This is a genomic window from Bacillus cereus group sp. TH152-1LC (assembly GCF_027710505.1).
In the GTDB taxonomy this organism is placed as follows: Bacteria; Bacillota; Bacilli; order Bacillales; family Bacillaceae_G; genus Bacillus_A; species Bacillus_A mobilis.
On sequence record NZ_JAQFNK010000016.1, the window covers coordinates 57,672 to 115,342 of the forward strand.

Genomic DNA, 57,671 nt, shown 5'->3' on the forward strand with positions numbered 1-57,671 from the left:
TTAAAGGCGGGGAACATGGGCGTATTGCTCATTCATTTGATGTGTTAGCTGTTTTCGCAACTGTGTTTGGTGTTGCGACGTCATTAGGTCTTGGTGCAAAACAAATTGCAGGTGGTGTTAGTTATTTAACATCTATCCCGAATTCATTAACGACGCAGTTAGTTATTATTGCAATCGTAACCGTGTTATTTATGTTATCTGCGCAAACAGGCCTTGATAAAGGAATTAAATATTTAAGTAATACGAACATTATTTTTGCGTTTGCACTTATGATTATTGTATTATTTGCGGGTCCAACAAACTTTATTATGAATTACTTCACTTCAACAATCGGTTCTTATATTCAGGAGTTGCCAAGTATGAGCTTCCGTTTAAGTCCATTAGATGAAGGAGGAAATCAATGGATTCAGTCATGGACAATTTTCTATTGGGCATGGTGGATTGCATGGTCACCATTCGTAGGTACGTTTATTGCACGTGTTTCACGAGGACGTACCATTCGTGAGTTTGTTATCGGTGTGTTACTCGTACCGACCGTAATTGGTGCGCTTTGGTTCTCTGTTTTCGGTGGAACTGGTATTCATATGGAGCTGTTCGGTGATGCTCATATCTTCGACAAAGTGAAAGAGATGGGAACAGAAGTAGGGTTGTTCGCTATGTTTGATCAGATGGGAAGCTACGGATCAGCGTTATCAATATTAGGTATTCTACTTATTGCAACATTCTTTATTACATCAGCAGACTCTGCGACATTCGTTCTAGGGATGTTAACGACACATGGTAGTTTAAATCCACCAAACCGCATTAAGATGGTTTGGGGTATCGTTTTAGCGTCGATAGCTTCTACCTTATTATATGTTGGTGGATTAGAAGCTCTGCAAACGGCAGCTATCATAGCAGCATTCCCATTCGTCTTCGTTATTTTCTTTATGATGGCAGCATTATTTAAAGAGTTACAAAAAGAAGGGCGTATGAAGCATCATAAATAATAGAAGGAAAAAGAGCTGATTATATATCAGCTCTTTTTTATATAGAAGGAACTATAACAGCAAGGCAGGGAAATAAAATACTTTACTATATAAGTAGTATGCCTTTTATATAAAGAAAAATCGGTGCATTTCGACAAATTCCGATAATTTGTAAATTCTATTCGTATTTTTGACAAAAAATTGTCGGAAATGTGTTGTCACGTTTATGTATATGTGCTATATTATTTCCTGTAAGCGATTTCAAATAGTTTTAAAGCGCATTCAAGGGGGACATCAAGAATAATGAAACGTTACGAAAGAAAGTGGAAGCATATTTGTTTGAAACGTGTGGCACATCGTAGTGTCCAAGAAAGCACGGAACCTAAGACTGAAACGCGCAGAGAACAGCAAGAGAAGCAATTGGTTCTACAAAAATAGCAATCACTTTTTCGTATATAAATGAAGGTCAATCGTTCGTTGGGGGATGGACGTGAAATTACTTTCAGCTAAGGGGTATTGTCTGATATATAATTTATACGGCAATAAATAAGCACAGAGCATACGGCGCTCTGTGCTTATTTTTATTATTTATCTTTTTTGAATCGAACTGTTTTATCCCAGCCAATGACTTGTTTTTTGCTCTTTGCACGTAAGTATAAAATTAAGCTACGAATAAATAAGTACGTAAAGAGTTGTGCGTACGTAAAGTACATGATAACACTAATAAAAATATTAGTTGGTGTAAAGGTTCGTTCTACACTCTGGGCACTAAATAATTGAGAAACATATGTAATATATGCGACATACCACATAAATAGTAGCGGAATGCTATATTGAATTTGGAATATCCCGAGTAACCCAATTACAAACCAAACGTTCGAAATGATTAAGAATAGCCAAAATACAACATACACTAAAACTTGTTGTAAGGAATGGACGAGAAGTTTTCCTTTAAAGAAACTTAAGGAAGAAAACATTTTTTCTAAAATATACAAGTTCCCTTGGAGCCAACGTGTACGCTGTTTAATAAGGATTTTTAAATGCTCAGGTTCTTGTTCCCATGTAATCGATTCTGGAACGATTGGCAGGAGATAGCCTTTTTGTGTAATTCGTAATGTTAACTCAGCGTCTTCTGCAATTGCATACGGGTCATAACCGCCAAGCTCTTCTAATGCAGAGCGGCGAAGAAGCATGTTTGTTCCTGTTAGTGAACCTGTTTGGAATAGTAACCAGCGTCCGGATTGCATAAGGAGCTGGAAGATTTGAAATTCCAACGAAATCATTCGTGTTAGCCAGTTTCTATTTTCATTTACAGTACGAACGTGACCAACAGCTCCAACAGCATCCTCGGTTGTTTCAGCGTGTTCTACAAGCATTCGCAGTGCATGTGGTTCAGGCTGGTTATCTGCATCATACACACAGAAGTATTCACCATCTGAAATACTAAGACCATAGTTTAATACACGTGATTTCCCTTTTGGCTCACCTGCTGGAACACGAATGTGACGAATATGAGCATAAGCCTTATCGAAATCGTCACCAATTTCAGGTGTCTCATCTTGAGAGTTATCGTTTAATAAATAAACAGTTAGTTTGCCTGGATATTCGATCCTCGCCATCGCCTCTAAAGTATCTTTAATAACGACGCCTTCATTGTGGGCAGGTATTAAAATATCGACGCTTGGATACTGTTCTAGCGTACGATCTTTTCGTTTACTATTTCGGTGAATTAAGCCTGCGAGTGTTAAGAAAGAATAATAAACAAGTAAGGCAGAGAATAGAAAGGCTGTAAAGATAAGTATATACTTAATCGAAAATGTGATGCTAATCCAAAAAACGAGTACGCAAAACAGAAGGAATAAAAGCAGTATAACGAGTGTCATCATAATAACGTCTGTCCTTTGTTCCCGATTTGCTCGCGTGAAATTTTTATATCTTGGATCGCTTCAGCAGCAAGCCATTGCTCCATTTTTGGCTTTAGACGGTTCATTACAATGTCAGCACCGGCTTCATTTGTGTTTTGTAATAAAATAACGAGCTTATTATTATCGTATTCAGCAGCAAGGTCAAAGTCATCTCTTATTGTTTCAACTAATAATGAAGCTACACGGTCCATAACACTTTCCTTCGTATATTTACTAAAGGAATTGAAATCAAAGTAAATAATAACGCCTGTTTCATTACGACGATTCATTGCGGTGATTAATAATGCTTGTCGTCTTTCGAATTCTTGTCTTGTTAATAATTTTGATTCTCCAATGTATTGTTCTAACGTCCTCACACGTTCGGTTAATTCTTTATTTTCATGAATAACCTTCTTTAATAAATGAGTTGAGATATATACGATGAAGAAGTTTGCTGCCATTAGGAAGTGAGTAATAATGTATTCCCATTGTTCTGATGTACTCCATAAGTAAAGCCAAGCTTGGTAGAACAGATAGAATACCGAAGTAATGGTTCCTAATATGAAGAGAACAAATGCGGTTTTATCAGTCAATAATAGAAATAGTACATTAACAATTACATATATAATTGTGAAAATGAGAGCATGCTCATATTGCGTTACATGTACAGTTGTAAAATAAAATAAAATTTGTAAAATCCACATAGAGAGGACTTTATAGAAGTTATCTTTCACAAAACTTTCCTCCTTAAAGATAATTCATGCAAGGATACTTGTAGTATGCGCAATTATTAAGAAATAGACCGGATGACTAGGTTATTTTTACAGAGCAACTATAAGTAGTATCCCTCTTTTGCAAGAAAAAATAAACAGACTTACTAATTATTGTATCATAATGTTTTTATATTTCATTATGAAGTATTAAAAATATACTAAAAAAATAAAGAGCATAATAAAAAGCCCCCCCTTTAGAAAGAGGAGACTTTACATCATTTTATAGGAACATCATACCTGCAACTGCTGCATTTAAGAAGTTCGCTAATGTACCAGCGATAACTGCTTTAATCCCTAACTGTGCAATTTGTTTACGGCGAGTAGGAGCTAATGTTCCTGTTACACCTAATTGAATTGCAATAGAAGAGAAGTTTGCGAATCCACAGATTGCGAATGTTAAAATTAAATTTGTTTTTGCAGAGAACTCTGCCATGTGTGGTCCTAAGTTTGCATATGCAACGAATTCGTTGATTGCAAGTTTTTGACCGATAAAGCTTGCTGCTTGTATAGCTTCATTTGGAGAAACCCCGATTAAGATTGCAAATGGTGATAGTAAGTAGCCGAAGATTAAATCAAGACTAAGTTTAATATCGAACCAAGAACCAACCCATCCTAGTAGACCATTTAATAAAGCGATTAACGCGATGAAGGCCATTAACATTGCTGCTACGTTAATAACAAGTTGCATACCTTCAGATGCACCACGTGCCGCTGCGTCAATAACGTTTGCGTCTTCACGTTCTGTAGAAAGCTCAACGTTGTTATCTACTTTTTCTGTCTCAGGCATAATTAGTTTCGCAATTAATAAACTTGATGGAGCTGCCATAATTGCTGCTGCTAATAAGTGTTCTAACGGAATACCCATTGCTGCATAGCCGACAAGAACTGATCCGGCAACAGCTGTCATACCGCTTACCATAATAGTAAAGAATTCACTATTTGTTAAACGTGCTAAGTAAGGTTTAATTAAGATTGGAGCTTCAGTTTGTCCTAAAAATACAGTTGTTACAGAGTTTAAACTTTCAGCTTTAGAAGTTCCAAGAAGTTTACTTAATGCGCCACCAACGACACTGACAAATCTTTGCATAATACCGAAATGATATAAGATTGCAACTAATGAACTAATAAATACGATTGGAAGTAGTGCTTGAATGAAGAAAACAAATCCCCAAGGGCCTTTTGCGTTGACTAAATCCCCAGCAACGAACTTAATTCCCTCGTAAGAAAAATTAATTAATCCTTGAACGCCATCTGCAGCGTATTTTAAACCTGCTTTTCCAGCATCCCATCGTAATACGATAAATGAAAATGACATTTGTAATGCTAGCGCGATTAAAATTGTGCGCCAATTAATAGCTTTGCGGTTGGAAGATAGTAAGAAAGCAATTGCTAATACTCCAATCACGCCGCCAATTCCCCATAAAAGATTCATGCAGTGTATGCTCCTTCCTCATAGTAAAAAAAGTGTATAAACCAGTTGTCTATACGTTTACGAATATAACATCTTAAGTAACTTATCATAATGGACATCAGAGGTCAAACGTCTAACGAAAAGTTTAAATAAAAAGAAAATTCTTTAAAAAAACACATATAAAATGAATGGGCATAAAATAGGTTATGTTTTTTATGTGAAAATATACATTATGATAACGTTATGGGTTGTTTTTGTAGAATATAGTGTATGAAATAGGGAAATAGATACATTATTTTTTCGGGGATATAGGTGACATATACTAAAAAGAGCCTTCTAGTAATCTAGAAGGCTCTAAAAATATAACTTAAGGTGCTTTCGTATAACCTAAGAAGTGCTTACTCCAATAAGAGTTACTTAGTGAAGCAATTGCTACACCTTTATCTCCAGCTTGGATAAACGATCCGCCTCCAAGGTAAATACCCATATGAGAAGGACCTGCTTTATAAGTGTCTTTGAAATAAATTAAGTCACCTGGTTGTGGACTTGAAGTTTGTGGTAAGCTGCTCCAATATCCTGCAACACTTTGACGACTAATATTATGACCAAATTTCTTAAATACGTGGTAGATGTAACCACTGCAGTCAACACCAGTAGCAGAAGTACCGCCCCAAACGTATGGTACGCCTTGCATTCCTTTTGCATATGCAAGTATGGAAGAACTATCGCCGCTATTATTACCTGTATTATTGTTGTTATTGTTGTTATTGTTTTGATTGTTATTTTGGTTGTTGTTAGGTTTATTATCTACAGCGCCACCAACTGGTGTTTTAGAAAGGTAACGTGTTCCGATATAACCAGCTTGACCGTTGTAGTTAATTTTACTCCATCCAGAGTTTTCAGAGATTACTTGAACCTTCTGGCCTTGTGGAAGTGCGCCTATGATTCTATAATTTGTACCTTCGCCGCTACGTACGTTTAAGGCAGAAGCATTAATGTAGTAGTCACCAATTGCACCTTGATCTGGTTGTTTTGGCTGTTCAGGCTGTTTCGGTTGTTCAGGAGTAGCAGTGCCACCTTTAACGAATTTTACAAACTCGCTACTAACGAAGCCTGTTTTTCCTTGATAGTTTACTTTAAACCAACCGTTTTCAGATCCAACTACGTTTAATGTAGTCCCATTTAACACGCCACCAATTACACTATGGTAAGCAGCAGGGCCTGTACGAACGCGTAGAGATGTTGCGTTAACAACGTAAGTACCGCCAGTTTGAACAGTTACATTATTGTTTTGTTCTTGTTTGTTATCTTGGTTGTTTCCTTGTGTAACGTTGTCGATAGAACCGCCTTTTGTTACGTAGTCTTTGCTTACGTAAGCAGTTTGTCCAGCGTAATTAATTTTGAACCAATCTTGAACTTCGCCAACAACTTGTACGACTTGTCCTTTTGTAACAGAAGCTACAGTTGTATGAGAAGTGCTAGGACCTGTACGAACACGAAGGGAAGATACATTTACTGTATAGTTTCCACTTGCTGGTTTTACAGATTCTTGGTTGTTATTATTCGTATTGTTGTTTGAAGAACCCGTATTTGAAGAAGCACCAGATACAAATTGGCTACTTACATAACCTACTTGTCCATTATGGTTGATTTTCACCCAACCATTTTCTTGCCCAATTACGTTTAATGTTTGTCCTTCATATACACGTCCTGAAACAGAACTAGAAGTGTTTGGAGCGGTACGTACACGTAATACATCAGCAGTCACTTTATTGTTTCCACCTGATGTATTTACATTAGTATTGCTTGCTCCATTTTTTGATACAAATTCGCCGCTAACAAAGCCGGTTTGTCCATTAATGTTAATTTTGAACCAACCATTTTCTTCGCCAACCACGTTTAAAGATTGACCGTTATACACGCGTGAGATGATGTTGTGAGAAGTACTAGATCCTGCACGAACATGTAATACGCTAGTGTTTACCGTATAAGATGAGCTGTTTGATGCGGAAGCTTGGACAGTTTGTGTAGCAGCTTTTTGTGTATTTTGTTCAGGGGCAGCTTGAACACTATCAAGTGTAGGTGCTGCTCCTCCTGCTACAGACACTGCCGCAAGACCGGCAAGGTATTTTTTCATAATTTGTCGATTCCTTTCTGTCTGTAATGTAGTGAAGAAATATTTACCAACTGTTAAAAATTCTAAAGAGCATGTCGATTACTGTCAAGACTTATGCGGGAATCTGAATATGACAAAAAGATTACAAGAAAAAATCAAGGCATAAATCTATACCTTGATTTCCAATTAAATACATATGTTGAGTGTAGAAAGAAAAGAAATTATTCGTGTTTAAGAAGACATGTTGGATTGTAGCAAGCTTTGAGAAAAGGATCTTTGTAGCACTTTTGTGATAGGGCCAACTTGACCATCATGAATTGCAGTTCCATCAAGGTGAGTCATCGGCAAAATTTCAATCGTCGTTCCTGTAAAGAAACATTCATCCGCTTGATAAACATCGCGAATGCTAAATAGTTCTTCTTGTACAGGAATGCGAAGGGTTTTCGCTAAAGAAAGGATATATTGACGAATGATGCCATTTAAAATAAGGTGATTGGCTGGATGTGTGTAGAGAGTTCCGTTTTTTATGAGAAAGAAATTAGAACAGCTTCCTTCAGTTACAGTACCATTTCGTACGAAAAGAGCCTCTTTACAACCTTTGCGTTCAGCCTTTGTAGCAGCTAATATATTGGGCAATAAATTTAACGATTTGATATCACAGCGTAGCCAGCGCGTATCTGGTTCTGATATAGCACGTACACCATATTCAATCCATAACGCGGGTCTTTCTTTCTTTGTAATATAGGCATAGATTGTCGGCGGGACGTCATATGAGAATGTGTGGGTACGAGCTTGTACACCACGAGATACTTGCAAATAAATCGTTCCATCTTCGTAGAAATTATTACTTTCAATTAGTTTGTAAAGTAGGATAATAAGTTCTGCTTTTGAGAAAGGGAGTGATAATTCTATTTCTTCCATGGAGCGATATAATCTTGTGATATGCGGATCTAATAAGTGAAAGTTCCCTTTATATAGGCGAATAACCTCGTAGACACCATCTCCAAACTGCAAGCCTCTTTCTTCAAGTTCTATGTACGCGCGATGTTTTGTTGTATCAATAACTGCATCATTCCATAGTACAAATTTTTCGTATGCCAATTTCTGTCCCATCCTTTCGTAAGTGCATAAGTAAAGTGAAGCCTTCATTCGAAATAAAAATCACTATAGTAATTTTTATGTGAGTACTTCTTTACATATGACGTATATGTATTTGTAAATGGTAGAGAAGTAGTAGTGATTTACAGCATTTTGTATATACAAATTCGAAAATAAGAAATAAGAATCCTGCTTTTGGATAAAAAAAAGCAACATTCTTATGGAATGCTGCACAAGGAGGGTAGCTATCTTTCATAGGGACATCGTCTTATTGAATGTTTTGTGTATGGAAACAAAACACATTGAAAGACAATTATAAGAAAGTAGAAATAAACGATTCCTATATTTCTTTAAGGGATCTTATTAAAGATGAGAGATAAGAAATATATAGAACCTTGCTTACATATTTTATTATAGAGATGGTTCATTAATTCTATGTGAATATTTGGTAAAGGTTATGTAATGTTAAAGTTAATGAATATAAGTGGTTGTATGGAGAAATATAAAAAAAAAGAGGCTGAGATTACTCAGCGCTCTTCTTTTCTTCTTTAATAGCTGTCTTTACTTCACCAGTTTTGGTCTTATTACTTTCAGAGAAGCGAAGTAAGTCACCTTCAATGATTTTGTCAGACATGTTCAATTCATTTTGGGCACGATCAATGAGTGGTTGAGATTCTTCTTTTGGTAATTGTACAACTTCGCCAGTAGTACGGTCGTAGAATGTACTGTTCGTGTACATGTACTTATCTGTAATGAAGCTACCGTCACGAAGAACGACGAATCCTTTATTATCAGGTGAGAATACATCATGACCAAATTGAACTTGATTCGTAGAATCTACACCAAGTAAATTTAGAATTGTTGGTTTAATGTCAATTTCACCAGTTGGTTTTGAAATTGTTTTACCTTCTTTTTGACCTGGAACGTGAATAAACATCGGTGTTTTTTGTAAGTTCATATGGTCAAATGCAGTGATTTCTTCTTTTCCTAAGAACTGTGCCATTGCACGGTTATGGTTTTCAGAAATACCGTAGTGATCACCGTAGAATACGATAACTGAGTTGTCGTAAATACCTTCTGCTTTTAGACGCTCAATAAAGTGTTTCATTGCTTCGTCTAAATAGCGAGCAGTTACCATGTAACGGTCAAATACGCCATCACCAGAATTGTATTCATCGATTAATTTCGTATTTTCATCATAAGTGAATGGGTAATGGTTTGTTAAAGTAAGGAAACGAGTATAGAACGGTTGCTTCACTTCTTTTAACATATCGATAGATTGATCGAAGTATTCGATATCTTTTAATCCCCAATTTAATTTCGTTTCTGGCGTAATCTTGTAGTCAAGTTCGTTGTAGTAACGATCATAACCAAGTGCCGGATACATAATGTTACGGTTCCAGAACGTTGCGTTGTTCGCGTGGAATACTGATGTGTGGTATCCTTGCTCACGTAAAATTTCTGGAGTTGCTGTATATTCGTTATTACCGTGTGTGAAGAATACAGCACCACGGTCTAGTGGATACATGGAAGTATCTACTAAGAATTCAGCATCTGATGTTTTTCCTTGCCCAGTTTGATGGAAGAAGTTATCAAAGTAATAACTTTCTTTCGTAAATTGGTTTAAGAATGGTGTAACTTCTTGTCCGTTAACTGTTGCACCAATTAAGAATGTTTGTAGTGACTCAAGAGAGACAACAATTACGTTTTTCCCTTTTGCAGTACCAAACATATTTGGATCTGGTTTGCTTTGTGTTGTTTTTACATAGTTTTCTGTTTCCTGTAACTTACTACCGTCAGCAAAAGCTTTTTGTGAACTTGATTTTGCTTGTAAGCCAAGGTCGTATACTTGGTGTACATATAAACCTAAGTTTTTAACAAGCATAACGCGGTCGAATGAACGTGTTAATAGTTCAGGACGTTCGGCTTCTGCCAGTCCTAAGTTTGCGAAGAAAATAGCAACTGTTGACACGAAGTATAGGGAACGCATTGGGCGTGCTACACGTTCTGTCGGTGCAAAATTCTTCATATTCTTCAATAAAATGAAGAATACGATAATATCAGCAAATGCAAGGATGATTTTGTAGTTAAACAATTCTTTCACACTAGAACCTAAACTCCCAAAGTTAGATGTTTGTCCTAGTACAGGTAAAGTAACGAAGTCATTGTAGAATCCGTAGAACATTACGTTACCAACAAGAATGATTGTTAAGACAAAATTAATTCCAAGTGCTATATAGTTACGTTTTTTCCCTTTTGCAAATAATGCAAGGCCAACAAGCAGTAATGATGCTGCTAATGGGCTAAGGAATAAAATGAATTCTTGCATGAAAGATTCAAGTTTTAAATCAAAGCTTGTGCGTGTAATAATATATGTCTTCAACCATACGGCTAAAGCTACGAATACAGTGAAACGCACATTTTGAAATTGTGATTTCAAGGTTTCTTTCATTCATTTCCACCCTTTCTCTATCAGGCTTGGTCGATTTTGGAGCGAAAAATGCTAAAATAAAAAATACATAGTTTTCTTGGCCATAATTAGAGGTTCTATATTCACCCATATACGACTATAACTATGCATACCCTTTTGGTTTCTTTTGCTGCTCATAAGTATAACGTCATTTCTGTATTATACAACAAAATTCATTTCTGAGAAACACTATAACATTTTACATTTTTTGTATGAGATTTGTCACTACCAGAGAAAACTTTAACATTCGTTTATATGTCCGTCAACTAGAAAATATAACAAAGGTAGAGCAGAATGTTAAGTGGAATTGAAAATTTTCTAGGTTGAGAAATAAGAAATGACGATGGGTAAGCGGTTATCTAGAAACCTATTATATGAAGGAAAGTACGGGAAAATTAACGAACACTTGTTCTTTTTTTCGTTTGTTTGTTACAATGAAAGTTCATTGATAGATTATGTGTAATTTTGATGAACTTTTACTGATAACATATTGTAGCTTATTTCTTTAAAAAAATAGGGAGGCTTTTACATGGAACAAAAATTTTCAGTTGAAGCGTTTTGGAAGAAAGTGAAACATGTTGCAAAGCAAGCAGGGCAATCGGTCATTTATGCAAGTTTATTATTGTTTTACGTTTTGCAGAAACCGGATGTTCCAAAACGAGTGAAAATTATTGTAATTGGAGCACTTGCTTATTTTATTGCACCGATTGATGCGATTCCGGATTTCATTGCTGGAATTGGTTATACGGATGATTTAGGGGCGTTAATGGCTGCGCTATTACAAGCGTCGATATACGTCAATGAAGATGTGAAAGATAAGGCACGAGTGAAGTTGGCAGAATGGTTTGGTTCGGATATAGACACATCCTTTATCGATCAGAAATTAGATCAATAGGTGAGAACTGTCATATGGTGACAGGGCGAACGTAAGCGAGGAAGTGCATTATGCCATCAGGAAGAACGCATACGAAAATAAACTTAATATCCCTTCCGGTTGTTTTGTTTATGCTCTTTTCGTATGGATTAACAAGCTTTGATTTTTTATTAACTTTTGCAATTGGCTTTTTAGTAGGTACTACATTTTTAACGCCGGATTTAGATACGTATAGTAATGCGTATAATAAATGGGGATTCTTACGTATATTTTGGTATCCGTATAAAAAGGTAATGCCGCATCGCTCCTTCTTTACACATACAATTATACTTGGTGATGTGATTCGTATTGCATACATGTTAATTGTATTTTCTCCGTTTTTATTCCTATTAAATATAATCGCGCTTGACGGGAATTTAATAGAAATTGCGAAGAAACATGAGGTTGAAATTATAACGTTCGTAATGGGAATTGTCGTAGCGAGTACGCTTCACATTATAGCGGATAAAGTGAATACGCGCCGCAAGAAAATGATGAGAAAAAAGAAGAAACGCAGAAGATAAAAAAACCGTCCCAAAAGGTATTTTGGGACGGTTTTTTCTTATTAAAAAGTTGTTGTATCGTCGATAACCTTTTATTTATTATGCATGCTGTTTTAATCAAACGTTTGTTTAAAATTAAGCTTTCAGTATTTTAATACCTTTTACGATGTTCCAAATGAAGTAGTATAAGCTAATAATGCCGCAAATACATAAGACAATCATTGCTCCAATTCCAAGTGTTACGTCTGGTTGATCAGATCCGATACCCATAATTCCTAGAATAATTAATCCAATAAATGACGCGATGCTTGGAATGATGTGTGTCCATAGAGCGCGTTTTGCGTGTGGTTTTGTTTCAGAATCGCCCACAATCCACACAATAATAGGGAATAAGATAGGGGCAAATAATACACTAAAGTATGATAAAGCTGCTAATATTTTGTTTCCGTTCATATATATCACCTCATAAATAATGTCCGTTGTTATACCTTTATTATGCAGGAAATGTAGCGAGCTTCCTATCGATGAACATTACAAGAACGTGACGTTTTTGTAAGATTTCTATAGTAAATAATAAAATTTTCAAAAAAATCTTTTGAAATGGAAATTGTTGTGATAGAATTAATGAAAACGTTTTCTTAGGCGTTTTTTATTTTTAGACTTAAAGGTATGATGACCTGATAGTCTATTGACGAGGTTATTCTATTTAAAAGGGGATTCTTTAGGGGGAGAGAACAATGAACACATGGACACAAGTTTATGATCCGTTCGGAAACATTTGGATTTCGGCAGCGGTCGCACTTATTCCGATTATCTTTTTTTTCTTAGCTTTAGCAGTTTTCCGCATGAAGGGGTATGTGGCAGGATTTATTACAGTTGTACTTACAATTTTAGTGGCGTTATTCGCTTATAAGATGCCGTTCACGATGGCAATGGCAGCGACTGGATATGGTTTCTTATACGGACTATGGCCGATTGCTTGGATTATCATTATGTCGGTATTTTTATATAAAATATCTGTAAAAACAGGTCAATTCGATGTCATTCGTGCATCTGTATTATCCATTACAAATGACCATCGTTTACTCGTTATTTTAATCGGTTTTTCATTTGGAGCATTTTTGGAAGGGGCAGCAGGATTTGGTGCACCAGTAGCAATTACGGCAGCGCTTCTTGCAGGTCTTGGCTTAAATCCTTTATATGCGGCAGGTCTTTGTTTAATCGCAAATACTGCACCAGTAGCGTTCGGAGCGATGGGAATTCCGATTACAGTTGCTGGACAAGTAACAGGTATTGATCCACATAAAATTGGACAAATGGCTGGACATCAATTACCGTTCTTATCATTATTTGTTCCGTTCTTTATCGTATTTTTAATGGATGGATTTAAAGGAGTAAAACAAACATGGCCAGCTCTATTTGTAGCGGGTAGCTCATTTGCAATTACGCAGTTTATTACAGCGACGTTCTTAGGACCAGAACTTCCGGATATTACGTCAGCACTTGTAAGTTTAGTGAGTTTATCGCTATTCTTAAAAGTTTGGCAGCCGAAAGAAATCTATCAGTCTAAAGAAGCAAATAGTGAAGTAGCTGTGACAACGACAGCAACATCTATGCCGAAACTAACAGTAGGAAAAGTAGTAAAAGCATGGTCTCCATTCATTATTTTAACTGTGATGGTAGTCATTTGGAGCCAAAGTTTCTTTAAAGCGTTATTTGCTCCAGGTGGTGCTTTGGAAAGCCTTGTGTTTAAGTTTGAAGTTCCAGGCTTACACAATCTAGTAATGAAAGCAGAGCCAATTGTAAATAAACCGACGCCTTATGAAGCAATCTTGAAATTAGATATTTTATCAGCGACGGGAACAGCAATTTTAATTGCTTGTATCATTTCTATCTTTATTTTGAAAATGAGTGCAAAAGATGCAGTAGTAACATTTAAAGAAACGCTAAATGAGCTTAAGATGCCAATTCTATCTATCGGATTCGTATTAGGATTCGCATTTATCGCAAACTATTCTGGTCTATCTTCTACATTAGCATTAGCACTTGCAGGAACTGGCGGACTATTCCCGTTCTTCTCACCATTCCTAGGCTGGATCGGTGTATTCTTAACAGGGTCTGATACATCAGCGAATGCACTGTTCTCGAATTTACAAGCGATTACAGCGCAGCAAGTCGGTGTATCTGAAGTACTTCTCGTTGCAGCAAATACAACGGGCGGTGTAACAGGAAAGATGATTTCTCCGCAATCGATTGCAATCGCTTGTGCGGCAGTTGGACTTGCTGGAAAGGAATCAGATTTATTCCGCTTTACAGTGAAGCATAGTTTATTCTTCGTTATTATTGTTGGTATTATGACGTATGTACAGGCATATTATTTAACGTGGATGATTCCATAAACAACAAAAGAAATAAACTTTGCATTTTTCAGATTATCGTGTATGATGGGAAAGTATTGAAAATTAAATCAGTGATAAACTAGGGGTGCCTAACGTATGCGTAGGCTGAGAGAGAAGCGTGTGAACTTCTTAACCCTTTGGACCTGATCTGGCTCGTACCAGCGTAGGGAAGTTAACGGCTTTACATAATGATGTCTTTATGAGCCAGGTCCTTATTTTTTTATGGACCTGGCTCTTTTTATTTTGGCATACGCTGGCCATATCTCGTCCTTGTCACGTACAGGGGGGCAACAAAGGTTATGAAACAGTCTGTTTCAGCTGAGCAAATTGAATTGAAATCGAGTTTACCAGGAAGTAAGAAAGTGTATGTGGATGGACCACGCGCGGGTATGAAAGTGCCGATGCGCGAGATTGAACAAAGTGAAACGAACGGCATTCCGAATCCGCCAATACGTGTATATGATACGAGCGGTCCTTATACAGATCCTGCGTATAAAGTGGAGCTGGAAAAGGGAATTCCAACGCCGCGCCATTCTTGGATCCTGGAGCGCGGAGATGTAGAAGCATACGAAGGGCGCGAAGTGAAACCAGAGGATGACGGTGTGAAAGTGGCTTCGAAACATACACCTGTTTTTCCGCAAATGGATCGCCAACCACTTAGAGCGAAGCAAGGGGCAAACGTTACGCAAATGCATTATGCGCGTAATGGCATCATTACATCTGAGATGGAATATGTTGCGATTCGTGAAGGAGTAGAGCCTGAGTTTGTTCGTAAGGAAATCGCAGAAGGCCGTGCTATTTTACCAGCGAATATTAACCATCCGGAAGCAGAGCCGATGATTATCGGACGTAATTTCCACGTGAAGGTCAATGCAAATATCGGAAACTCTGCTGTATCTTCTTCTATTGCAGAAGAAGTAGAGAAGATGACGTGGGCAACGCGCTGGGGTGCGGATACAATTATGGATTTATCTACAGGTAAAAATATTCATACGACGCGTGAGTGGATTATTCGTAACGCACCTGTACCAGTTGGGACTGTACCAATCTATCAAGCGCTGGAAAAAGTAAACGGAATTGCAGAAGATTTAACGTGGGAAGTGTATCGTGATACGTTAATTGAGCAAGCGGAGCAAGGCGTTGATTACTTTACGATTCACGCGGGCGTATTACTTCGTTACATTCCGATTACTGCAAAGCGTACGACAGGTATCGTTTCACGTGGTGGTTCAATTATGGCACAGTGGTGTTTATTCCATCATAAAGAAAACTTCTTATACACTCATTTTGAAGAGATTTGTGAAATTATGAAGCAGTACGATGTTTCATTCTCTCTTGGAGATGGATTACGTCCAGGTTCGATTGCAGATGCAAATGACGAAGCACAGTTTTCTGAGCTTGAAACGCTTGGTGAATTAACGAAGATTGCTTGGAAACATGATGTGCAAGTGATGATCGAAGGACCTGGGCATGTACCGATGCATTTAATTAAAGAGAATATGGAGAAAGAACTTGATATTTGTCAGGGCGCGCCGTTCTATACACTTGGGCCGTTAACGACAGATATTGCACCGGGTTATGACCATATTACATCCGCAATTGGAGCTGCGATGATTGGCTGGTTTGGAACAGCGATGCTTTGTTATGTAACGCCGAAAGAACATTTAGGTTTACCGAATAAAGATGATGTTCGCGAGGGAGTTATTACGTACAAAATCGCTGCACATGCGGCTGATCTTGCGAAAGGGCACAAAACGGCTCATCAGCGTGATGATGCACTTTCAAAAGCTCGCTTTGAATTCCGTTGGCGCGATCAATTTAATTTATCTTTAGATCCTGAACGTGCGATGGAGTATCACGATGAAACATTGCCAGCAGAAGGCGCGAAAACAGCTCATTTCTGCTCCATGTGTGGACCGAAGTTTTGTAGTATGAGAATTTCACATGATATTCGTGAATATGCGAAAGAAAATGATTTAGAAACGACAGAAGCAATTGAAAAAGGGATGAAAGAGAAAGCGAAAGAATTTAAAGACACTGGTAGTCATTTATACCAATAACACGTTACACCTCTTTACTTGATTGATCACACTGTAGTACCTAACTTAAATATAGAAGAAGCCCGCTTTGCTAAGACGGTAGCAAAGCGGGCTTCTGTCGTTTATAAGGCGAAGAAGAGGTGTACCCAGTAGTATAAGAGGAATAATGTGACGACTGTTGTGAGAGGAATAACGATAAGGGATACACTTAAATAGTCTTTCCATTTTACTTTAATTTTGTTTTGTTTCAGGATATACATCCAAATGAGGGAAGCTAGTGTACCAATTGGTAATAATAGTGAACCGATGTCACTACCAATAATGTTTGCGAGGTAGATAGTTTTTAATGTGACTGGGTCTAGTCCCATTTCTGTTAATGTGATTGTACCAATCATAAGTGCAGGATGGTTATTGAAGACGTTAGAGAGGAGGGAGACGAGTCCACCCATTGCAAAGCTAGCATAGAGTAGATGTTGACTTACAACTGGTTCAAGCCAATTTACAAGCGCCGCTGTTAATCCTGCGTTGTGAAGCCCGTAAATAATGACGTACATAGAGAATGCGAAAATTAAAATGTGCCACGGTGTCTTTTTCAAAATATCGACTGGGTTTGTTCGTAAGTAGTACCATCTCCAGATGAGAAGAACGAGTGAACCGAGTACAGCAACAATTTCGATTGGAATCGATAAGAAGGATGCAACGAATAGAAGACAACGCATAAGGAAGACGAAGCCTAATACTTTTAACATGAATTTTGTGCGTTTTTGTTTCGTATCAACGGAATTTTTTCCTTTTAACGGATGGAAGTTTTTCGTGAAGAAAATTTCTTCGATATCATATGAAGAAACAGGTAATTTTTCTGGTAGCTTTTTCTTTAAAACTGTATACATAAGCCATGACATAAACAGTAGTCCTAATGTTGCAGGTACAAACATCATAGCTGTGTGCATATAAAGAGTCATATTCACAATATTTAATGCGATTAAGTTTACGATATTGCTTACACCAATTGGTGCACTAGAGGCAGTGGCGATTAAAGCACCGCTTAATAAATAAGGGATTTGTTGATGCGGTTTTAATTGAAGGTTTTTTAGAAGAAGAATTAAAATTGGAGTTGTAATTAAAATACTACCGTCGTTATTAAATAAAAGAGTCATAAGAAAACATAATAACTGAATATACCAGTATAAACGGCGACCAGATCCTTTTGCTAAATTTGCAAGTTTCGCTGCGGACCAGTGGAAGAAGCCGAAACTTTCTAATATAACCGCCATAACGATGGTCGCTAATATTGTTATAGAGGCACCGCCAATTTTACTAATAATGTCCATGACGTCTGGTCTTGATACAAGTCCAGTAATCAAGATAATGCCAGCGCCAATTGCTGCCGGCCACGCCTCATTTAAACCACGGGGTCGCCAAAAGATAACAATCATCGTTAAGAAGAATACAATAATAGTAATCCATATTTCAATGCTCATATTTTGCCTACCTTTCTATTTTCCCTTGAACAAATGTAGCTTGTCTCAAGTTTATATTGATAGTATATTCAACAAAAAATAGGAAGAACTAGACATATAATGGAATAAAGTGAATATGTGTTTTTCAAGCGAAAGGACAAGTGTCACGAATAGTGAAATAACTATTGTGAGAGGCGTCTATAAATTGGGGGGCAGTAAGATAGTAAATGAAATTTATATGGGCGATTATGGAGATATATTGGCACAACGCAAAATATATCAGCGATTTTTAAAATATATCGACTTATCGACAAAACATGAAAAAAGGAGTCTGTTCCAAAATGCCTTTTGGAACAGACTCCCAACTATATTATTTTTCCTTCAAAAAAGTTCGATCCTTCAAGAATAAATTCCAGAAGAAAATAAATCCTGGTAGTAAAATTGCGATTCCAATTGCGTATAGAATAAGCAATGCATAGAATGTTTCTGTCGTTGTAAAACTTGTAAATACAGTTACATCAGGATAAATAATATAAGGTAAATGCGCGACACCGTAAGCGTAACTTGCAAATGCATATTGAGCGACGACTGCTAAAACGGCGATGCGAGGGTATCCTAGTGTGCCATACTTCTTGTTTGTCCACCAAAGAGAAGAGTACCCGATAACGAATAAAACGATAGAAACTGTAAACCATGGGAATTGCTTTATGAGTCCTTGCATAAGCCAGTGTGTTTCCGGATCCATTACAACGAGGGCGATAATCGCCGTAACGAGTGTTGCAGGACCAAGGATAATGGCGTTTCTTCTATAAATTCTATACGAATCTTCTGAACCTTGCTCTCTCGCAAAATCAGCAAGAAAGAGAGAGGAGAGAAATAGTTCCGAAGTTAGTCCGAAGAGCATATAGCAGTAGATAACCGGGCTAGAAAGAAGTTTTCCATACAGAAGTACTTCTTTTCCTTCAGACATTGTAATATAAGCTCCCTCTGTAACGGGTAAAACGGTAATTAATAAGGCTGGAATTAAGAGCCCAGTAATACCTGAAATCACCCGAAGGAGGAATTGATACTTTGGCAGAGAGTAGGCAAATACCATGAACGTACTACGAATTGCAATGAGTATTAAAATTAACATAACTGGCACGAACATCACTGTAGCAAGGGTGAAAGCAGCTTTCGGAAAGAAGCCGAGAAAAGCGACAACGACAAATACGAGAAATGTATTTGTTACTTCCCAGGTTGGTGATAAGTATCGATTGGCAAGCTTGGCAGCGAGAGTGGGATGTTTTGCGTATACCATGCCCCAAAAACCTGCTCCAAAATCGATGGACCCTAATATACTGTATACGAAAATAAGAGCCCATAAGATGATGATTGCAATACTTTCCTCATGCACGAGAATCGCCTCCTTCGTGATGTAAATCATTTGTAAGCGGATGTTTCTTAAAGAATGTCCGTAGTACAAAAACCGTTAAAATACCGAGTCCAATATACAAAATGATGAATAGAATAAATAAAGGACCGACAAAATCAGCGCGTGTAGAAGCATCGACTGTCCGTTGCATACCATAAATGGTCCAAGGTTGACGACCACTACAGCTGAAAATCCACCCGAATTCAATACCGAGCATCATAATTGGTCCACATGCAGCAGCTCCCCAAAGAAGCCACTTCGGTAATTCTGTTCCTTTTTTTCGGTAAACAAAGTACCAATATAAGAGGGCAATTGCTGCAACTGCAAAAGTAAAAGCAGCGGTGCCGACCATTAAGTTGAATAGTGTATGTGTATAAAATGGTGGCCATGTTTCTTGTGGGAATTCCTTGAGTCCTTTTACGACGGTGCTAGGATCGAGTCCCACTAATAGGCTAAGCATGTTCGGAATTTCTAGTGCGTAGTTTAGCTCAAGTGTGTTAGGATCTACAACTCCACCAATTGATAACGGTGCATGTGATGTCGTTTCAAATAAAGCTTCAGCAGATGCAAGTTTTTCAGGGGAATGCTTATGTAAGGCAATCGCTGATTCGTGTCCTGAAAGCCACATCGTAGCACCTGTAATAAATGTCACGACGAGTCCTAACAGTAGTCCCTTTTTATGATATGCCACTTCATGTTTACTTAAATTCTTCTTTAATAATTTAAATCCAGCGATAGAGGCAATGACGGCAGCTCCAGTTGTATAGGCTGTAATCACAACGTGGAATGCGCTTGTGCCAAAACTCGGATTAAAGAAAGATTTCCACGGATCAACGTTAAAAACGGATCCATCTGGTCCCATTGAAAATCCTGCGGGTGTATTCATCCATGTATTTGCTGATGTAATAAGCACGGCAGATGCCGTGGCACCAATCATGACGAAGAATAGTGAGATTAATCTCATGAATGGAGGTAGTTTGTCAGCTGCATATACATAAATGGACATAAACAAAGCCTCTAAAAAGAAAGCGAAAATCTCAATTTGAAAGGGAACAGAAATAACCTGTCCAACAATTTTGGCAAAACCAGGCCAAAGAAGTGAGATTTGCACACCAACAATTGTTCCAGTTGGAATTGCTACACCGAGAAGGATGGCAAACGCTTTCGTCCATCTTTTCGCCATAATGGCATAATCGGAATCTTTCTTCCAGTGATAGAGTATTTCACTTATAAAAATCATCAATGAAAGTCCCACACCAAGTGTTGCAAAGATAATGTGGAATGCTAATGAAGAACCAAAAAACGCTCTTGCTAATGTTACCGTATCCATATGTAAACTCCTCTTCTTTTTTGCCATTATTTTCTGATTGAATTGGAAGATTTATTCAAAAAAACTACCAAAAATATATATGTATTTAAAAAGTGGATATGGTAATATAATGTTTGAATATTCTAAATAGAAAGAAGTTAATATTTAATAATATTTTGTTTGTTTTTTAGTAAGGAATATTTTATAATCTTTTATGCGAACATAAGTTCTGATTTTAGAGGTGAAGAAGTTTATGTGAAATGGAGAGGATGTTTTATGTATCCTGAAGTCATTAAAAAGATGGCATTTTCAAAAGAGCATAGAGATTTATTATTGAAGCTGTATAATAAAGAGATTACGCGTCGTGAATATGATCGACTTGTAGCATCGCTATATAGACCTTCTAAAGAGGCTTGTGAGGGATAGAGGAACGGGAGACAATCTAATAGATTGTCTTTTTTACATTCATGTATGTTCTGGTAAAATTAAGGTTAGTCTTAATGGGGAGGTGAGAAGATTGCGGAAACGTTTATACATAGGGATTGGAGTTATTCTCTTAATCGCTTTAGGTGGCATTGTATTTTGGGCGGCTATACAAGGAAACCGTACAGAACATTTTATTTTAAGACATATGGTGAATGAAAATGGGACGCTTGCCACATATCGTTTAGCGGATACAAAGGCAGGTAAGGGTGAAGCGAAAGGCCGTGAAGCTTTATCGGAATCAGCAGGACTATGGCTACAATATACATTGGATAAAGACGATCAAGCGTTATTCGATGAACAAGTTAAAGTTATTCAAAATAGTTTTGTACATAAGGATCACATTGTTATATGGAAAATCTCTGAAAAGGGAGAAATGCAGTCAGCTACAAACGCACTTATAGATGATCTTCGTATTATAGAACAATTATATCGTGCTTATGAAATGTATAAGGAAGAGCGTTATAAAAACCTGGCAGATCAATTGAGTGATGCTGTAATTCGTTATAATAAGAAAGATAATTATTACGTTGATTATTATGATGCAGATGCAGGGAAACAAAATAATTTTGCAACTACATCATACTTAAATCCGCACGCATTCTCGTATATGAAGAAGTACGGCAAAGTTTCTGCTCAGCAATATCAGGAAGTTGTTCAATTTTTAGCAGATTATCCAAGGCATGGCTGGGCATTCCCAAAAGAGTATAAAGAAGATGGTACATTTACGTACGATAAAGAAGTGAATCTTATTGACCAATCATACGTTGCGTATCATCGAAGTTTAGGTGGCCTTTCATCAGATGCTTATTTAGAATTTATAAAGAAGAAATTCCAGAAGGATGGAAAGCTATACGGTCGTTACAATTTAGAAACGGGAAAACAAACTGTGAATTATGAATCGCCAGCCGCTTACGGACTAACGATCTTGTACGTACTACAAACAGGTGATACAAAGTTTGCAAAGGAATTATATGATCATATGGTCACATTCCGAAACCACAATGTATTTAGTAGATATTACGGTGGATACGTAACAGGTGAAAATAATAATACGCATATTTTTGATAACGTATTGCCACTTTTAGCGGAAATAGAATTGGAGAAGAATAAAAAATAGAAGGTGTTATCCCCTTTTGGGGTGGCACCTTCTATTTGTGTCGTTATTTGTTGATATAATTTTACACCTTAATATTAGAGAAGTACTCAATCACAAACTTACGGAATTGCTGAGCAGTTTTCGATAAGTAGCGTTTCTTCGACCAACTTAAGCCGATAGTTCGCTCGCAATTTGGTTCAATAATACGTAACTTATTTAATGCTAAAGTAGAGTTTTTTAATAAAGTTAAACTTGGGACAAAGGCGATGCCTAGGCCTTGCTTAATAAGGTCGCTAATCACGGTTGGTTCATCTACTTCAAAAGCGATATGTGGAGTGAAACCAGCTTCCCTGCAAAATTCATCCGTTAAGTGCCGAAATCCGTAACCAGTGTTCATACTAATAAATGGTTCATCCTTTACCTCATGCAGATGGATACTTTTCCGTCCTGATAAACGATGACCTGAAGGGACGACTAAGAAAATTTCTTCTGTAATAAGTGGTTCCCACATAATTTCCTCGCCTTCAATTGGTACAGAAGAAATGCAAAAGTCAATTTCTATATTATCTAGTTGTCGTTTCATAGAAGGAGTAGATGCGAGAAACTGTTGGAATCGAACGTTAGGATGCTCTAGTAGAAAAGAACCGAGTAGTTCTGGTAATATTCTCGGAATAGAAACCGCCAGTGTAATAGAGCTTTGTTGTAATTCAGCTAAATCTTTAATTTCTCGTTCACCTTCACTTAATTCATGAAAAATACGCTCTACGCGTTTTAAAAATACTTTTCCAAAAGAGTTTAATGTAATCTGTCGACCTTGGCGATCAAATAACGGGACGCCTAAGTCCTTTTCTAATCTAGCGATTGTTTTGCTGAGAGAAGGTTGTGCGATATGTAATTCTTCAGCCGCTTTTGTCATATGTTCTAATCGTGCGACTATCTGAAAATATTTTAGTTGAAGAAGTTCCATTTTGACTCTCCTTTCTATAGACCAAAAGGAATGAATTAATAATTAAAGATGTATTATACAGTATGGAAGGTGGCGTGTATAGTAAATCTGTTAAACCATTCTAATGGTGTGAAATTAGGAGAAGGAGTATGTTTCATGAAGGGAATTCAACTTATATTTAAAGATTGGAAAGCGATGTGGCACCATAAACATGGACGTATCGCTTTAATTTTTTTATTGATCGTTCCTTTAATTTATTCAGGATTCTTTTTAGCTGGATATTGGGATCCATATGGAAAATTAGATAAATTACCTGTGGCGATTGTAAATTTAGATAAGGGTGCTGCGATGGATGAAAAAACAATTCATGCAGGAGACGATTTTGTAAAAAATTTAAAAGAGAATAAGGAACTAGCTTTTCATTTCGTATCAGAAAAAAATGCGGATGAAGGGTTAAAAGAAGATAAGTATTATATGGTTGTTACGATTCCAGAGGATTTCTCTCAAAAGGTAAGTACACTTATGGATGAGAAACCAGAGCCAGCGCAGCTTCAGTACAAAGTAAATCCAGGTAAAAACTTTGTAGCAGCTCAAATTGGAACGACAGCTGTTGAAAATATGAAAACAAAAATTTCAAATAGTATTACGAAATCTTATACAGAAGGTGTCTTTTCAAAGTTTCAAGACTTAGCACAAGGGTTGAGTGATGCAAGTAATGGTGCTGACAAGTTACATGAAGGAACGACAGATGCAAGAAATGGCGCAAATCAGCTTGCAGATGGTATTCAGCGTTTTAGTGATGGGACATCAAAAGTGAAAGAGGGAAGCGAAAAACTTGCTTCTAGCCAATCTGCCTTAACTGGCGGAGCAAATGAGCTAAGTCAGGGAGCGAACTCACTTCATAGCGGTATGGAATTATTAGCTCAAGGTGAAAAAACTTTACAAGCAGGGGTTAATGAATTAAGTACTGGTACAACTAAATGGGTGAATGGAAGTGAGAAACTTGCTGAAGGGCAAGTGAAAGCGGACAATGCAGCGAATAGTGTAAAACAACAACTAGAAGAGTACGTGAAAAGTCATCCAGAAGTGCAGCAAGACCCTGCTTTTCAAAAAATCATTGCTACTTCTAATGGATTAGCTAAAGCAACAAGCACTTTAAATAATAGCCAACAACAATTGACACAAGGTGCGCAGAAGATTGCGGCTGGTCAGCATAAGGTTGAAGAGGGCATGAATACATTTGGTGTTAAGTTAAATGAGGCTACTACTGGAACGAAAAAGATCGCAGATGGTGCGGGGAATTTGGCTGATGGATTTACGAAGTGGGGGAACGGATATATATCCCTGCAAAAAGGTGTAAATCAGCTTGCTAGTGGCGGAACAGAGTTAAATAACGGTGCTGGTAAGTTAAAAAGTGGACTTGTTAAACTTGACGATGGTGCGAAAGAGCTCTCCACGAAATTGGGAGAGGGCGCAGAGAAGATAGCGGATGTTCGCAATGATGATGCACGCAATACGATGTTCTCAGAGCCAGTTCAATTAGTGAAGTCGACAGTTTCTGATGTGCCTAATTACGGTTCAGGTATTGCACCATATTTCTTATCACTTGCATTTTATGTTGGCGGCATTATGGCATCAAATATTTTACCGCTTGGCCGTAGGCAAAATATGAAGGTAAGCGGAACGGTACATTTTATTAATAAACTAGGATTGGTATATGTAATTGGGCTTATTCAAGCATTACTTGTGGATGTGGTTGTACTAGGAGTTATGAAATTAGAAGTTGCAAGTGTGTCACTCTTTGTTTTATCAAGTATCGTTATTTCCTTTACATTCATGACGTTTATTCTTATGTTAGTAACGGTATTTGGTCTTGTTGGAAAGTTCTTAGCGGTAACGCTTCTCGTCTTGCAATTAGCGACGAGCGGGGGAACTTTCCCAGGAGAATTAAATATAGCTGTTCTTAGCAAGATTGGACAATTTCTCCCAATGTCCCATTCTCTTAGAGGGCTACAAGATGTGATTTCTTTAGGAGATTGGTCGCAATTACAAATGCAAATTTTAGTATTGTTATGCTATCTCGTTGTTGCTGGTGGAATTGCTTGGATCACGAGTCATATACAACATAGGGAAACGCATGCAGAACAAGTTTCTTAAAATGAAAAAGCTATCCATTTTTTAGGATAGCTTCTTTTTTATTTGCGCTGCATTACCGCAAAGTAATTGTTTTCATTATCAGCAAAGTTGAATGCTCTACCTGTAGGTAAATCTACAACTTGTCCAACTGTAACGTTTTTCTCAGAAAGATCTTTATACAGTTGATCTAAGTTATTAGAGAAGAACATAAGTGAAGGCGTATTTAAGTTTAATTCAGGTTGCATCTTCGCAATTAACGCTTTATCGTGAAGGACGATGCTTGTGCCTCCTTCTTTCGTTGGTGCAATTTTAATCCAGCGAAAGCCTTGTCCGTTATTTTCTTCCGCAATAATTTGGAATCCTACTGTCTCAGTCCAAAATTGTACTGCTTCATCTTGATTATTTACATATAACATAATTTGTCCAATTTGATTAATCATAGGTGTGTCCTACTTTCTTTTCTTATATGGAATTCTATTATATCAAAGATATGGTTTGAATACCTTTTCGTGATTTTTTCGAAGTATAATCTTAGCCCATCTCACATTTTTCGTAGGAGAAGGTCCTGCAATCCACGTATGAAATGGTAGTGTACTACAAATGACCATTGCTGAAATTGAGATTGTGGCCGTTATTGTAAATAATAATAGGCTATATAATATTGTGTTTTCTTGCAGTGTGAATAATGAAAGAAATTTTGTGCATAGTTGCAAGAAGAAAAAATGAGCTAAATAAGCACCATACGTGTAATTTCCGATAAATCGTAAAGCTTTATATAAGAAACCGCGTCGCTGTACGATTGTAATAGATAGCACGTAAAGTATAATAATTTCGCATACGATATATAAAAACATAGACGGTTTCAAATAAGTCGAAACGGTTAAATGAATAGAGTTTGCTCCGTAAAAACTAAATAACTCATAATTAATGAATAAAAATAAGATGAAAAATAATATTGTAATAAGCGGGATATGTTTCATGACAAATGTACGCCACGTTTTTAATGCGACAGCAGCGATTCCTCCCATGACGAAATAGAATGAGTAGAAGAAGAAGGAACGGTCTGTATAATGTAAAATGGTTGAGCTAGTCAATTTTTCTCCATTAAAAATGTAGTGAGAAGAATACCACATTAAGAGGAAATATAGAGAAGCAAAGATGGTCATATATTTATATATGTCTTTTTTATTTTCTGTTCGTTTTTGAAACCAATAAAATAGTGTACATAGTAAAGGGAACAATAAGTGAATTTGGAACATCATAATCACGTACCAAAGATGGGGTGCAGCTGTTCCGAGTAATAAACTTTTTATACCACTTTGTAGTGTAATCATATCGTTTGTTGTTAATAAGTAAAGAATAGACCAGAAGAAATAAGGAATGAGTAAATGTGCGGCTTTTTCATAAATATATTCTGTGTAGGCTAGTTGCTTCGTATATTGCCGAATTAAGTGAAAGCCAACGATAAAGATGAATGCAGGTGCTGAAAATTTTGCAAGGTTGAATAGCATGCCCATAATGAGGGATTGCTCAAGTAAGACATTTCCTTGATTCATTGTATATAATAAGGAACTTTGCAAAACGACAGCAAGGAATGCGATGCTTTGCAAAACTTTAAATTCTGGTGCGCTTTGTGTCATCATGTCCATCTCCTTTTCCATACATGATTATAGTACGGAGAATGGATGATGGGTGTGGAATATTTGTGAAGATTATAACAAATTTGTGGCGGAATGGATTAACAATAAAAAAGAGGATGCTCGGTCGGAGCATCCTCTTTCTATTTATTAAGCAAATTTATTTTTGATCCAGTTCTTACCTTCTACAAGGCGAGCTGTCATTACGGCACAAGCGTTATCTGCTGTTACGTTTAACATCGTTGCAGGAGGATCAATGATTGTACTAATTGCTGCGATAATTGGCAATGCTTCTGGCGGGAAGCCGTATAGAGAAACGATTAACATTTCACCAATCATACCGCCGCCTGGAATAGCGCCCATTACTGTTCCTACTAATAGGGAAACAACAAGTGCGATTGCTAATGTTTTCGGTCCTTCGAATTCCATGTTGAAAATACCGAATAAGAAAGCAATTTTTAATACGCCGCCTAAAACAGATCCGTCTTTATGAAGTGTAGATCCAAGAAGGACAACTGTTTCACGAACGTCAGAAGAGATACCCATTTTCTTCGTTGCTTCCAAGTTCGCTGGAATACTAGCAGCACTACTACAAGTTGCAAGTGATGTAACTGTAGGGGATACCATGTTCTTCCAAAAAACTTGTACACCTTGTTTGCGACCTGCAAGGTATGCATAGAACGTGAAGAATACAAAGAAGTAAATTAGAGACGCTGGATAGTATACCATTGCTGCTCGGAAGTAAGTTCCAAGAAGTTGTGGTCCGAATTCACCAACTAATGCTGCGAAGTAAGCAGCAAGTCCGATTGGAGCGTAGTACATAATGAAAGATACAACTTTCATTGAAATTTCTGCACCAGCTTGTAAGAATGTGGCGAATGGTTTTCCTTTTTCACCAACTGCTGAAGTTGCAACTCCCATTAAGATAGAGAAGAAAATAAGAGCTAACATATTTTCACGAGATAGTAATTTCGAGAAGTCAGATACTGTTATAATACCAACAATTTGATCTGCAACACTAACTGCTTTTTCAGCTTTATCAGGCTGCGTTAGTTCTAATACAACACCTTGTGCTGGCGGGAATACTTTCACGACAATAATCATAAAAATAGCAGCTAAAATACTTGTAAATAAGAAAGTCCCAGCCATACTAGACATAATTTTACCGAAACGTTTTAATCCATCCATATTAGCAATAGATGACGCGATGCTAAAGAACACTAGAGGTACAACAATCGTAAACATTAAGTTTAAGAAAATATCACCAAGCGGCTTTAAAGCAACTGCATCGGCACCCATGAAATAACCAATGAAACCACCAATTAGGATAGAAGATAATAAAATAAGTGGAAAGCGATATGCCTTCATAAATATATCCTCCTATCAATTAAAAAAATCATACTGAATTATTATAGCGAGTTAGGGTCCTCTTTACTAGGAGAATAATGATAGATAGAATAGCGTGAAAACCGAGAAATTTTTGTTTTTAAGCTCGGCATACAGCAGGAAATCTAGACATATATATTTGTAACCTAGTGGTGGCAAAGGATGCGCCGTAACTTAGGTTTGGAAAAAGGGGGAGGGAAAAGGGATGAATATTTTACTTTGCTGTGCAGCGGGAATGTCTTCCAGTTTGATTGTTACTAAAATGGAGAAAGCAGCAGAGGCAAAAGGGATAGAGGTAAAGATTTGGGCAGTATCAGGTTCTGAAGTAAATAGTCACATAGATGAAGCTGATGTGCTTTTACTTGGACCGCAAGTACGTTATTTATTACCGAAAATGAAAGAGTTATGTAAGGAAAAGGGAGTACCTGTTGATGTCATTCAATCTGTCCATTACGGGCTTTGTAATGGAGAAGCTATCTTACAAGCAGCTTTGTTAATGAAACCATGAGGAGAGTGGGATAGATGATACGGTTTTTAGAAAAATATGTAATGCCGGTAGCGGGAAAGGTTGCAGAACAGAGGCATTTGCTAGCAATTCGTGACGGACTTGTATTGACGATGCCTTTCTTAATTATAGGATCATTTTTCCTCATCATTAGTGCTTTACCAATACCAGGTTATAATGATTTTATGGCAGGTTTGTTTGGGGAGAATTGGCAGAGGGCTTTGGGGTATCCAGTTAGTGCAACTTTTAATATAATGGCTTTAATAGCTGTTTTTGGAATCGCTTACAGGCTTGGAGAATATTATAAAGTGGACGCTTTAGCATCCGGGGCATTGTCGCTTGTGACGTTTTTACTTGCGACGCCATTTCAAGTTGCATATATTATACCGAGTACAAAAGAGAGTGTACTTGTAGAAGGTGCTATCCCAGCTGCGTTAATGGGAAGCCAAGGGTTATTTGTTGCAATGATTATTGCACTTATATCTACTGAACTTTATCGGTTTATTGTACAAAAAAAGATAATTATAAAGATGCCAGAGACAGTTCCGCCAGCTGTGACACGTTCATTTGCCGCGCTTGTTCCAGGATTTATTGTTGTAACGGTTATTTGGATTTTACGCTTAATTATAGAAAATACTTCTTTTGGCAGTATCCATAATATTGTGGGGCAAATTTTACAGGAACCACTTAGTGTACTTGGTGCTAGTCTTTGGGGCGCAATAATAGCTGTTATTCTCGTTCATGTTCTTTGGTCATGTGGAATTCATGGAGCTACTATTGTTGGTGGTGTAATGAGTCCAGTTTGGTTGTCGTTAATGGATCAAAACCGAGTTGCTTACCAAGCAGGGCAAGATATACCAAATACGATTACTGCACAGTTTTTTGATCTATGGACTTATATGGGCGGATCTGGTGCGACACTTGCTTTAGTTATTGGAATGTTATTGTTTGCGAGAAGTCAGCAATTAAAAAGTTTAGGGAGATTGTCAATTGCACCTGGTATATTTAATATCAATGAAATGGTAACTTTTGGAATGCCGATTGTAATGAACCCAATTTTACTAATTCCATTTATATTGGTTCCAGTTGTGTTAACAATTGTTTCTTACTTTGCAATGGAATGGGGATTAGTTGCCCGTCCGAGCGGAGCTGCTGTACCTTGGACGACACCGATTCTATTTAGTGGATATTTGGGATCAGGTGGAAAAATTTCAGGTGTTATTTTGCAACTCGTTAACTTTGCACTAGCATTCTTCATTTATTTACCGTTCTTAAAAATATGGGATAAACAAAAGTTGGCGGAAGAAAAGGGGGAGTAAAGAACTAAAATGGATACGATAGAAACGAAGGCTTTTCACTTAATTTTGCATGGGGGAAATGCGAGAAGTTGTTCAATGGAAGCAATTGATTGCGCAAAGCGTGGAGAATTTACAGAAGCAGAAGCGAAATTACAAGAAGCGTTAGAGGAATTAAAAGAGGCGCACCGTGTACAAACGGAGCTCATACAGAAAGAAGCTGGTGGTGAAAAGACCGAAGTTACCCTTCTGATGGTGCACGCGCAAGATCATTTAATGAATGCGATTACGGTGAAGGAATTAGCGAGTGAATTTGTAGAATTATATAGGAAGATGTCAGTATCGGAATGAACCTTGCGTATGCAAGGTTTTTTTATGTTTTGTAAAGATACTTTCATTATTACTTGCGTCGTTTGTGGTTTATGATGACGTTATATTGGAAACGAAAAATCACAAAACTAAATCATCAATTAAGATGAATAAATTATGTATGTGTGCGTACCATCAGTGGAGTGTTATGAGCTCCACTGATGGTATTTTCATATTAACAAGCCTCCTTGTTCGTGGAAAATGGGAATGGTAATTAATCGATAGTAACAAATTCTCCTACACCACGAATTAATTTTTTTATATGCATACGCTCTGGTTTTAATACGCTTATTATAGAATCAATGGCTTCTTGAGGATCGACAGATGTGCCACAAGTATAACAATCAATTGCTGCAAATCTCTTTTCAGGATAAGTGTGAATAGAGAGATGGCTTTCTGATAATAAAAGTAATACCGTTACTCCATATGGGTGGAATTCTTTGTTATTTACATTTAAAACGTGAGCACCAGAGCGATTCGCAGCATCTATTAGATGATGCTCTAAAAAATGAACATCATTTAATAGAGAAAAATCCACACCCCATAAATCTACTATTATATGACGCCCGAACGTAGAATATTCCATATATTTATACCCTCCTTGTCAAAACTCCATTTCTATTTGATAGCAATGATGTAGGGTAAGATTAGATTCAGAATTTAAAACGGCATGGTTACGGTGTTCTAAAACTTCTTCTTTAAATTGAAACAAAGGAGCAAGAAGAGAAGGTAATGTTCGAGGAGTTGGAACAACATATAATTGCTCAATTTGATCGAGTACATAGGCAGAGTTAGCAGCGATATGAAATCCCCAGTCAGTTCCGAAAGAAGGGACAATTGTATGATAACTTTTCACAGTTAATCCGGCATGTTCAATTGTGTTACCGATACCCCAATATACAAGAGGTGCATCAGCAGGTGAATTAGATTGACAGACGAATGCACCATCTTCTGTTAAAAACGTAGCTATACGAGTAAATAGTTCGCTTGTATATAAAGTACTTAACATTTCTGTCGCTGGATCAGGGAAATCAATAATAATTACATCATATAAAGAGGAAGGAGATTTCAAAAATTCTTTTGCGTCACATACATGAACATTTGCACGCTCATCAAAAAAAGCACGTTGGTTTAAAGAAACTAATTCTGGAACATTGCGAGCCATCGTAATCATTTCTTCGTCTAAGTCGACAAGGTCTACATGTAGAACTGTTTCATATTTTAAAACCTCTCTTAAAGCAAGACCGTCGCCACCGCCTAAGATGAGAACGCGTTTAGGATCTATTACCTTTGACATAATCGGATGAACAAGTGCTTCATGATAAATTTGCTCATCGACGGAACTAAATTGTAGTTGCTTATCCAAATATAGACGAATATCGCTTACTTGGAGTAAATTAATGTTTTGATAATTACTTTTTTTTTCAAATAAACTTGTATGTTCACCAGTTTGTATTTCTTTTAGAGAAATTTCATCCCATACATCTAAGGTTTGTGAATTTGTGGGTACTATTATTACATTTTCCGATTGTACTTGCTTGTCATGCTCATCGTGTTTATCTGATTTAGCCGGTTCGTCAGGTCTGTCCTGTTTGTCCTGTTTGTCCTGTTTGTCCTGTTTCTCTTGTTTCTCTTGCTTGTCCTGTTGATCTAGTGTATCCGTGTTGGGATTTAATTCAGAATCCTCTTCTTGTTTATACCATTTATTTGGAAGCTGTATTTTATAAATCTTCATTCTATTCTTTTTTCTATGCTTTGGCATTGGAATCCCCTTTCAAAATACTTTATTTTCTTCTATTCTATGTAATTTAATAGAGTTTGACTGGACAATAACTAGACGAGTGTCTTCAATAGGTATTTGTTTTTGATTTGAGTTGAAATATAATATTTTTACGCTTTTTTTAAAAAAATTACTGTGTTTTTGTTTTAAACATAACTAGGCAACTAAACACTAATCTATTTTCATACAGTTATGTGTTAAAAGCGTGTTGTTTTATAACACACTGTGTGTTTTTTAGGTGACACACTATTTGAAAGCGTTAACACACAAAGAAAACAGTCGAAAAAGTGCTTATTTTAGTGGTTTTAAAAAGTTGGCACGATAATTGCATTAATAAATATCGTAAAGAAAAATAAATAAAACATAAATTTTTTATACTACACAAGGGGGATTTTCAAATGAATATTTTATTATGTTGCTCAGCAGGGATGTCTACAAGTTTACTAGTTACAAAAATGGAAGCGGCTGCAAAAGCTCGCGGTCTAGAAGGAAAGATTTGGGCTGTATCTGGGGATGCAGTAAAAACAAATATCGATCAAGCAGATGTATTATTACTAGGACCACAAGTTCGTTACATGCTTTCTACAATGAAAACGCTTGCCGATGAGAGAAACGTTGGAATCGATGTTATCAACCCAATGCACTACGGCATGATGAATGGAGAAGCAGTTTTAGATCACGCATTAACACTTAAAAAATAATTAGGGGGGAAGCGAAATGCAAAAGTTTATTGCATTTATGGAGAAGTATATTGTTCCTGTCGCTGGTAAAATCGGATCGCAACGTCACTTAGCTGCGATCCGTGATGGATTTATTGCAGTTATGCCACTTATTTTAGTTGGTGCACTGGCATCACTAATTAATGGTTTTCCATCTGAAGTTTTCCAAGATTTCATGAAAGGTTTGTTTGGTGAAACGTGGAAACAAGTTGGCGGTGGAATGTGGACTGGTTCTTTCGCAATTCTAGCACTAATCATAGCATTTACAACAAGTTATAACTTAGCAAAATCTTACGGCGTTGATGGTTTGTCAGCAGGTATTATTTCATTTGGTGCGTTAATTATTCTTACGCCAACAACACCGAAAGAAGGCGGATTGAACTTAGCTTGGACAGGTGCACAAGGGCTATTCGTAGCAATTATCGTAGCACTCCTTGTTACTGAAGTATTCCGTTTCTTTGTACAAAGAAACATTACGTTTAAAATGCCTGATGGAGTACCACCAGCAGTTTTAAGATCTTTCGCAGCTATAGTTCCAGCATTTGTTATCTTAACAGTAGTTGCAGGTATTCAATTAGCAGTGAAATTAGCTGGTACAAGTGTTCATGAATTTATTTTTAATACGATTCAATCACCACTGCAAAGTTTAGCAGGGACATTACCAAGTGCAATTATCATTGTAATTCTTGTTCATCTTCTTTGGTTCTTCGGTTTACATGGGCCAAATATCGTTGGTGGTATTATTGAGCCATTATACCTACCGGCATTAGAGAAAAATATGAAGTTATTCCAAGGTGGTACATCTGCATTTGATGTTCCAAATATTATTACAAAGCCATTCTTTGATACTTTCGTATATCTTGGTGGTTCTGGTGCAACATTAGCATTCTTAGTAGTGGTATTACTTGTAGCAAAAAGTGCACAATTACGCGGTGTATCTCGCTTATCAATTGGACCTGGTGCATTTAACATTAACGAACCAGTAATCTTTGGTACACCAATTATTTTAAATCCAATTTTATTCTTACCGTTTATCGTAACACCAATTGTATTAGTAATTACTTCCTATACAGCTATATCTATTGGATGGGTACCAAAAACAGTTGTGATGATTCCATGGGCAACACCACCAATTATTAGTGGTTATCTTGTAACAGGTGGACATCTTTCAGGTGCAATTCTACAGTTATTCAACTTTGTAATTGCGATGGTAATCTACTATCCATTCGTAGTATTATGCGATCGTTCTGTTGTTCGTACTGAAAAAGCAGCAGCACAAGGAAATAACAACTCTGTACCTATGTAACACAGTAATTGTTCTCACAGATAACACTATCTGTGAGAACAATTACCTTTATATCATGTTCAAAAAGATGAGACCCATCTAGAAGAACACCAAACTATCATTCATAAATTAATAATTTAATAGAAATGTTCAAACTGAAGGGGTATTTCAATCGGTTGAACCATAATAGAGAGGGCGGTAATTATGATGACTACAGCAGAACAAATTCCATTCCAATTAATTTTAAATAGTGGTAATGCACGAAGCTTTGCAATGGAGGCACTTCAATTTGCCAAACAGGGGAAAATGGCAGAGGCTGATGAAGCGATGGTAAAGGCGAAAGAAGCGATTAATGAAGCGCATCATTTCCAAACAGAGCTCATACAATCAGAAGCAAGAGGAGAAAAAACAGAGATTAGTGTTCTCTTAATTCATGCACAAGATCATTTAATGAATGCGATTACAGTGAAAGAATTAGCAGCAGAATTTATTGACCTTTATAAAAAGTTAGAAGCGAAAGGGGAATAAAGCATGACTGGAATTAAAATTGCTACAATCGGCGGTGGATCTAGTTATACACCAGAGTTAATTGAAGGATTTATTAAGCGTTATGATGAGCTTCCTGTTCGTGAAATTTGGTTAGTAGATATTGAGGCAGGAAAAGAAAAGTTAGAAATCGTTGGTAACTTAGCGAAACGTATGGTGAAAAAATCTGGTTTACCAATCGAGGTACATTTAACACTGGATCGTCGTGAAGCATTAAAAGGTGCTGACTTCGTAACAACGCAGCTTCGCGTAGGTTTATTAGAAGCTCGTGCAAAAGATGAAGCAATCCCGTTAAAATATGATGTAATCGGTCAGGAAACGAATGGTCCTGGTGGTTTATTCAAAGCGCTGAGAACGATTCCTGTTATTTTAGATATTTGTAAGGATATGGAGGAGCTTTGTCCAAATGCATGGTTAATTAACTTCGCGAACCCAGCTGGTATGGTAACAGAAGCTGTCCTTCGTTATACAAATATTCAAAGAGTAGTTGGTCTATGTAACGTTCCAATCGGAATCCGCATGGGTCTTGCAAGATTACTTGAAGTAGATGCAAGTCGTGTCCACGTTGATTTTGCAGGTTTAAATCACATGGTATACGGATTAGACGTATATTTAGATGGCGTAAGTGTAATGGATCGTGTGTTAGAGCTTGTAACAGATCCAGAAAAGCAAATTACGATGGAAAATATTGCAGCGCTTAACTGGGAGCCAGACTTTATTCGAGGCCTTCGTGCAATTCCATGTCCATACCATCGTTACTACTACAAAACACGTGAAATGTTAGAAGAAGAGAAAGAAGCTTCAGTTGAAAAAGGTACACGTGCAGAAGTAGTAAAACAATTAGAAGATGATTTATTCGAGTTATATAAAGACCCGAACTTAGATATTAAACCACCACAATTAGAAAAACGTGGCGGCGCTTATTATAGTGACGCAGCATGTAGCTTAATTACGTCTATTTATAATAATAAAGGTGATATCCAGCCTGTTAATACACGAAACAACGGAACAATTGCAAGTTTACCACATGATTCGGCTGTTGAAGTGAACTGTATTATTACGAAAGAAGGTCCAAAACCAATTGCAGTTGGAGATCTTCCAGTACCAGTTCGCGGTTTAGTACAGCAAATTAAATCATTTGAGCGCACAACAATTGAAGCTGCTGTTACAGGGGATTATCATAAAGCACTGCTTGCTATGACAATTAATCCACTTGTACCATCAGATAAAGTGGCAAAACAAATTTTAGATGAAATGTTGGAAGCGCATAAAGAATATCTTCCACAGTTCTTCAAAAAGGTAGAGAAATAAAGCGGCGCTATTTAGCCCGCTTTTTTTTATTTCGATAGGAGGTATTACGATGATTAAGTTAATTGTAAATGCAGATGATTTCGGTCTTACAGAAGGTACAAATTACGGCATTATTGATGGGCATATAAATGGACTTGTAAATTCAACGACGATGATGATGAATATGCCAGGAACAGAGCATGCGGTACGCTTAGCAAAAGAGCATAACCTACTCGGAGTAGGCGTACATCTCGTATTAACAGCAGGGAAACCACTTCTTGGAGATGTACCATCACTTGTAAGTAGCGATGGATTGTTTCATAAACAAAGTGTCGTATGGAAAGGGAATGTAAATCCAGAAGAAGTCGAGCGAGAATGGACTGCTCAAATTGAGAAGTTCTTATCTTACGGATTAACACCAACTCATTTAGATAGCCATCATCACGTACATGGATTACCAATCTTGCACGATGTTCTTGAGAGGTTAGCGGCTACATATAATGTTCCAATTCGTCGTTGTGAGGAAGAGCGAGCAGTACGCCCGTTTTCTGACGTGTTTTACAGTGATTTTTACGCGGATGGTGTGACGGAAGATTACTTTGTGAAGTTAAAAGAAAGAGTACAAGATGAACAAACGGTAGAAATTATGGTTCATCCAGCTTATATTGATCCAGATCTTGTGAAGCGCTCTTCTTACGTAATGGATCGTGTGAAAGAATTGCGTATTTTAACAGAGAGCGAGTTGCCTGAAGGAATAGAACTTGTGAAGTTTTAATAGAAAAACGACGGCTATATAATGCCGTCGTTTTTTTGTGCTTACAAGATGGATAGAATATATCCGCCAAAGGCTCCGAGTATAACGATAACCCAAGGTGGTGTTTTCCAAAAAGCGAGCAAGCAAAATAGAAGAGACGCAAAAACAAAATCTACAGCGTTCATAATTGTGCTTGTCCAAATAGGATCATAAAAAGCTGCTAATAAAATACCGACAACAGCTGCATTGACTCCAAGTAGTGCCCCTTGTATGAAAGATATTTTTCTTACACTGTCCCAAAATGGTAAAACACCAATAACGAGTAAGAAAGCAGGAAGAAAGATCGAAATTGTTGCAAGTATGGCTCCAAGTGTCCCGTTTAACGCTGCTCCTATATAAGAGGCGAATGTAAATAGTGGACCTGGTACGGCTTGTGTTAATCCGTATCCAGCTAGGAACTGTTCTTTCGTCATCATTCCGTTTTGTACGAACTCACCTTCAAGGAGGGGCAGCACGACGTGTCCGCCTCCAAATACAAGTGCACCAGAGCGATAGAAACTATCAAATAAAGCGATGTAATAAGAGAACGGTCTTAATATTGGTAGCAGCAGTAATAGTCCGAAGAATAAGACGAGACAAGAAACTGCTATCTTTTTTGAAATAGGTACTTTTATATGTTGAGATTGGCTAATTGGTTGGTTGCGATATAAAAACCAGCCGATAAAGCCAGATATTATAATGAGAATGACTTGTGTCCAGCTGCTTGGCCATAATAAGGCGATTGCGGCAGTTACAATAGCAATTGTCGCACGATTTCGGTCTGGCGTTAATTTTCGTGCCATTCCCCATATGGCATGAGCAACAATAGCGACTGCTACAAGTTTTAATCCATGAATCCAGCCAGCGCTTCCAAGATTGAACTGATTAAGGAATGAGGCGAAGAAAACTAAAACAAGCACAGACGGTAAAGTGAATCCAATCCATGAAATAATAGCCCCTAATACCCCGCCTCTTAATAATCCAACCCCCATACCGACTTGACTGCTAGCAGGGCCAGGAAGGAATTGACATAGTGCTACTAAATCTCCATAGCTTCGTTCATCCATCCATTTTCTTTTTTGTACGTATTCGTGGTGGAAATAGCCGAGATGGGCGACAGGACCACCAAATGAAGTAAGTCCTAATTTAAATGAGACGAGAAAAATCTCTAATAATGTGTGAAAAGTGTATTTGTTATTTTCCAAAACAACCTCCTAGAATGCTTTCTTATGTGCATTATACAAGAGGTAGTAAAGCAAAAGGAACGATTCGAATGTAAAGATTGTGTGAATCTTTTCTTCGTAATTAAAACTTGAAAAAGTCATAAATGATTATGTATAAACCATAAAGTAGTAGAAGTAGTGCTGGGAAATTTATATAAGGAGAATGCCCGTATGACAACACATTTCTTTGCGAGGTTAACAGGCAAGAGGGAAATACCTCCTGTAAATACAGAAGCTTATGGCGTAACGGAGTTTATATTTAGTAATGATTTAAAGAAATTACAATATCGGATCATATTGAAAAACATTGAAAAAGTTACATCATGCCAAATTCATTTAGGGAAAGCGGATCAAATTGGTCCAGTTGTTTTAAATTTGTTTGGTCCGCTAAAGCAAGGTATTAGTGTAAATGAAGGAGTCGTGACTGGTGTAGTCAATGTGGAGGATTTTGAAGGGCCTTTACAGGGGAGAGCGTTTGATAACCTACTTCAAGAAATCATTCAGGCGAATGTATATGTAAATGTTTATACAAAGTCCAATAAGAAGGGTGAAATCAGGGGGAGAATCAGAAAAGTAAAGAAGTAGAAAAAAGGCTGTCCATATTTTGGAACAGCCTTTTTTTCTATAAGGTGCAAATTTGAGCGGTTATTGTTGGTAAATCGATATATTTTGAAAAACGCTGATATAATTCGCGTTACGGTCGATACATAAAAAACTACCATGGTTAATTTTTTACAGGCTGATTTTTAATGAAGAAGTCCATAATATAAAACACTTCATCATCAGGTATTTGTATTTCAAATGTATTTTCAATTGGTTGTAATGCTTTTTTCACTTTCATATACATCCAGTACTCATCTTGTCTTCGTTCCTCTTTATCTGGATGAGGGAGGAGGCTTTCTCCTTTTTGAAGACGGTCAACCATACAGCTCATATGCAGAATCACACCCATTAAGCTGTCAGGAGTTAGCTGTAAGGAAATTAATTCTTGAATTGTATTTAATGCGTAACGAATTGTTTTAATAAGTAATGCTCCGTCGTTCCGCTGCATTTGTTGTTCGAGAATATCAGCCATTTTTGCATATGTTTCTTCATACGTAATTAATTCTTGAATTGGCTGAATCGCTGTGTAGTTTACAATGTCTTGGAAATGATATGTTAAGCATGGCACTTGCACATCGAAATTTGTGACGATACAAATGATATTCCGCTCTTTTTTTATGTTCTCAATCATTTTCGTTAAATCTTTTTCATGGACGATACTAATTGGAATAATTTCAATTAATTCTTTGTCAAATCGCAAATAGTTCTCTAACATTTTTTGAATAGCTAAAGCGCTGCCTTCCCCAGTTAAACAAGCTGTCAAAATAACAGATTTCATTGGTGATAGTGGTTTTTTCTTTTCTTCTTGTAAGTTTAAGTAAAACGGTGTTAAGTTCTTCACTGTTTCATATAATGCATCTAACGAGTAGCCAAGCTGTGCTTTTCGAGCCGCTTCTAGTGCATGTGGAGTGCTCGTCATGGAAAGAACACGTACCGGAATTTTGAACTCAGTTTCTAATATATCCCCAATATAAGCAAGCGAACCCATATCAACGAGTAAGAGAAGTCCATTTACATTTTGGAGTGTTTTCATATACACTTTCACACGCTCTAAGAAATCTTTCGGCGATTCATGTAACGGCATATCAATACCGGTTATTTCCTCAATGCCGAGAAGTTCGTTTGCGACGTTTGCCATTTCTGTTGCGATGCCGTTACCGTGCGCTAATATTAATACTTTTACTTCTGTTTGAGAGGCAGGAATTGGATCAACAACGAAGAACATTGTTAAAAAGCCTGCTTCATCAATAGGCATTGTTATTTGTAATTCATCCTCCAGTAGTTGAATGCATTGCATCGCTACGGAAAAAGCTTCTTTATATTTTGTACGAATTTGATTTAATTGTGGGTGATGAATTTGTTTCCCAGCTTGCAAACGTTGTAGAGTTGTCTGTACATGTAAGCTTAAAGCGAGAAATACTTTTTCATCAAACGTCTTAGATAAATGCTTCTCAGCAAGTACCGCAATTTTTTCGCAAACGGAAACGATATTACGATCCACAATTTTAAAAACATTTTCATGACTTGTTTTTTTAGAAATTTGGTTAAAATATTGTACGAAAAAGCTTTGAATATCATTTTCTATTAGTAATTCTAATTTGTCCTCTTCAATACCACGAGCTTGAAGTTCTTCATATTTATAATCAATATAATCGTATATAGAAGATTGTTTTTCATTTTCTATTTTATGATTACTCCAACCTTCATTACCCGTAAATACAAATGTTTCGTTTGGGATTTGGTATAGATGACGGCTCTTTCTTTCAATGAATAGCCCTTCTTTCATATACCAAGGTAAATCTGTACTTGAAACATAGACAGAATCACGTTTCTTTGTCACGAAGTCAGAATAGGCTTTCGCACAGGCAATTTGTACATCCGTTTTTAATTGCCCGATGTTATTGGGACAATTGTAAAAGACGAAGGCGCGCATTGTATTCGGGCTAACGTGAATTTCTTTTCGCAGACGTATCGCTTCATTTGTGAAAAATAGTTGCAGTAAAGCAAAGCGTTCTTTATGTGTACGCTCACGAAGTGGTGGTAGCGTAACAGTCATCGGTATACGTCTTGTAAATGTTTTTAATAAAAATGAATTTGGTTCTTCTGTTGTTGCAGTAATGATTAATACTTGTGCCTTACGCTCGTTTTCTGTTTCTCCAAGGCGGCGTATACCCCGCGGTCAATAAAGGTGAAAAGCATTTCTTGTCCCTCTGGAGGAAGACGATGTACTTCATCTAAGAAAAGGATCCCCTCATGTGCTTTTTCAATTAACCCTTTTTGATCACTTGCCCCTGTATAAGCTCCTTTTTTTATCCCAAATAACTGCCCCAGTAGTAGCTGTGGATTATTTGCGTAATCAGCACAGTTAAAGACGATAAATGGTGCATTTTTAGGAAGCTGTTCAACTTCAATTGCATATTCGTGCATTAAAGAAGCGAACATAGATTTTCCGACTCCTGTTTCTCCTAGCAGTAAAGTATGCATACCGTTTGGGGGATAGAGAATAGAAGCTTTCGCTTTTTCGATTGCGATTTTAAGGCTTGTATTTTCAATTGCAAATGTATCTAATGAAGTCATTTCATTTGAATGCGTTTCCAACGGAGCGTTCGTTTCTATATAAAAACGAACAGGACGCGTATTTGTTTTTAATAAACGTTTATCTTTTACAAGTTTGTTTAAGTCGCTACTTACATTGGCGCGATCTAGCTGCAATAAGGTAGCGAGTTCTGACGCGGTTACACCTTCTGTATAATTTCCTTCTTGCATTGCGTTAAAAATGAGATCTATTCGTTTCATTTCTATTCACCTCGAAACTTCATCACTATTTAAAATTTTACACAAAAATGGGAAGGGTGGGAAGAGAAAAATAAAACAGCTTTAGCATATAGGCACTAAAGCTGTTACAACCTTGTGTCTTTCCAAAAGTTCACTTCGAGATGGGAAGACGGATTATAGGGAAGAAGTTTGTATCCTTGTGACTGTAAGTAATCAATTACTTGTGGCAGTATTTGTACGGTTACACTCGAATCATGCATTAAAATCACTTCGACTTGTTCGTCGCTCTGATTACGTACTCTTTCTAATATGGCAGAAGGATTGTCATAGCTTTTCCAGTCATATGTATCGATTGTCCAATCCCACATTTTATACTGGGCGGATACAAGTGCATCACGGTAATTCTTTTTTAAGTAAGGCATGCTACCGTACGGGACACGAACGAGATGTGTATTTAATTTTGTAACTTGTTGAACGATGGTTTGTGTTTGTTCCATTTCTGTAATTAAAGCAGATGGATCACCAGTATAAAGGCGTTTTACATCGTGTGACATACTGTGGAGTCCGATATAATGTCCGTCTTTAATTAATCGTTGCATTGTTTTTTTATAATGTGGCACTTTTCCACCAATAACAAAGAAAGTTGCTTTTCCGTTCTTTTCTTTTAAGATGTTTAAAATTTGCGTAGTATATTTGTTTGGTCCGTCATCAAATGTTAAGTACGCGATTTTTTGGATAGGAGAGGTAGTTTCAGTATTTGGATGATGTTCAGCAGGAATCATTGTAGTTGCCCCTGCATGAGATGACGCGTACATAGTAATTGTTAAAAATAAAATAATGTATTGAAATACTCGCTTGATCATAACATTCACCCTCAGTTTGACAATCAAGATGTAAAAAAGAAAATATAACCCTTTTCTTATTATGTATATCTTTCTCCAATAGTGGGACTCTCAAACAAACTATATTTTGGAAATATGAAATGAGGAATAAAAAAATAAAAAATAGCATCCTCTTATAAGAAAGAGGATGCTATTTGAATATTTCATAATAGTAAAGGCTATACTACAATTAGTCTTCGCGTTTTTTCACTTTTTTATAAAAGGAAATAAGTGGTTTGTAACGTTCATGTACAAGCCCGATTACTTCAGCAATAATCTCTGTAAAGAAGATTAAAACGAAAAGAAGAATAATGGATAACCATAATGTCGCACTAGAGAAAATGATTGCATTTACACTAAAGAAGATACCGAATGCGTATATAATTAGTACCGTTTTACGATGGGAGAAGCCCATTGCAAGTAAACGGTGATGTAAATGCGATTTATCTGGTGCTGAAATAGGTTTTTTATTTACGATACGGCGGATAATTGCAAATGTCGTATCAAATACAGGTACACCTAAAATGATAACTGGAACGATAAAGCTGAATAACGTTACACTTTTGTATAATCCAAGTAACGATATAACAGAAATACAGTATCCTAAAAATAGTGCCCCTGTATCTCCCATGAAAATTTTTGCTGGATGGAAGTTGTAGAATAAAAATCCAATTGTACTTGCTAATGTAATTAATGCTAGTGGTAAGATAATAGCGGCTCCAGTGCCCCATGGGCTAGTGAAGGCCATATATGCTAGCGTTGCAAGTACGATAGATGAAATACCAGCAGATAACCCATCTAAGCCATCAATTAAGTTGATTGCATTTGTAATACCTACAATCCAAAATACTGTAATTGGATAAGCAAGCCATCCGAGTTCAGTATCCCCGAGGATTGGAATATATAATACTTGCACTAATAATCCACTTTTTACAATCATTATGGCAACTAATAGTTGTCCACCGAATTTTACCTTCGCAGATAACTCGTACATATCATCTAAAATACCGATGATTACAATGATAATCGCACCTAGCGTTATCGATAACATTCTTTGTTCATATAAGCCACCGACAACAAATCCTACAGCTACACCAATAAATATCGCTAATCCGCCAAGACGAGGCATGATTTTTTGGTGTACTTTACGAGCGTTTGGCTTATCTGTTGCTCCTATTTTAAAAGCTAACTTAATAACTAAAGGAGTAACGACGAGTACAGTGATGAAAGATGCCAAAATGGCATAAATCACTTGTGAGTCCATTAATACCCCACCCTTTTATAGTCTAACGTAAATTTTTTTGGTACATTTATCTGAAAATTATGATGTTTATTTACAGGCTCATAACATATGGTATCACAAAAAGATTAGAATTCAATCTTTTTTTCTATTTACGGTAAATGGAAGCAGATAGAATATATTACAATTGTATACAGAATGTTGAATCATTTGAGAAGGTTAATTGTATTGGGCTTTGGAATATGACATTTTCTCTTTTTCTTCGATAGTGAATACTTTTATTTCAGTATTATAAGTGTTACACGTAGAAATGAGTAAGTTCCGTGTTAAAATGTGGGAATTTATCCGCATGAACGGACAGTAAGGCTTCCACCTCAAAATTTAGTTGGAAACTTTAATTCCTGTAAACTTTCGATTGGTTTAACTAATAATTATTGGAGGATGAATGCCCCTCACTGAATAAAGTTTCATTCTATATTCTTGCATGTAATTTTACAAAAACTTAAAAAAGAATGGAAAAAGTAATTCATATAATAAAGAAGTAAAAGAGTTTTCGCATTTTTAATGTGAGAGGGGGAAGCACAGGGGGAATTCTATGTATTCGTATATTTTCTATTGTATATTCCTGTGCGAAAAGGAAATGAAAATTACGATAATAGGTACCGGATACGTTGGATTGATTACAGGAGTAGGGTTGGCGATGTTAGGCCATTCAGTCACATGTTTTGATATAAATGATGAGAAAATTGAACGGATAAAGCAAGGGGATTTGCCTATTTATGAAGCGGGTTTATATGAATTAATAAATGATGCATGTGCGAATGATTGTTTAACTTTTACAACAAGCAGAGTAAAAGCATTTTACGATGCAGAATTTATATTTATTGCAGTTGGAACCCCATCTTTATTAGATGGGACAGCGGATTTAACATATATTCGGAATGCTTGTGATGATATCGGAGCATATGCGACGAAAGACATTATTGTCGTTACGAAAAGTACGGTTCCTGTAGGTACAAACGATGTTATGAGGGGATGGATTGAGGAGAAATTACAAAATAGATATGAATTACATATCGTATCGAATCCAGAATTTTTACGGGAAGGTTCAGGGATTTACGATTTTTTTCAGGGAGATCGTATTGTAATTGGAGCAGATAATGAGGAAGCAGCACGGAAAGTAGAGAATTTGTATAGTGAATTACGCTTAAAAATGTATATTACAGATATAAAAAGTGCAGAAATGATTAAATATTATGCATCGAATGCTTTTTTAGCGACAAAAATTAGTTTTATCAATGAAATTTCAAATATATGTGAGAAGGTAGGGGCCAATGTATTAGACGTTGCACAAGGGATGGGAATGGATAAGAGGATTGGGGCGTCTTTTTTAAATGCGGGTATTGGTTATGGGGGATCATGTTTTCCGAAAGATACGAAAGCCCTTGTGCAAATTGCAGGGAATGTGGCGTATGATTTTCGCTTGCTAAAAGCAGTCATTGAAGTGAATAATAAGCAACAGTTGTTATTGATTGAGAAAGCGAAGAAAGTATTAAATATGAATAAGAAGCGGATTGCGGTGCTGGGAGCGGCGTTTAAACCAAATACGGATGATATAAGAGACGCACCGTCCCTTATTATGATACAAGAATTAATTCATATAGGTGCGGATGTAGTTCTATATGATCCAAAGGCGATTCTAAATATGAAAAATATCTTTGGAGAGACTATACAATATAGCGAATGTATAGATGAATCGATTAGAGGAGCGAGTGCGGCTTTTATCATGACAGAATGGGAAGCTATCCGAGCTTATCCGCTAGAAAAGTACGAACAACTTATGAGAGAGCCTATTTTATTCGATGGAAGAAATTGTTATACTGTTGAGGGTGTCAAGAAACAAGGGATAGATTATTATTCGGTTGGAAGAGAAAGTATTTGTAAGAGAGACTTTTCCATTCTTCGTTAAAAAGGCATGTATTCATGTATATTCTTATATGTCATAATAGAATTTGTAACTAGTGAAAGAAAAGAGGCAATGAAATGACTGAACGTTTAAAAGTAATGACAATTTTCGGGACACGTCCAGAAGCAATTAAAATGGCACCTCTTGTGTTAGAGTTGCAAAAGCATCCAGACAAAATTGAGTCGATTGTGACTGTAACAGCACAACATCGTCAAATGTTAGACCAAGTGTTAAGTATCTTTGGAATTACGCCAGATTTCGATTTAAATATTATGAAAGATCGCCAAACTTTAATTGATATTACAACGCGTGGTTTAGAAGGTTTGGATAAAGTAATGAAAGAAGCAAAGCCGGATATCGTACTTGTACATGGTGATACAACGACAACATTTATCGCAAGTTTAGCTGCTTTCTATAATCAAATTCCAGTAGGTCATGTAGAAGCAGGACTTCGTACATGGGATAAATATTCTCCATACCCAGAAGAGATGAATCGCCAACTAACAGGTGTAATGGCAGATCTTCATTTCTCACCTACAGCAAAATCAGCAACGAACTTACAGAAAGAAAATAAAGATGAGTCACGCATTTTCATCACTGGAAATACAGCGATTGACGCACTAAAAACAACTGTAAAAGAAACATATAGCCATCCTGTATTAGAGAAACTTGGAAACGATCGTCTTGTACTTATGACAGCTCACCGCCGTGAAAACTTAGGGGAGCCAATGCGTAATATGTTCCGAGCGATTAAACGTCTTGTTGATAAGCATGAAGACGTACAAGTTGTGTACCCTGTTCATATGAACCCTGTTGTTCGTGAAACAGCAAATGATATTCTAGGCGATCATGGCCGTATTCATTTAATTGAGCCGCTAGATGTAATTGATTTCCACAATGTTGCAGCACGTTCATACTTAATGTTAACTGATTCTGGTGGGGTACAAGAGGAAGCGCCGTCACTTGGTGTACCGGTTCTTGTTCTTCGTGATACAACAGAGCGCCCAGAAGGTATTGAAGCAGGTACATTGAAATTAGCAGGAACAGACGAAGAGACAATCTTTGGTCTTGCTGATGAGTTGTTATCAGATAAAGCAGCTCATGATAAGATGTCGAAAGCATCTAATCCTTACGGCGATGGCCGTGCATCAGAGCGTATTGTAGAAGCAATTTTACAAAACTTTAATAAGTAAATAAAAAAGAGCCAAATCGCATAAGATTTGGCTCTTTTTGTTATTGCTGATTTCTCATAATCCACTCTGCATGGGCATTCGTAGAAGGAGGGGGCTCAGTTGGTGTTTTGTTCTGATTCTGATTTGTTTCTTTCTTTGCTTTTTCGTCAGAGTTAGAATTTGAAGAAGGATTTGATTCGGTTTTTGTAGTTGGATTTTCTTGAGCGTTTGCTGTTTCTCCTAATTCTCTTTTTATCTCGTTACGTACTGTCTCTACACCGATTGGATCTGGAAGGAAGTAATAAATACCACCTATTTTTTTGTCTTCTCCTTCAAGTTTGAATGTTTGCATTGTAGAAGGGTCAAACCCAGATAACTTATTGTAAAGTGCAAGTCCGTCAGAAATAGGAATGTCAGTTTTTATATATTTTCCAACGACTGCCGTTAAATCTTTAATTTTAAATACGGTAGAGGCTGAATTTAGTTTTTGAGCAACAGCGGCTAGTAATTGTCTTTGTCTAGCGGCCCGACCATAATCGCCGTTTGGATCTTGCTTTCGCATACGTACGTATGCGAGTGCTTCTTCCCCATTTAAGTCTTGTTGTCCTTGTTTAAATTCGATTTTTTTGTAGTAATCTACGTCCGAACGCTCCCAAAAATCGAATGGGACATCAACGGTAACACCGCCAACAGCATCAACAATACCTTTAAAGCCTTGGAAATCAATTTTAATATAATGGTCTACAGGGACTTTTAGAAAACCTTCGACAGTTTTGATTGCCATTTCTTCTCCGCCGTAAGCATGCGCAGCGTTAATTTTGTCTTCTTTGTTCTTCCCAACGATTGGAACACGACTATCACGAGGGATACTCATAAGCGAAATCTTTTTTGTTTTAGGATTGACTGTCGCAAACATTAATGAATCTGTACGACCGTTTTGACCGTCCGTTGCATAATCTTCTATACCCATAATGAGGAGTGTAAAAGGCTCCTTTGTAATTTCTACATCTTCGGTTCTCAAGTCCGATTTTTGACGAGTAAAACCACTATACATCCCCATGAGAGAAGAGTAGGAATTTAATATATAAAGTCCTACACCACCAAATAAAAATACGAAAATAAGGAAGTAGAAAAACTTTCTTCTTCGTTTCTTTTTTATTCTGCTATTTTGGAGATGATAATAACGTTCTTCCATATATAATCTCCTTAGTTCATTTGTAGGAAAGTAATTCACTACATTAATCTTTAAAGATGAGGATGTAGGTATTCTTAGATAACATCTTGTTCTAAGTACAACATATCTCCTTCTGTAATTGTACATTTCCCATTTGTTAATTCAATCATCCAATCTGTGAATGCTTGTTTTCCGTCTTCTTCTACATACGTATCAAATGTGACATTTTCGAGATAATGTATATCTTTAATGGCATATTTCGAATTACGTAATTCATTTTCAATTTTGCCAAGTAATGTGTAATCAATTTCGGTCTGCATAACACGCATTAGTTTTCGCTGTACGATACCAACATGATTAATACCCTCACTTGTACATTTTCCATATGCGCGAATTAATCCACCTGCGCCAAGTTTGATACCACCAAAATAGCGTGTAACGACAACGACAGTATCTTTTAAACTGCGTTTTTTAAGTACCTCTAACATAGGTACGCCAGCTGTACCGCTAGGTTCTCCATCATCATTTGCTTTTTGGATTTGATCTTGCTCACCAATCAAATACGCAGAACAATTATGTGTGGCATTCCAATTTTGTTTTTTTATTTTTTGTATAAATTCTTGAGCTTCTTCTTCGGTTGTAGCTCTGCTAACATAACAAATAAATCTTGATTTTTGAATGACAATTTCGTGCTCACCGTAGTCTTTTATTGTTAAATATTGTAATAACACTCGTATACGCCCCTATCTCCCAAAATGACTAGTACTTTACATTTTAAAAGCGAGCGTTTTTATATTCAAACATTTTTTATAAATAAGTTGAAATTTTTGGTGAGTATTTCCTCTTTTTGTTGTAATTTGTCGAGATGGTAATTATAATTTCAAATCGGCATTTTCATGTATGGATGCACCATTTTTAGTTTTCGTGTAAACTTAGGGAATAAAAACTTTTTTATAAGGCAGGTACGCAAATGAAAACAGCTATTGTTACTGATAGTACAGCATATATACCGAAGCATATTCGTGATGAACTCAATATATATATGATTCCATTAAACGTTGTGTTTGGAACGGAATCTTATCAAGAAGAAGCTGAAATTTCAGTAGATGATTTCTATGTAAAAGTACGTGAGCAAGAAGAGCTTCCGAAAACTTCTCAGCCAGCAATTGGAAAGTTTGTTGAGTTGTTTGAAGAACTATCAAAGGATTATGATGCGGTTATTAGCATTCATCTTTCAAGTGGGATTAGTGGTACATATCAAACAGCAACGACAGCTGGGCAAATGGTAGAGGGTATTGATGTATATACGTACGACTCTGAAATTAGTTGTGAAGTACAAGGTTTCTATGTACGTGAAGGGGCAAAATTAGCAAGCGAAGGAAAGGATCCGAAAGAGATCGTTGCCCGTTTTGATGAAATGAAGAAAACGATGGACGCTTATTTTGTAGTGGATGATTTACATCATTTACAACGTGGAGGACGATTAAATAGTGCGCAAGCCTTCATTGGTAGTTTGTTACAAGTGAAGCCCGTTTTATATTTTAGAGATAAAATCATTATTCCATTTGAAAAGATTCGTACACGTAAAAAAGCGTTAAAACGAATTGTTGAAATTTTTGATGAGCAAGCAAGTCAAGGTGTACCTATGGAAGCAGTTATCATTCATGCACAACGTGAAGAGGAAGCGAATGAATGGAAGGCAGAATTAGAAGCAAAATATCCTCATGTTACAATCCGCACAGGTTACTTCGGTGCTGTAATTGGTACGCATTTAGGTGAAGGTGCACTAGGTCTTGGATGGTATACGAAGTAATAAGATATAAAAAGCTCTCTTTTTGAAGAGGGTTTTTTTACGGATATTTTACGTGTAGTTGACAAGTTAATATTTGGAAATGGTAAAATGTACGTAAAATAAAATAACGAGGAAAGTTTTATAACTTACTTTTTACAAGAAACTATATTATAATGGAAGAGAGGTGAAACATATGGAGCATAATTCTTGTTTATGTCCAAAGTTTGAGTCAGCTTTTACTTTGCTTAGTAAAAAATGGACTGGCTTAATTATTAAATCTTTGCTTGAAGAGTCAAAACGTTTTAGAGAAATCGCAGATATTATACCAAATATGAGCGATCGTATGTTGTCAGAGCGTTTAAAGGAATTGGAAAGCGAAGGCATTGTAGTTCGTAATGTTTATCCAGAAGTACCAGTTCGAATCGAGTACGGTTTAACTGAAAAAGGGAAAGCGTTAGAAAGTGTTATGGATGAAGTCCAAAATTGGGCTGAGAAATGGATGAAATAACTCTTTGATTTCATTCGTATTAGTGTATGTAACAAAACGTAAGGGAAACCTTGCGTTTTTTCTTTGCTTATAAAAAGCCTTCAAAATTCTACACATATATACAAAAATATGCATATCTTGCGATAGAGTTACATATAATATTACATTTGTTTTACAATAGCGTAACATTAGCAAAAAAAATCCCGAATTATGGTATAAATTTTATAGGTTATATACGGAAAAAAGATAAAAGAAAGCGGTGTAAAAAATAAAATGAAAAAGCTAAAAATGGCATCTTGCGCATTAGTTGCAGGGTTAATGTTTTCAGGACTAACACCAAATGTATTTGCAGAAGATAAAATTGCTGACGTGAAATCACAAATTAATACACAAAATGACACTTTACATAAACAACAACAAGAACGTGATGAATTACAAAAACAAATGAACGATTTAAACAAAACAATTCAAGGTTTAGATAAGTCTGTTCAAGAGAATTCTTCAAAACTTGATGAAACAACGAAAAAAGTTGCTGATACTGAGCAATTAATCGAAAATAAAAATAAAGATATTGCAGAACTACAAACGAAAATCGCAAAACGTGAAGAGTTATTAAGAAAACGTTTAGTTGCACTTCAAGAACAACCGAACACAAATGTTGTAACAGAAGTTCTTGTAAACTCTAAAAACGTTGCAGATTTAGTTGATCGTTTAGCTTCTGTTTCTAAAATTCTTGAGTCTGATGAAGATATCATGAAAACACAACAAGAAGATCAAGCGAACGTGAAAAAAGATGTTGAAACGGTAAAAACAAAGCAAAAGGAATTAAAAGAAGCACAAGCTCAAATTGAAACTGCTAAGAAAGAACTTGACGCTGAAAAAGCGAAAAAGGCAACAGCAGTAAATGATTTAAGCGGCAAAATGGATACGGTTGTAACTTCAATGACAAGTACGGAAGGTCAATTGAAAGATCTTGAAAAACAAGCACTGCAATTACAACGTATTGCTGAACAAGAAGCACAAGAAAAAGCGGCACAAGAAGCTGCTGCTCAAAAACAAGCAGAGCAAGCTGCTAAAGATGCGCAAGCTCAGCCAGCACAAGCGGCACCAGCTCAGCCAGCAGCACCAGCTCAAAAAGAATCACCTAAAAAAGAAGAGCCTAAAAAAGAAGCACCTAAGCAAGAAAAGAAAAAAGAAGAGCCAGCACCAGGTCCAACTCCGGCTCCTGGCGTAATTGGTAAAGCGCAACAATACTTAGGTATGCCATATGTTTGGGGAAGTGCATCTCCATCAAACGGTGGTTTTGATTGTAGTGGATTCATTTCTTACATCTTCGGTGTAGGACGTCAAGACGTTAATGGTTACTGGAATTCAGTTTCTAAAGTAAGTAGCCCACAACCTGGAGATTTAGTATTCTTCCAAGGTACTTATAAAGCAGGTCCATCTCACATCGGTATTTACGTTGGTAATGACCAAATGATTCATGCTGGTGATAAAGGGATTGCATACTCTAGCTTAAGCAGTAGCTATAACCAAAAACATTTCTTAGGATACGGTCGATTCTAGGATTTATAAACGAATAAAACATGTGTATAAAGTCGATAGCTTACTATTTTATAAGTAGGTTATCGGCTTTTTTGAGTTTTTACGAGATCATGAGAAAGGTTTATAGTAGTGCTGGAGGTGGTTGCTGATGCTCGCTGGAAAACAGTTGCTATTAGAAGAACTCTCTTCTGATTTACGGGATACATTACATGATTTGAAAAAGAAGAGGGAGGTCGTATGTGTACAAGGCGTAACAAAAAAGGCTTCTAAATATATATGTCAGCGCTGCGGTAATATAGAGCAACGACTATTTGCATCATTTTCGTGTAAAAGGTGCAGTAAAGTGTGCGCGTATTGCCGGAAGTGTATAACGATGGGGAGAGTTAGTGAATGTGCTGTACTCGTTCGTGGGATCGCTGAAAGAAAAGGTGAAAAAAGTTTAAATTCGTTACAGTGGAACGGGAATTTGTCTGCTGGTCAGGAGTTGGCCGCGAAAGGTGTTATAGAAGCTATTAAGCAGAAAGAATCTTTTTTTATTTGGGCTGTATGAATAGCCGGAAATGAATACATAAAATAATTATTTAAAAACGCCAAATAATTTTGACGTTATTTTGATTAATGTAAATCTTTTCTATGAAGTTGTTGATTATAACTTGTTTTTCTTTAAAATCTAATGTTTCAAATGCATCATCTATAGCAGTTAAGGTTACTTCATGAGAAATAGATTCTTCTTCAGAACGTTGTTGTTTAAGAAGGAGCTTTTCTTTTTCTAAATTCAGTTTCTCCATTTGCTGTTCTAAAAGGTTTTTACTGATGTTTGTAGTATTCATAAATAAATCAAGCAAGCGTTCCATTTTCTTATCTATATCTTTAATTAGTTTTTCATAATTTACTTTTTTCTCTTTTTTATTAGTCTGTTTTTTTTCTTCGGTTAAACTTTTTAATTCAGAAATAACAACTTCTTCAAGTTTTTTTCTGGACCAGGTTTTATTCATACATCTTTCTTCATATTCAGCTGGGAATCTCTTGGCTCTACAAATGTAATAATAATATCTTTTGGATTCAGTATCCTTAGATTTACCTGTACTGTATGCTACATAATTCTCTCCACAACATGAACAAGCTATTAGCCCTGATAACAAGCTTTGCTTAGCTTTATGGGCATTATGTCCCTTGTGACGTTTCAACAGCGTCTGTACACGTTTAAATTGTTCTGATGTAACTATAGGTTCATGTTGACCTTCGTATTCTTTTCCTGAAAAGGTTACACGCCCTATATATAATATATTAGAAAGAATGTCCCTATATCTCCGAAATCTCCAAATAGGATAGCCTTCCTCTTTTAAAACTTCCTGCACTTTAGTAATTGAATAATATTGCTCATATAAATCAAAAACTCTTTTAATATGAGTAGCTTCGTCTTCTTTAATTATTAATTGTCCATCTTTTCTAGTATAACCAGCTGGATCATAGTCTCCACCGTTACCTCTTAAACCGTTTTCTGCTCGTTTAACATGCCCCATTCTCATACGTTCTGCAATTGTTTCACGTTCTAATTGAGCAAATACAGATAGAATACCAATCATTGCTTTACCAAATGGTGTGGAAGTATCTAATGTTTCTGTTATAGATACAAAGTCTACCTTGTTTTTCAAAAAATGTTCTTCAATAAGTTCTAATGTATCTCTTTGAGAACGAGATAACCTATCCAATTTTAATACTACAACTGCATCTATGTTTTTTAAATCAGTTATAAGTTTTTTTATACCAGGACGCTCTAAATTTGAACCTGAATAACCGCCGTCTATATATTCATCATAGATGTCCCAATTTTTAGCTTTGCAAAACGCTCTTATTCTTTCTCTTTGAACCTCTATACTATAGTTTTCAATTTGGTCCTGCGTACTAACACGAATATATATAGCTGCTTTAGTCAAAATAATCACCTTTTACATTTAAAATTTAGCGTTAAGAGGTGCCATATACCAAACTAATTTTCCTTTTACTACAACAGGAGTGTGTTCTTGTGTTTTAGAATCATAAAATTGTGTTTTATATTCAGGATTATAACTTTCGGGTTCTAAAGTAATTCCATCTTGGAACTTATAAAATCTTTTTAGAGTTGCATCAAATCCATTAACTGCAACTGCAGCAATATCTCCATTTTTAATTTCAACATCTGGATCTATCAACGCTAACATATTTGGTGGTATTACTTTACTCATGCTATCGCCAACTACTCTTAATAAAAAGGCATGAGGGTGACAGTCAGTTATTTCTACTGGAACGTTAATCCATTCTTCAACAGTAACCATTTCGAGTGGAGTTCCAGCAGATATTGCTCCAAGTAGAGGTACAGGTTTACAGTTATTTTTAATATTTGGCTGATTAGGTCTGATGTGAGTAACATTAGAATCTTTATCTTCGATGATGTCACTTTTTAAAATTCCGAAATGATCAGCTATTTTTTGAAGTGATCCCATTCTTGGTTCTTTTAGCCCTTTTTCCCAAGTTGATACTGCCTTATCTGAAACACCAGCTATTTCTCCAAATTCTTTTTGTGAAAGATTATGCTTATCCCTTAATTTTTTAATATTTTTTCCTATGCTCATTTTAGTGACCTCCGTCAACTTTATATTTATAATATTAAACCAAAAGTAGAACTTGTTCAATATAATGTCGAAAAAATTCTACTTTAAATTCGGTATTTTAATATAAAGGTAGATTTAAAGAACTTTTTCGGTGTTGACATCCTACTTTTAGTAGATTATTATGAGTTTACAAGCGAATAGAAATGAGGTGAAAGTGATGATTCTCACTATTAAACAAGCGCGATTAATAAAAGGGTTTACTCAAACTGATATGGCGCAGCATTTAAAAGTCCATGTTCAAACATATAGAAATATGGAAAATCATCCTGACGAGGTGACTGTAGGAAATGCAAAGAAAATTTGTGATCTACTAGAAATTAGTTATGATCAAATTTTTTTTAATGTAGACTCTACTTTAAGTAGAGTTGAGGGTGGAGTCACTCTTGAAATGTAGAAGGTGGAAGAAATGATAATTAGAGAAGGTATTGAGGTGACTAGAATAACCTTAGATGGTTATGAATTACCGATTCCAGAAGGATATTCTGAGTTTCTACTTCGTGCTGGGTATTGGAGGTACGGTGAAAAAGTAGAAAAAATCAATCGCGAGGAAATTTTGTCGAATTATGAAAGAGAAGTAGTAATAGAAGATGGTAAGTTGTGTACTAATTTGACTTATATCGGAAAACAAAAATAGATAAGGAAGGTGACCAATAATGAATGGAGTATTATCTGCGAGTAAATTAATGAAAGCATCTGATGTTGTAAAACGATGTGCAGAAATGAGAAAGAGCCCAGCGTTATTACTTATTACTGAATTAGAAGCAAAGTGTCAGCTAAGGGAAATGAACCGTAAGGTTTCAGCTCGAAGGGAGGTGAGTTGATTGAAGGAAGTAACATTGGTTTTTAAATCAGGTGCAAAGGTTAGTTTTACAACAGCGCAATTTAAAACATTTAAAAATAACTTTGGTTTTTTATCAACAATTGAATGGGAAGGTGCTACCGGAAAGGTTCCATTACATATCGGGGTTAGTAGTATCGATGCAATATTTGTGGAAGACATTCCTGAAAAGGAATCGATTAAGGAACCTGATCATCCAATTGAAGATTTCTATGGTTGTGAAATTAAGCAAGATGATAAGTATTTTATGTTTGGCCAGGATGCCGTACTTGAAGGAAATCTAACGAATTACTTAATTGCGGAACAAAATGTTGAATGCTTTCGAGCTGTATAAAAGAAAAACCACCTGCGCCAACAGGTGATTTAGAAAAACAAAATTCACAGTCATTATAGCATGAAATGCGTTTGAGTAAAGGAGCGTTTTAAATGAATAAACAATTAGAAGTGAAAACTTCATACCTGGTTATGTTAGGGAATGTATTTCTCCAAGATGAAGACGATCTAGTAATGACTAAAGAAGTTAGAAATGCTGTTGAGTATGAAAATACTTACAATGCTAAAAGAAAAGCTAATGAAATTGGCGGTGTAGTGGTTAGAAAAACCATTGATTATGAAGAGGTGCAAAATGATTAAAGCAGTTGAGGAAAGTGTACAAGCTGTTCGTTTAGCTGAGGAACAAGGGATTTTGGGTGTTTATTTAGATAATAAGGTTCATGTAAGACATCAATTGTTGGAAGAACTTTTAAATGAAGAAGGAGAATTAGAAGTGGTAAAACGTGATGATTTGGATTTCCCTCTGCAAGTTGAATTTACGAAAGATGGTTTTACATACCTTTCTCTTTATACCGCAAAGGAATTCAAAACTAAATTTGGAGGTAATATCGATGAACTCATTACAAGCAATTGAATTAGCGGAAGTTGATGAATTACAGGATGCGGAGAAGCGATTTGAAATTAGTGATTTGGAAGGCCTTAATTGGGCATTTCGAAAATTGACTGCACTTAAAGCGGAAGAAAAGAAAATTACAACGTTGGCAAATGTTGAACGTAACCGTATTGCACAATGGGAGCAAAAAGAATTAAAGCCTATCCACGATAGCATTAGTTTCTTTGAAAGTCATATCCATCGTTACCATGCGGAACAACTTGCAGCGGATCCAAAACAGAAAACGATTAGTACGCCTTACGGTAAATCCAAAACTCGTAAGAGTAGTGAAGCGCCGGAGCAAAAAGATAAAGCCCAGGTACTTCAATATGCTATTGAAAATCATCTTGATGATTGTTTAAAGACAGAAGTTAAATGGGGTGACTTGAAGAAGAAATTCAAGATTGCGGAAATTAGCGGTGAAAAAGTAGTTGTGGATGAGGATGGACAAATTGTCCCAGGGGTGACGGTTAAACCTGAATCTATTTCTTATAGTGTGGAGGTATAAGTATGTTGCAAGTAACAGATGCACAACGTGAAAAGCTGAAAGCTTGCATAGCGTTATTTGGTGCTAGCGGTGGTGGTAAAACATTAACATCATTAATTCTGGCATACGGAATGATGAAAGAAGCCTATCCAGATTTACCAGAAGAAGAATTGTGGAAGAAGATTGGTGTTATCGATACGGAACACAAACGCTCGCTTCTTTATGCAAACAATACAATTAAAGGTTACAAGATTGGTAGCTTTAAATATGTAGAACTTGATGCACCGTATTCCACAGTTCGATACCAACAAGCAATTGAACTATTAAAGAAAAGTGGTTATTGCAGATAGCCTTTCACATGCTTGGGAAGGTATCGGAGGTATCTTGGATCAGCAGCAAGATTTAGGTGGCCGTTTTCAAGATTGGAAAACAATGAAGCCCATTATTAAAGAATTTATCAAATCACTTACAGAAAATGATGTGCATATTATCGCTACGTTACGTACTAAGCAAGAATATCAAGCTGAGCGTGATGATAATGATAAGCTTCAAATTCGTAAGTTAGGATTAAAGCCAATCCAGAAGGATGATCTTGAATATGAATTTATGATTGTTCTACGTATGGAACAAAATCATACAGCTACACCAACTAAGGATAATTCCAATTTAATAAATGAGAATGGTGAATTAATTAAGCCAGAGCATGGTGCAATTATTTATAAATGGTTGGAACTTGGTGTGGACGTAAGAGCGGAGCAAGAGAATGAAAGAAATGCTCTTGTTGCAAAAATTATAGAAATTGTTGAATCCAGCGATGAAGCAGCGAAGATGCTAGATGAAATTGAGTTTAAAACAAAACAAAAACT

Annotated in this window: 53 protein-coding genes, 3 pseudogenes and 1 riboswitch (2 of these 57 cut by a window edge); of the genes and pseudogenes, 32 read left to right on the forward strand and 24 right to left on the reverse strand. The window is 36.5% G+C overall.

Going from position 1 to position 57,671, the window contains the following annotated elements; translation table 11 throughout:
- Both opuD and PDL00_RS25620 read left to right on the forward strand, forming a co-directional pair.
- Positions 1 to 989, forward strand: the 3' portion of a protein-coding gene (gene opuD, locus PDL00_RS25615; RefSeq protein ID WP_270732002.1) for a glycine betaine transporter OpuD. It extends 529 nt beyond the left edge of the window; the window shows 989 of its 1,518 coding nt (coding positions 530-1,518); the start codon falls outside the window, past its left edge; it ends in the stop codon at positions 987 to 989.
- A gap of 282 nt (positions 990 to 1,271) precedes the next feature.
- Complete coding sequence (locus PDL00_RS25620) at positions 1,272 to 1,406, forward strand: hypothetical protein (protein ID WP_270732005.1); 135 nt, start codon at positions 1,272 to 1,274, stop codon at positions 1,404 to 1,406.
- Between the two features lie 146 nt (positions 1,407 to 1,552).
- Here the strand turns inward: PDL00_RS25620 and PDL00_RS25625 are convergent, their stop codons facing one another.
- The 6 genes from PDL00_RS25625 to PDL00_RS25650 all read right to left on the reverse strand — a co-directional run bounded on the left by PDL00_RS25625 (position 1,553) and on the right by PDL00_RS25650 (position 10,722).
- Positions 1,553 to 2,854, reverse strand: coding sequence for a glycosyltransferase family 2 protein (locus PDL00_RS25625; RefSeq protein WP_270732007.1), 1,302 nt, complete (start codon positions 2,852 to 2,854; stop codon positions 1,553 to 1,555).
- Positions 2,851 to 3,606, reverse strand: coding sequence for a GGDEF domain-containing protein (locus tag PDL00_RS25630; RefSeq protein WP_242254177.1), 756 nt, complete (start codon positions 3,604 to 3,606; stop codon positions 2,851 to 2,853). Before PDL00_RS25630 ends, PDL00_RS25625 begins: the two co-directional genes overlap by 4 nt.
- A gap of 259 nt (positions 3,607 to 3,865) precedes the next feature.
- Positions 3,866 to 5,077, reverse strand: a complete 1,212-nt coding sequence (locus PDL00_RS25635) for a NupC/NupG family nucleoside CNT transporter (RefSeq protein ID WP_088098439.1) — start codon at positions 5,075 to 5,077, stop codon at positions 3,866 to 3,868.
- Positions 5,078 to 5,423: 346 nt separating this feature from the next.
- Positions 5,424 to 7,193 (reverse strand): C40 family peptidase, encoded by a 1,770-nt coding sequence (locus PDL00_RS25640; RefSeq protein WP_270732010.1) that lies wholly within the window; start codon positions 7,191 to 7,193, stop codon positions 5,424 to 5,426.
- 210 nt (positions 7,194 to 7,403) lie between these two features.
- Positions 7,404 to 8,285: a D-amino-acid transaminase gene (locus tag PDL00_RS25645; protein ID WP_242254175.1), complete on the reverse strand. Its 882-nt coding sequence runs from the start codon at positions 8,283 to 8,285 to the stop codon at positions 7,404 to 7,406.
- A 508-nt stretch (positions 8,286 to 8,793) separates the two neighbouring features.
- Positions 8,794 to 10,722, reverse strand: coding sequence for an LTA synthase family protein (locus PDL00_RS25650; protein WP_270732012.1), 1,929 nt, complete (start codon positions 10,720 to 10,722; stop codon positions 8,794 to 8,796).
- A gap of 547 nt (positions 10,723 to 11,269) precedes the next feature.
- Here PDL00_RS25650 and PDL00_RS25655 point away from each other — a divergent pair.
- Both PDL00_RS25655 and PDL00_RS25660 read left to right on the forward strand, forming a co-directional pair.
- Positions 11,270 to 11,635, forward strand: a complete 366-nt coding sequence (locus tag PDL00_RS25655) for a YkvA family protein (RefSeq protein ID WP_242254173.1) — start codon at positions 11,270 to 11,272, stop codon at positions 11,633 to 11,635.
- Positions 11,636 to 11,685: 50 nt separating this feature from the next.
- Positions 11,686 to 12,177 (forward strand): metal-binding protein, encoded by a 492-nt coding sequence (locus tag PDL00_RS25660; RefSeq protein WP_242254172.1) that lies wholly within the window; start codon positions 11,686 to 11,688, stop codon positions 12,175 to 12,177.
- 114 nt (positions 12,178 to 12,291) lie between these two features.
- Here the strand turns inward: PDL00_RS25660 and PDL00_RS25665 are convergent, their stop codons facing one another.
- Positions 12,292 to 12,609 carry a DUF4870 domain-containing protein gene (locus tag PDL00_RS25665; protein ID WP_071724711.1) on the reverse strand — a complete coding sequence of 106 codons (318 nt, stop codon included), beginning with the start codon at positions 12,607 to 12,609 and terminating at the stop codon, positions 12,292 to 12,294.
- A gap of 284 nt (positions 12,610 to 12,893) precedes the next feature.
- On the opposite strand from PDL00_RS25665, the gene lldP reads away from it, so the two are divergent.
- Both lldP and thiC read left to right on the forward strand, forming a co-directional pair.
- A complete protein-coding gene (lldP, locus tag PDL00_RS25670; protein WP_242254171.1) occupies positions 12,894 to 14,555 on the forward strand; it encodes an L-lactate permease in 1,662 nt (553 codons plus the stop codon).
- 71 nt (positions 14,556 to 14,626) lie between these two features.
- Positions 14,627 to 14,742: riboswitch (TPP riboswitch) on the forward strand.
- 112 nt (positions 14,743 to 14,854) lie between these two features.
- Positions 14,855 to 16,615 (forward strand): phosphomethylpyrimidine synthase ThiC, encoded by a 1,761-nt coding sequence (gene thiC, locus PDL00_RS25675; RefSeq protein WP_242254169.1) that lies wholly within the window; start codon positions 14,855 to 14,857, stop codon positions 16,613 to 16,615.
- Positions 16,616 to 16,716: 101 nt separating this feature from the next.
- Here the strand turns inward: thiC and PDL00_RS25680 are convergent, their stop codons facing one another.
- The 3 genes from PDL00_RS25680 to cydA form a co-directional block, all read right to left on the reverse strand.
- Positions 16,717 to 18,075, reverse strand: coding sequence for an arsenic transporter (locus PDL00_RS25680; RefSeq protein WP_242254167.1), 1,359 nt, complete (start codon positions 18,073 to 18,075; stop codon positions 16,717 to 16,719).
- Between the two features lie 349 nt (positions 18,076 to 18,424).
- Complete coding sequence (locus PDL00_RS25685) at positions 18,425 to 19,450, reverse strand: cytochrome d ubiquinol oxidase subunit II (protein ID WP_000544166.1); 1,026 nt, start codon at positions 19,448 to 19,450, stop codon at positions 18,425 to 18,427.
- Complete coding sequence (gene cydA, locus PDL00_RS25690; protein ID WP_270732015.1) at positions 19,443 to 20,798, reverse strand: cytochrome ubiquinol oxidase subunit I; 1,356 nt, start codon at positions 20,796 to 20,798, stop codon at positions 19,443 to 19,445. The genes PDL00_RS25685 and cydA overlap by 8 nt, the downstream gene beginning before the upstream one ends.
- A 255-nt stretch (positions 20,799 to 21,053) precedes the next feature.
- Here cydA and PDL00_RS25695 point away from each other — a divergent pair, with 255 nt between their 5' ends.
- Together PDL00_RS25695 and PDL00_RS25700 are read left to right on the forward strand one after the other, a co-directional pair.
- Positions 21,054 to 21,203 carry a hypothetical protein gene (locus PDL00_RS25695; protein ID WP_000283173.1) on the forward strand — a complete coding sequence of 50 codons (150 nt, stop codon included), beginning with the start codon at positions 21,054 to 21,056 and terminating at the stop codon, positions 21,201 to 21,203.
- A gap of 91 nt (positions 21,204 to 21,294) precedes the next feature.
- Positions 21,295 to 22,380: a transcriptional regulator gene (locus tag PDL00_RS25700; RefSeq protein ID WP_242254163.1), complete on the forward strand. Its 1,086-nt coding sequence runs from the start codon at positions 21,295 to 21,297 to the stop codon at positions 22,378 to 22,380.
- 61 nt (positions 22,381 to 22,441) lie between these two features.
- Here the strand turns inward: PDL00_RS25700 and PDL00_RS25705 are convergent, their stop codons facing one another.
- Positions 22,442 to 23,326 carry a LysR family transcriptional regulator gene (locus PDL00_RS25705; protein ID WP_242254161.1) on the reverse strand — a complete coding sequence of 295 codons (885 nt, stop codon included), beginning with the start codon at positions 23,324 to 23,326 and terminating at the stop codon, positions 22,442 to 22,444.
- 135 nt (positions 23,327 to 23,461) lie between these two features.
- Here PDL00_RS25705 and PDL00_RS25710 point away from each other — a divergent pair, with 135 nt between their 5' ends.
- Entirely contained in the window at positions 23,462 to 25,462 is a 2,001-nt protein-coding gene (locus PDL00_RS25710) for a YhgE/Pip domain-containing protein (protein WP_270732018.1), read from the forward strand.
- 38 nt (positions 25,463 to 25,500) lie between these two features.
- Here the strand turns inward: PDL00_RS25710 and PDL00_RS25715 are convergent, their stop codons facing one another.
- The 3 genes from PDL00_RS25715 to PDL00_RS25725 all read right to left on the reverse strand — a co-directional run bounded on the left by PDL00_RS25715 (position 25,501) and on the right by PDL00_RS25725 (position 28,446).
- The gene (locus PDL00_RS25715) at positions 25,501 to 25,881 is read right to left on the reverse strand and encodes a VOC family protein (RefSeq protein ID WP_270732020.1); all 381 of its coding nucleotides are present in this window, start codon (positions 25,879 to 25,881) and stop codon (positions 25,501 to 25,503) included.
- Between the two features lie 42 nt (positions 25,882 to 25,923).
- Entirely contained in the window at positions 25,924 to 27,081 is a 1,158-nt protein-coding gene (locus tag PDL00_RS25720) for an acyltransferase (RefSeq protein ID WP_242254156.1), read from the reverse strand.
- 147 nt (positions 27,082 to 27,228) lie between these two features.
- Positions 27,229 to 28,446, reverse strand: coding sequence for a dicarboxylate/amino acid:cation symporter (locus PDL00_RS25725; RefSeq protein ID WP_000649366.1), 1,218 nt, complete (start codon positions 28,444 to 28,446; stop codon positions 27,229 to 27,231).
- A gap of 223 nt (positions 28,447 to 28,669) precedes the next feature.
- Here PDL00_RS25725 and PDL00_RS25730 point away from each other — a divergent pair, with 223 nt between their 5' ends.
- Genes PDL00_RS25730 through PDL00_RS25740 form a run of 3 tightly spaced genes read left to right on the forward strand, consistent with a single transcriptional unit; the run spans position 28,670 to position 30,615 of the window.
- A complete protein-coding gene (locus tag PDL00_RS25730; protein WP_242254152.1) occupies positions 28,670 to 28,972 on the forward strand; it encodes a PTS sugar transporter subunit IIB in 303 nt (100 codons plus the stop codon).
- A 14-nt stretch (positions 28,973 to 28,986) separates the two neighbouring features.
- The gene (celB, locus tag PDL00_RS25735) at positions 28,987 to 30,288 is read left to right on the forward strand and encodes a PTS cellobiose transporter subunit IIC (RefSeq protein ID WP_270732023.1); all 1,302 of its coding nucleotides are present in this window, start codon (positions 28,987 to 28,989) and stop codon (positions 30,286 to 30,288) included.
- Positions 30,289 to 30,297: 9 nt separating this feature from the next.
- Positions 30,298 to 30,615: a PTS lactose/cellobiose transporter subunit IIA gene (locus PDL00_RS25740; protein ID WP_000379646.1), complete on the forward strand. Its 318-nt coding sequence runs from the start codon at positions 30,298 to 30,300 to the stop codon at positions 30,613 to 30,615.
- 232 nt (positions 30,616 to 30,847) lie between these two features.
- On the opposite strand, the gene speD is transcribed toward PDL00_RS25740, so the two are convergent.
- Positions 30,848 to 31,219 (reverse strand): adenosylmethionine decarboxylase, encoded by a 372-nt coding sequence (speD, locus tag PDL00_RS25745; protein WP_071724677.1) that lies wholly within the window; start codon positions 31,217 to 31,219, stop codon positions 30,848 to 30,850.
- Positions 31,220 to 31,237: 18 nt separating this feature from the next.
- Entirely contained in the window at positions 31,238 to 32,395 is a 1,158-nt protein-coding gene (locus PDL00_RS25750) for a polyamine aminopropyltransferase (RefSeq protein WP_270732028.1), read from the reverse strand.
- Positions 32,396 to 32,811: 416 nt separating this feature from the next.
- On the opposite strand from PDL00_RS25750, the gene PDL00_RS25755 reads away from it, so the two are divergent.
- The 5 genes from PDL00_RS25755 (at position 32,812) to chbG (ending at position 37,028) form a co-directional block, all read left to right on the forward strand.
- Entirely contained in the window at positions 32,812 to 33,114 is a 303-nt protein-coding gene (locus PDL00_RS25755) for a PTS sugar transporter subunit IIB (protein WP_270732031.1), read from the forward strand.
- 16 nt (positions 33,115 to 33,130) lie between these two features.
- On the forward strand, positions 33,131 to 34,438 hold the full coding sequence (gene celB, locus PDL00_RS25760; RefSeq protein WP_061679344.1) for a PTS cellobiose transporter subunit IIC: 1,308 nt from the start codon (positions 33,131 to 33,133) through the stop codon (positions 34,436 to 34,438).
- 183 nt (positions 34,439 to 34,621) lie between these two features.
- Positions 34,622 to 34,945, forward strand: a complete 324-nt coding sequence (locus PDL00_RS25765; protein ID WP_000989050.1) for a PTS lactose/cellobiose transporter subunit IIA — start codon at positions 34,622 to 34,624, stop codon at positions 34,943 to 34,945.
- 3 nt (positions 34,946 to 34,948) lie between these two features.
- The gene (gene celF / locus PDL00_RS25770) at positions 34,949 to 36,274 is read left to right on the forward strand and encodes a 6-phospho-beta-glucosidase (RefSeq protein ID WP_000145768.1); all 1,326 of its coding nucleotides are present in this window, start codon (positions 34,949 to 34,951) and stop codon (positions 36,272 to 36,274) included.
- Between the two features lie 49 nt (positions 36,275 to 36,323).
- Positions 36,324 to 37,028, forward strand: a complete 705-nt coding sequence (gene chbG / locus PDL00_RS25775; protein ID WP_270732034.1) for a chitin disaccharide deacetylase — start codon at positions 36,324 to 36,326, stop codon at positions 37,026 to 37,028.
- 41 nt (positions 37,029 to 37,069) lie between these two features.
- Here chbG and PDL00_RS25780 read toward each other — a convergent pair whose 3' ends face one another.
- Entirely contained in the window at positions 37,070 to 38,251 is a 1,182-nt protein-coding gene (locus PDL00_RS25780) for a chromate transporter (RefSeq protein WP_270732036.1), read from the reverse strand.
- A gap of 189 nt (positions 38,252 to 38,440) precedes the next feature.
- Here PDL00_RS25780 and exsM point away from each other — a divergent pair, with 189 nt between their 5' ends.
- Positions 38,441 to 38,854: an exosporium regulatory protein ExsM gene (exsM, locus tag PDL00_RS25785; RefSeq protein WP_242254142.1), complete on the forward strand. Its 414-nt coding sequence runs from the start codon at positions 38,441 to 38,443 to the stop codon at positions 38,852 to 38,854.
- A gap of 139 nt (positions 38,855 to 38,993) precedes the next feature.
- On the opposite strand, the pseudogene PDL00_RS25790 reads toward exsM, so the two are convergent.
- The 3 genes and pseudogenes from PDL00_RS25790 to PDL00_RS25800 form a co-directional block, all read right to left on the reverse strand.
- A pseudogene (locus tag PDL00_RS25790) lies at positions 38,994 to 41,668 on the reverse strand (PRD domain-containing protein).
- A gap of 104 nt (positions 41,669 to 41,772) precedes the next feature.
- Positions 41,773 to 42,510, reverse strand: coding sequence for a polysaccharide deacetylase family protein (locus tag PDL00_RS25795; protein ID WP_061679338.1), 738 nt, complete (start codon positions 42,508 to 42,510; stop codon positions 41,773 to 41,775).
- Between the two features lie 208 nt (positions 42,511 to 42,718).
- Positions 42,719 to 43,792, reverse strand: coding sequence for a glycosyltransferase family 4 protein (locus tag PDL00_RS25800; protein WP_016718934.1), 1,074 nt, complete (start codon positions 43,790 to 43,792; stop codon positions 42,719 to 42,721).
- Between the two features lie 571 nt (positions 43,793 to 44,363).
- Between PDL00_RS25800 and PDL00_RS25805 the strand changes: the two genes are divergently transcribed.
- Together PDL00_RS25805 and wecB are read left to right on the forward strand one after the other, a co-directional pair.
- Positions 44,364 to 45,737 (forward strand): UDP-glucose dehydrogenase family protein, encoded by a 1,374-nt coding sequence (locus PDL00_RS25805; protein WP_270732041.1) that lies wholly within the window; start codon positions 44,364 to 44,366, stop codon positions 45,735 to 45,737.
- A 74-nt stretch (positions 45,738 to 45,811) separates the two neighbouring features.
- Positions 45,812 to 46,927, forward strand: coding sequence for a non-hydrolyzing UDP-N-acetylglucosamine 2-epimerase (wecB, locus tag PDL00_RS25810; protein ID WP_270732043.1), 1,116 nt, complete (start codon positions 45,812 to 45,814; stop codon positions 46,925 to 46,927).
- Positions 46,928 to 46,967: 40 nt separating this feature from the next.
- On the opposite strand, the gene PDL00_RS25815 is transcribed toward wecB, so the two are convergent.
- Both PDL00_RS25815 and PDL00_RS25820 read right to left on the reverse strand, forming a co-directional pair.
- On the reverse strand, positions 46,968 to 48,101 hold the full coding sequence (locus tag PDL00_RS25815) for an LCP family protein (RefSeq protein ID WP_270732046.1): 1,134 nt from the start codon (positions 48,099 to 48,101) through the stop codon (positions 46,968 to 46,970).
- A 74-nt stretch (positions 48,102 to 48,175) separates the two neighbouring features.
- Positions 48,176 to 48,811, reverse strand: a complete 636-nt coding sequence (locus tag PDL00_RS25820) for a YigZ family protein (protein ID WP_242257118.1) — start codon at positions 48,809 to 48,811, stop codon at positions 48,176 to 48,178.
- A 239-nt stretch (positions 48,812 to 49,050) separates the two neighbouring features.
- Between PDL00_RS25820 and PDL00_RS25825 the strand changes: the two genes are divergently transcribed.
- The 4 genes and pseudogenes from PDL00_RS25825 to comFA form a co-directional block, all read left to right on the forward strand.
- Positions 49,051 to 49,893 (forward strand): DegV family protein, encoded by an 843-nt coding sequence (locus PDL00_RS25825; protein WP_000844775.1) that lies wholly within the window; start codon positions 49,051 to 49,053, stop codon positions 49,891 to 49,893.
- 172 nt (positions 49,894 to 50,065) lie between these two features.
- Positions 50,066 to 50,380 carry a winged helix-turn-helix transcriptional regulator gene (locus PDL00_RS25830; RefSeq protein ID WP_000400858.1) on the forward strand — a complete coding sequence of 105 codons (315 nt, stop codon included), beginning with the start codon at positions 50,066 to 50,068 and terminating at the stop codon, positions 50,378 to 50,380.
- Between the two features lie 252 nt (positions 50,381 to 50,632).
- Positions 50,633 to 51,925 carry a C40 family peptidase gene (locus PDL00_RS25835; RefSeq protein ID WP_270732050.1) on the forward strand — a complete coding sequence of 431 codons (1,293 nt, stop codon included), beginning with the start codon at positions 50,633 to 50,635 and terminating at the stop codon, positions 51,923 to 51,925.
- 127 nt (positions 51,926 to 52,052) lie between these two features.
- Positions 52,053 to 52,451, forward strand: a pseudogene (gene comFA, locus PDL00_RS25840) (ATP-dependent helicase ComFA); the annotation flags it as partial.
- 34 nt (positions 52,452 to 52,485) lie between these two features.
- Here comFA and PDL00_RS25845 read toward each other — a convergent pair.
- Both PDL00_RS25845 and PDL00_RS25850 read right to left on the reverse strand, forming a co-directional pair.
- A complete protein-coding gene (locus tag PDL00_RS25845; protein ID WP_270732051.1) occupies positions 52,486 to 53,841 on the reverse strand; it encodes a recombinase family protein in 1,356 nt (451 codons plus the stop codon).
- 18 nt (positions 53,842 to 53,859) lie between these two features.
- Positions 53,860 to 54,516 carry a LexA family protein gene (locus PDL00_RS25850; RefSeq protein WP_063676119.1) on the reverse strand — a complete coding sequence of 219 codons (657 nt, stop codon included), beginning with the start codon at positions 54,514 to 54,516 and terminating at the stop codon, positions 53,860 to 53,862.
- Between the two features lie 160 nt (positions 54,517 to 54,676).
- Between PDL00_RS25850 and PDL00_RS25855 the strand changes: the two genes are divergently transcribed.
- The 8 genes and pseudogenes from PDL00_RS25855 to PDL00_RS34770 form a co-directional block, all read left to right on the forward strand.
- Complete coding sequence (locus tag PDL00_RS25855) at positions 54,677 to 54,949, forward strand: helix-turn-helix transcriptional regulator (RefSeq protein ID WP_270732061.1); 273 nt, start codon at positions 54,677 to 54,679, stop codon at positions 54,947 to 54,949.
- A gap of 12 nt (positions 54,950 to 54,961) precedes the next feature.
- Complete coding sequence (locus PDL00_RS25860) at positions 54,962 to 55,189, forward strand: hypothetical protein (RefSeq protein ID WP_033699206.1); 228 nt, start codon at positions 54,962 to 54,964, stop codon at positions 55,187 to 55,189.
- A gap of 19 nt (positions 55,190 to 55,208) precedes the next feature.
- Positions 55,209 to 55,376, forward strand: coding sequence for a hypothetical protein (locus tag PDL00_RS25865; RefSeq protein ID WP_270732064.1), 168 nt, complete (start codon positions 55,209 to 55,211; stop codon positions 55,374 to 55,376).
- Positions 55,377 to 55,727, forward strand: a complete 351-nt coding sequence (locus PDL00_RS25870) for a YqaI family protein (RefSeq protein WP_270732067.1) — start codon at positions 55,377 to 55,379, stop codon at positions 55,725 to 55,727.
- A 92-nt stretch (positions 55,728 to 55,819) separates the two neighbouring features.
- A complete protein-coding gene (locus PDL00_RS25875) occupies positions 55,820 to 56,026 on the forward strand; it encodes a hypothetical protein (RefSeq protein ID WP_001041415.1) in 207 nt (68 codons plus the stop codon).
- Positions 56,019 to 56,300, forward strand: coding sequence for a hypothetical protein (locus tag PDL00_RS25880; protein WP_270732069.1), 282 nt, complete (start codon positions 56,019 to 56,021; stop codon positions 56,298 to 56,300). The genes PDL00_RS25875 and PDL00_RS25880 overlap by 8 nt, the downstream gene beginning before the upstream one ends.
- Positions 56,278 to 56,826, forward strand: a complete 549-nt coding sequence (locus PDL00_RS25885; protein WP_270732072.1) for a host-nuclease inhibitor Gam family protein — start codon at positions 56,278 to 56,280, stop codon at positions 56,824 to 56,826. Before PDL00_RS25880 ends, PDL00_RS25885 begins: the two co-directional genes overlap by 23 nt.
- Before the next feature lie 2 nt (positions 56,827 to 56,828).
- Positions 56,829 to 57,671: pseudogene (locus tag PDL00_RS34770) on the forward strand (AAA family ATPase) (it continues 76 nt past the right edge of the window).

What these genes read in the sequence shown, in the direction of transcription:
- PDL00_RS25795 (WP_061679338.1), bottom strand. Translation starts at nt 42,510, where the DNA reads ATGATCAAGCGAGTATTTCAATACATTATTTTATTTTTAACAATTACT.
- PDL00_RS25715 (WP_270732020.1), bottom strand. Translation starts at nt 25,881, where the DNA reads ATGATTAATCAAATTGGACAAATTATGTTATATGTAAATAATCAAGAT.
- PDL00_RS25830 (WP_000400858.1), top strand. Translation starts at nt 50,066, where the DNA reads ATGGAGCATAATTCTTGTTTATGTCCAAAGTTTGAGTCAGCTTTTACT.
- PDL00_RS25825 (WP_000844775.1), top strand. Translation starts at nt 49,051, where the DNA reads ATGAAAACAGCTATTGTTACTGATAGTACAGCATATATACCGAAGCAT.
- PDL00_RS25800 (WP_016718934.1), bottom strand. Translation starts at nt 43,792, where the DNA reads ATGGACTCACAAGTGATTTATGCCATTTTGGCATCTTTCATCACTGTA.
- PDL00_RS25730 (WP_242254152.1), top strand. Translation starts at nt 28,670, where the DNA reads ATGAATATTTTACTTTGCTGTGCAGCGGGAATGTCTTCCAGTTTGATT.
- celB (WP_270732023.1), top strand. Translation starts at nt 28,987, where the DNA reads ATGATACGGTTTTTAGAAAAATATGTAATGCCGGTAGCGGGAAAGGTT.
- PDL00_RS25725 (WP_000649366.1), bottom strand. Translation starts at nt 28,446, where the DNA reads ATGAAGGCATATCGCTTTCCACTTATTTTATTATCTTCTATCCTAATT.
- wecB (WP_270732043.1), top strand. Translation starts at nt 45,812, where the DNA reads ATGACTGAACGTTTAAAAGTAATGACAATTTTCGGGACACGTCCAGAA.
- PDL00_RS25860 (WP_033699206.1), top strand. Translation starts at nt 54,962, where the DNA reads ATGATAATTAGAGAAGGTATTGAGGTGACTAGAATAACCTTAGATGGT.
- celB (WP_061679344.1), top strand. Translation starts at nt 33,131, where the DNA reads ATGCAAAAGTTTATTGCATTTATGGAGAAGTATATTGTTCCTGTCGCT.
- PDL00_RS25855 (WP_270732061.1), top strand. Translation starts at nt 54,677, where the DNA reads ATGAGTTTACAAGCGAATAGAAATGAGGTGAAAGTGATGATTCTCACT.
- PDL00_RS25645 (WP_242254175.1), bottom strand. Translation starts at nt 8,285, where the DNA reads ATGGGACAGAAATTGGCATACGAAAAATTTGTACTATGGAATGATGCA.
- exsM (WP_242254142.1), top strand. Translation starts at nt 38,441, where the DNA reads ATGACAACACATTTCTTTGCGAGGTTAACAGGCAAGAGGGAAATACCT.
- PDL00_RS25835 (WP_270732050.1), top strand. Translation starts at nt 50,633, where the DNA reads ATGAAAAAGCTAAAAATGGCATCTTGCGCATTAGTTGCAGGGTTAATG.
- celF (WP_000145768.1), top strand. Translation starts at nt 34,949, where the DNA reads ATGACTGGAATTAAAATTGCTACAATCGGCGGTGGATCTAGTTATACA.
- PDL00_RS25710 (WP_270732018.1), top strand. Translation starts at nt 23,462, where the DNA reads ATGAAGGGAATTCAACTTATATTTAAAGATTGGAAAGCGATGTGGCAC.
- PDL00_RS25680 (WP_242254167.1), bottom strand. Translation starts at nt 18,075, where the DNA reads ATGAGCATTGAAATATGGATTACTATTATTGTATTCTTCTTAACGATG.
- PDL00_RS25620 (WP_270732005.1), top strand. Translation starts at nt 1,272, where the DNA reads ATGAAACGTTACGAAAGAAAGTGGAAGCATATTTGTTTGAAACGTGTG.
- PDL00_RS25660 (WP_242254172.1), top strand. Translation starts at nt 11,686, where the DNA reads ATGCCATCAGGAAGAACGCATACGAAAATAAACTTAATATCCCTTCCG.
- PDL00_RS25765 (WP_000989050.1), top strand. Translation starts at nt 34,622, where the DNA reads ATGATGACTACAGCAGAACAAATTCCATTCCAATTAATTTTAAATAGT.
- PDL00_RS25695 (WP_000283173.1), top strand. Translation starts at nt 21,054, where the DNA reads ATGTATCCTGAAGTCATTAAAAAGATGGCATTTTCAAAAGAGCATAGA.
- PDL00_RS25635 (WP_088098439.1), bottom strand. Translation starts at nt 5,077, where the DNA reads ATGAATCTTTTATGGGGAATTGGCGGCGTGATTGGAGTATTAGCAATT.
- PDL00_RS25720 (WP_242254156.1), bottom strand. Translation starts at nt 27,081, where the DNA reads ATGACACAAAGCGCACCAGAATTTAAAGTTTTGCAAAGCATCGCATTC.
- PDL00_RS25750 (WP_270732028.1), bottom strand. Translation starts at nt 32,395, where the DNA reads ATGCCAAAGCATAGAAAAAAGAATAGAATGAAGATTTATAAAATACAG.
- PDL00_RS25640 (WP_270732010.1), bottom strand. Translation starts at nt 7,193, where the DNA reads ATGAAAAAATACCTTGCCGGTCTTGCGGCAGTGTCTGTAGCAGGAGGA.
- PDL00_RS25805 (WP_270732041.1), top strand. Translation starts at nt 44,364, where the DNA reads ATGTATTCGTATATTTTCTATTGTATATTCCTGTGCGAAAAGGAAATG.
- PDL00_RS25650 (WP_270732012.1), bottom strand. Translation starts at nt 10,722, where the DNA reads ATGAAAGAAACCTTGAAATCACAATTTCAAAATGTGCGTTTCACTGTA.
- PDL00_RS25875 (WP_001041415.1), top strand. Translation starts at nt 55,820, where the DNA reads ATGAATAAACAATTAGAAGTGAAAACTTCATACCTGGTTATGTTAGGG.
- PDL00_RS25705 (WP_242254161.1), bottom strand. Translation starts at nt 23,326, where the DNA reads ATGGAACTTCTTCAACTAAAATATTTTCAGATAGTCGCACGATTAGAA.
- PDL00_RS25625 (WP_270732007.1), bottom strand. Translation starts at nt 2,854, where the DNA reads ATGATGACACTCGTTATACTGCTTTTATTCCTTCTGTTTTGCGTACTC.
- PDL00_RS25815 (WP_270732046.1), bottom strand. Translation starts at nt 48,101, where the DNA reads ATGGAAGAACGTTATTATCATCTCCAAAATAGCAGAATAAAAAAGAAA.
- PDL00_RS25655 (WP_242254173.1), top strand. Translation starts at nt 11,270, where the DNA reads ATGGAACAAAAATTTTCAGTTGAAGCGTTTTGGAAGAAAGTGAAACAT.
- PDL00_RS25850 (WP_063676119.1), bottom strand. Translation starts at nt 54,516, where the DNA reads ATGAGCATAGGAAAAAATATTAAAAAATTAAGGGATAAGCATAATCTT.
- PDL00_RS25865 (WP_270732064.1), top strand. Translation starts at nt 55,209, where the DNA reads ATGAATGGAGTATTATCTGCGAGTAAATTAATGAAAGCATCTGATGTT.
- PDL00_RS25880 (WP_270732069.1), top strand. Translation starts at nt 56,019, where the DNA reads ATGATTAAAGCAGTTGAGGAAAGTGTACAAGCTGTTCGTTTAGCTGAG.
- lldP (WP_242254171.1), top strand. Translation starts at nt 12,894, where the DNA reads ATGAACACATGGACACAAGTTTATGATCCGTTCGGAAACATTTGGATT.
- cydA (WP_270732015.1), bottom strand. Translation starts at nt 20,798, where the DNA reads ATGGATACGGTAACATTAGCAAGAGCGTTTTTTGGTTCTTCATTAGCA.
- PDL00_RS25755 (WP_270732031.1), top strand. Translation starts at nt 32,812, where the DNA reads ATGAATATTTTATTATGTTGCTCAGCAGGGATGTCTACAAGTTTACTA.
- PDL00_RS25885 (WP_270732072.1), top strand. Translation starts at nt 56,278, where the DNA reads ATGAACTCATTACAAGCAATTGAATTAGCGGAAGTTGATGAATTACAG.
- chbG (WP_270732034.1), top strand. Translation starts at nt 36,324, where the DNA reads ATGATTAAGTTAATTGTAAATGCAGATGATTTCGGTCTTACAGAAGGT.
- PDL00_RS25740 (WP_000379646.1), top strand. Translation starts at nt 30,298, where the DNA reads ATGGATACGATAGAAACGAAGGCTTTTCACTTAATTTTGCATGGGGGA.
- thiC (WP_242254169.1), top strand. Translation starts at nt 14,855, where the DNA reads ATGAAACAGTCTGTTTCAGCTGAGCAAATTGAATTGAAATCGAGTTTA.
- PDL00_RS25665 (WP_071724711.1), bottom strand. Translation starts at nt 12,609, where the DNA reads ATGAACGGAAACAAAATATTAGCAGCTTTATCATACTTTAGTGTATTA.
- speD (WP_071724677.1), bottom strand. Translation starts at nt 31,219, where the DNA reads ATGGAATATTCTACGTTCGGGCGTCATATAATAGTAGATTTATGGGGT.